The 57,671-nt window shown below is 61.8% G+C and carries 50 protein-coding genes (1 of these 50 running past the window's edge); 18 read left to right on the top strand and 32 right to left on the bottom strand.

All coding sequences use genetic code 11. The annotated features are described in order from the left end of the window. Nucleotides 1-1,982, bottom strand: partial view of a PAS domain S-box protein gene (locus AYK65_RS28125; RefSeq protein WP_081162524.1) — the 5' portion only. The gene continues 745 nt to the left of window position 1, outside the view; the window shows 1,982 of its 2,727 coding nt (coding positions 1-1,982); its start codon is at nucleotides 1,980-1,982; its stop codon lies beyond the left edge, outside the window. Nucleotides 1,983-2,195: 213 nt separating this feature from the next. On the opposite strand from AYK65_RS28125, the gene eglC reads away from it, so the two are divergent. After that, nucleotides 2,196-3,593: an endo-1,3-1,4-beta-glycanase EglC gene (eglC, locus tag AYK65_RS28120; RefSeq protein WP_026615108.1), complete on the top strand. Its 1,398-nt coding sequence runs from the start codon at nucleotides 2,196-2,198 to the stop codon at nucleotides 3,591-3,593. Between the two features lie 53 nt (nucleotides 3,594-3,646). On the opposite strand, the gene AYK65_RS28115 is transcribed toward eglC, so the two are convergent. Continuing rightward, nucleotides 3,647-4,636: a sugar-binding protein gene (locus AYK65_RS28115; RefSeq protein WP_026615107.1), complete on the bottom strand. Its 990-nt coding sequence runs from the start codon at nucleotides 4,634-4,636 to the stop codon at nucleotides 3,647-3,649. Nucleotides 4,637-4,684: 48 nt separating this feature from the next. After that, the gene (locus AYK65_RS28110) at nucleotides 4,685-5,665 is read right to left on the bottom strand and encodes an NAD-dependent epimerase/dehydratase family protein (protein ID WP_081162521.1); all 981 of its coding nucleotides are present in this window, start codon (nucleotides 5,663-5,665) and stop codon (nucleotides 4,685-4,687) included. Nucleotides 5,666-5,886: 221 nt separating this feature from the next. On the opposite strand from AYK65_RS28110, the gene AYK65_RS28105 reads away from it, so the two are divergent. Both AYK65_RS28105 and AYK65_RS28100 read left to right on the top strand, forming a co-directional pair. Beyond that, nucleotides 5,887-6,627 (top strand): ATP-binding cassette domain-containing protein, encoded by a 741-nt coding sequence (locus AYK65_RS28105; protein WP_026615105.1) that lies wholly within the window; start codon nucleotides 5,887-5,889, stop codon nucleotides 6,625-6,627. An 83-nt stretch (nucleotides 6,628-6,710) separates the two neighbouring features. Next, nucleotides 6,711-7,709, top strand: coding sequence for an ABC transporter permease (locus AYK65_RS28100; protein WP_081162518.1), 999 nt, complete (start codon nucleotides 6,711-6,713; stop codon nucleotides 7,707-7,709). A gap of 70 nt (nucleotides 7,710-7,779) precedes the next feature. On the opposite strand, the gene AYK65_RS28095 is transcribed toward AYK65_RS28100, so the two are convergent. Beyond that, nucleotides 7,780-9,027, bottom strand: coding sequence for a S41 family peptidase (locus AYK65_RS28095; protein WP_026615103.1), 1,248 nt, complete (start codon nucleotides 9,025-9,027; stop codon nucleotides 7,780-7,782). A gap of 207 nt (nucleotides 9,028-9,234) precedes the next feature. On the opposite strand from AYK65_RS28095, the gene AYK65_RS28090 reads away from it, so the two are divergent. Then, nucleotides 9,235-9,720, top strand: a complete 486-nt coding sequence (locus tag AYK65_RS28090; protein WP_081162516.1) for a hypothetical protein — start codon at nucleotides 9,235-9,237, stop codon at nucleotides 9,718-9,720. 119 nt (nucleotides 9,721-9,839) lie between these two features. Here AYK65_RS28090 and AYK65_RS28085 read toward each other — a convergent pair whose 3' ends face one another. Both AYK65_RS28085 and AYK65_RS28080 read right to left on the bottom strand, forming a co-directional pair. After that, entirely contained in the window at nucleotides 9,840-10,340 is a 501-nt protein-coding gene (locus tag AYK65_RS28085; RefSeq protein WP_081162514.1) for an anthrone oxygenase family protein, read from the bottom strand. 73 nt (nucleotides 10,341-10,413) lie between these two features. Beyond that, entirely contained in the window at nucleotides 10,414-11,535 is a 1,122-nt protein-coding gene (locus AYK65_RS28080; protein ID WP_026615100.1) for a site-2 protease family protein, read from the bottom strand. 361 nt (nucleotides 11,536-11,896) lie between these two features. On the opposite strand from AYK65_RS28080, the gene arfA reads away from it, so the two are divergent. The 6 genes from arfA to AYK65_RS28050 all read left to right on the top strand — a co-directional run bounded on the left by arfA (nucleotide 11,897) and on the right by AYK65_RS28050 (nucleotide 18,817). After that, nucleotides 11,897-13,417: an arabinosylfuranosidase ArfA gene (gene arfA / locus AYK65_RS28075; RefSeq protein WP_026615099.1), complete on the top strand. Its 1,521-nt coding sequence runs from the start codon at nucleotides 11,897-11,899 to the stop codon at nucleotides 13,415-13,417. 63 nt (nucleotides 13,418-13,480) lie between these two features. Continuing rightward, nucleotides 13,481-14,569, top strand: a complete 1,089-nt coding sequence (locus tag AYK65_RS28070) for an ABC transporter ATP-binding protein (protein WP_081162511.1) — start codon at nucleotides 13,481-13,483, stop codon at nucleotides 14,567-14,569. 137 nt (nucleotides 14,570-14,706) lie between these two features. Next, nucleotides 14,707-15,975, top strand: coding sequence for an ABC transporter substrate-binding protein (locus AYK65_RS28065; protein ID WP_081162508.1), 1,269 nt, complete (start codon nucleotides 14,707-14,709; stop codon nucleotides 15,973-15,975). A gap of 71 nt (nucleotides 15,976-16,046) precedes the next feature. Next, the gene (locus AYK65_RS28060; protein ID WP_081162690.1) at nucleotides 16,047-16,922 is read left to right on the top strand and encodes a carbohydrate ABC transporter permease; all 876 of its coding nucleotides are present in this window, start codon (nucleotides 16,047-16,049) and stop codon (nucleotides 16,920-16,922) included. 3 nt (nucleotides 16,923-16,925) lie between these two features. Further along, nucleotides 16,926-17,750: a carbohydrate ABC transporter permease gene (locus tag AYK65_RS28055; RefSeq protein ID WP_026615095.1), complete on the top strand. Its 825-nt coding sequence runs from the start codon at nucleotides 16,926-16,928 to the stop codon at nucleotides 17,748-17,750. Nucleotides 17,751-17,896: 146 nt separating this feature from the next. Further along, on the top strand, nucleotides 17,897-18,817 hold the full coding sequence (locus AYK65_RS28050; RefSeq protein ID WP_046116747.1) for an ArsR/SmtB family transcription factor: 921 nt from the start codon (nucleotides 17,897-17,899) through the stop codon (nucleotides 18,815-18,817). A 29-nt stretch (nucleotides 18,818-18,846) separates the two neighbouring features. Here the strand turns inward: AYK65_RS28050 and AYK65_RS28045 are convergent, their stop codons facing one another. Beyond that, nucleotides 18,847-19,731, bottom strand: coding sequence for a LysR family transcriptional regulator (locus AYK65_RS28045; RefSeq protein WP_081162502.1), 885 nt, complete (start codon nucleotides 19,729-19,731; stop codon nucleotides 18,847-18,849). 218 nt (nucleotides 19,732-19,949) lie between these two features. On the opposite strand from AYK65_RS28045, the gene ampC reads away from it, so the two are divergent. Continuing rightward, complete coding sequence (gene ampC / locus AYK65_RS28040; RefSeq protein ID WP_026615092.1) at nucleotides 19,950-21,140, top strand: class C beta-lactamase; 1,191 nt, start codon at nucleotides 19,950-19,952, stop codon at nucleotides 21,138-21,140. A gap of 145 nt (nucleotides 21,141-21,285) precedes the next feature. Here the strand turns inward: ampC and AYK65_RS28035 are convergent, their stop codons facing one another. Together AYK65_RS28035 and AYK65_RS28030 are read right to left on the bottom strand one after the other, a co-directional pair. Then, entirely contained in the window at nucleotides 21,286-21,582 is a 297-nt protein-coding gene (locus tag AYK65_RS28035; protein WP_026615091.1) for a hypothetical protein, read from the bottom strand. Between the two features lie 220 nt (nucleotides 21,583-21,802). Continuing rightward, nucleotides 21,803-22,828, bottom strand: a complete 1,026-nt coding sequence (locus AYK65_RS28030; protein WP_081162499.1) for a substrate-binding domain-containing protein — start codon at nucleotides 22,826-22,828, stop codon at nucleotides 21,803-21,805. A gap of 245 nt (nucleotides 22,829-23,073) precedes the next feature. On the opposite strand from AYK65_RS28030, the gene AYK65_RS28025 reads away from it, so the two are divergent. The 6 genes from AYK65_RS28025 (at nucleotide 23,074) to AYK65_RS28000 (ending at nucleotide 29,291) form a co-directional block, all read left to right on the top strand. After that, complete coding sequence (locus AYK65_RS28025; protein WP_081162496.1) at nucleotides 23,074-24,105, top strand: Gfo/Idh/MocA family protein; 1,032 nt, start codon at nucleotides 23,074-23,076, stop codon at nucleotides 24,103-24,105. 12 nt (nucleotides 24,106-24,117) lie between these two features. Continuing rightward, complete coding sequence (locus tag AYK65_RS28020) at nucleotides 24,118-25,020, top strand: sugar phosphate isomerase/epimerase family protein (RefSeq protein ID WP_026615088.1); 903 nt, start codon at nucleotides 24,118-24,120, stop codon at nucleotides 25,018-25,020. A 60-nt stretch (nucleotides 25,021-25,080) separates the two neighbouring features. After that, nucleotides 25,081-26,313 carry an ABC transporter substrate-binding protein gene (locus AYK65_RS28015; RefSeq protein WP_026615087.1) on the top strand — a complete coding sequence of 411 codons (1,233 nt, stop codon included), beginning with the start codon at nucleotides 25,081-25,083 and terminating at the stop codon, nucleotides 26,311-26,313. A gap of 118 nt (nucleotides 26,314-26,431) precedes the next feature. After that, entirely contained in the window at nucleotides 26,432-27,334 is a 903-nt protein-coding gene (locus AYK65_RS28010; protein WP_081162493.1) for a carbohydrate ABC transporter permease, read from the top strand. Continuing rightward, nucleotides 27,331-28,158 (top strand): carbohydrate ABC transporter permease, encoded by an 828-nt coding sequence (locus AYK65_RS28005; protein ID WP_081162490.1) that lies wholly within the window; start codon nucleotides 27,331-27,333, stop codon nucleotides 28,156-28,158. The genes AYK65_RS28010 and AYK65_RS28005 overlap by 4 nt, the downstream gene beginning before the upstream one ends. Next, nucleotides 28,155-29,291, top strand: coding sequence for an ABC transporter ATP-binding protein (locus tag AYK65_RS28000; protein WP_026615084.1), 1,137 nt, complete (start codon nucleotides 28,155-28,157; stop codon nucleotides 29,289-29,291). The genes AYK65_RS28005 and AYK65_RS28000 overlap by 4 nt, the downstream gene beginning before the upstream one ends. A gap of 148 nt (nucleotides 29,292-29,439) precedes the next feature. On the opposite strand, the gene AYK65_RS27995 is transcribed toward AYK65_RS28000, so the two are convergent. The 22 genes from AYK65_RS27995 to AYK65_RS27880 all read right to left on the bottom strand — a co-directional run bounded on the left by AYK65_RS27995 (nucleotide 29,440) and on the right by AYK65_RS27880 (nucleotide 53,447). Then, nucleotides 29,440-30,180 (bottom strand): FadR/GntR family transcriptional regulator, encoded by a 741-nt coding sequence (locus AYK65_RS27995; RefSeq protein ID WP_026619842.1) that lies wholly within the window; start codon nucleotides 30,178-30,180, stop codon nucleotides 29,440-29,442. 21 nt (nucleotides 30,181-30,201) lie between these two features. Next, nucleotides 30,202-31,170 (bottom strand): galactofuranose ABC transporter, permease protein YjfF, encoded by a 969-nt coding sequence (gene yjfF, locus AYK65_RS27990; protein ID WP_026615082.1) that lies wholly within the window; start codon nucleotides 31,168-31,170, stop codon nucleotides 30,202-30,204. After that, on the bottom strand, nucleotides 31,167-32,192 hold the full coding sequence (locus tag AYK65_RS27985; RefSeq protein WP_046116739.1) for an ABC transporter permease: 1,026 nt from the start codon (nucleotides 32,190-32,192) through the stop codon (nucleotides 31,167-31,169). The genes yjfF and AYK65_RS27985 overlap by 4 nt, the downstream gene beginning before the upstream one ends. After that, entirely contained in the window at nucleotides 32,189-33,703 is a 1,515-nt protein-coding gene (gene ytfR / locus AYK65_RS27980) for a galactofuranose ABC transporter, ATP-binding protein YtfR (protein ID WP_026615080.1), read from the bottom strand. Before ytfR ends, AYK65_RS27985 begins: the two co-directional genes overlap by 4 nt. A 95-nt stretch (nucleotides 33,704-33,798) precedes the next feature. Further along, complete coding sequence (gene ytfQ, locus AYK65_RS27975; protein ID WP_046116737.1) at nucleotides 33,799-34,761, bottom strand: galactofuranose ABC transporter, galactofuranose-binding protein YtfQ; 963 nt, start codon at nucleotides 34,759-34,761, stop codon at nucleotides 33,799-33,801. A 192-nt stretch (nucleotides 34,762-34,953) separates the two neighbouring features. Then, nucleotides 34,954-35,166, bottom strand: a complete 213-nt coding sequence (locus AYK65_RS27970; protein WP_026615078.1) for a hypothetical protein — start codon at nucleotides 35,164-35,166, stop codon at nucleotides 34,954-34,956. Nucleotides 35,167-35,361: 195 nt separating this feature from the next. Next, nucleotides 35,362-35,976: an exopolysaccharide biosynthesis protein gene (locus AYK65_RS27965; protein WP_051440537.1), complete on the bottom strand. Its 615-nt coding sequence runs from the start codon at nucleotides 35,974-35,976 to the stop codon at nucleotides 35,362-35,364. A 10-nt stretch (nucleotides 35,977-35,986) separates the two neighbouring features. Beyond that, complete coding sequence (locus AYK65_RS27960; RefSeq protein ID WP_081162487.1) at nucleotides 35,987-37,078, bottom strand: glycosyltransferase family 4 protein; 1,092 nt, start codon at nucleotides 37,076-37,078, stop codon at nucleotides 35,987-35,989. 262 nt (nucleotides 37,079-37,340) lie between these two features. Continuing rightward, entirely contained in the window at nucleotides 37,341-37,883 is a 543-nt protein-coding gene (locus AYK65_RS27955) for a DUF4334 domain-containing protein (RefSeq protein WP_026615075.1), read from the bottom strand. 121 nt (nucleotides 37,884-38,004) lie between these two features. Further along, nucleotides 38,005-38,271 carry a DUF2277 domain-containing protein gene (locus AYK65_RS27950; RefSeq protein ID WP_026615074.1) on the bottom strand — a complete coding sequence of 89 codons (267 nt, stop codon included), beginning with the start codon at nucleotides 38,269-38,271 and terminating at the stop codon, nucleotides 38,005-38,007. Between the two features lie 260 nt (nucleotides 38,272-38,531). Then, entirely contained in the window at nucleotides 38,532-40,154 is a 1,623-nt protein-coding gene (locus AYK65_RS27945) for a GMC family oxidoreductase (protein ID WP_081162484.1), read from the bottom strand. After that, the gene (locus tag AYK65_RS27940) at nucleotides 40,151-41,680 is read right to left on the bottom strand and encodes an FGGY-family carbohydrate kinase (protein WP_026615072.1); all 1,530 of its coding nucleotides are present in this window, start codon (nucleotides 41,678-41,680) and stop codon (nucleotides 40,151-40,153) included. The genes AYK65_RS27945 and AYK65_RS27940 overlap by 4 nt, the downstream gene beginning before the upstream one ends. A gap of 59 nt (nucleotides 41,681-41,739) precedes the next feature. Then, on the bottom strand, nucleotides 41,740-42,582 hold the full coding sequence (locus tag AYK65_RS27935; RefSeq protein ID WP_026615071.1) for a class I fructose-bisphosphate aldolase: 843 nt from the start codon (nucleotides 42,580-42,582) through the stop codon (nucleotides 41,740-41,742). A gap of 63 nt (nucleotides 42,583-42,645) precedes the next feature. After that, entirely contained in the window at nucleotides 42,646-44,379 is a 1,734-nt protein-coding gene (locus AYK65_RS27930; RefSeq protein WP_081162481.1) for a glycerol-3-phosphate dehydrogenase/oxidase, read from the bottom strand. A 12-nt stretch (nucleotides 44,380-44,391) separates the two neighbouring features. Continuing rightward, on the bottom strand, nucleotides 44,392-45,387 hold the full coding sequence (locus AYK65_RS27925; RefSeq protein WP_026615069.1) for an aldo/keto reductase: 996 nt from the start codon (nucleotides 45,385-45,387) through the stop codon (nucleotides 44,392-44,394). Then, nucleotides 45,384-46,385: a sugar-binding transcriptional regulator gene (locus AYK65_RS27920; RefSeq protein ID WP_081162478.1), complete on the bottom strand. Its 1,002-nt coding sequence runs from the start codon at nucleotides 46,383-46,385 to the stop codon at nucleotides 45,384-45,386. The genes AYK65_RS27925 and AYK65_RS27920 overlap by 4 nt, the downstream gene beginning before the upstream one ends. A 1-nt stretch (nucleotide 46,386) precedes the next feature. After that, nucleotides 46,387-47,379, bottom strand: a complete 993-nt coding sequence (locus AYK65_RS27915; RefSeq protein WP_046116735.1) for an ABC transporter permease — start codon at nucleotides 47,377-47,379, stop codon at nucleotides 46,387-46,389. Between the two features lie 19 nt (nucleotides 47,380-47,398). Beyond that, entirely contained in the window at nucleotides 47,399-48,940 is a 1,542-nt protein-coding gene (locus tag AYK65_RS27910) for a sugar ABC transporter ATP-binding protein (protein WP_046116734.1), read from the bottom strand. A gap of 62 nt (nucleotides 48,941-49,002) precedes the next feature. Beyond that, a complete protein-coding gene (locus AYK65_RS27905; RefSeq protein ID WP_081162476.1) occupies nucleotides 49,003-50,031 on the bottom strand; it encodes a substrate-binding domain-containing protein in 1,029 nt (342 codons plus the stop codon). Between the two features lie 465 nt (nucleotides 50,032-50,496). Beyond that, nucleotides 50,497-50,880, bottom strand: a complete 384-nt coding sequence (locus tag AYK65_RS27900; protein ID WP_081162472.1) for a type II toxin-antitoxin system VapC family toxin — start codon at nucleotides 50,878-50,880, stop codon at nucleotides 50,497-50,499. Further along, the gene (locus AYK65_RS27895) at nucleotides 50,877-51,071 is read right to left on the bottom strand and encodes a type II toxin-antitoxin system VapB family antitoxin (protein WP_026615063.1); all 195 of its coding nucleotides are present in this window, start codon (nucleotides 51,069-51,071) and stop codon (nucleotides 50,877-50,879) included. The genes AYK65_RS27900 and AYK65_RS27895 overlap by 4 nt, the downstream gene beginning before the upstream one ends. Before the next feature lie 1,740 nt (nucleotides 51,072-52,811). Continuing rightward, nucleotides 52,812-53,447, bottom strand: a complete 636-nt coding sequence (locus AYK65_RS27880; protein ID WP_026615061.1) for a response regulator transcription factor — start codon at nucleotides 53,445-53,447, stop codon at nucleotides 52,812-52,814. Nucleotides 53,448-53,868: 421 nt separating this feature from the next. Between AYK65_RS27880 and AYK65_RS27875 the strand changes: the two genes are divergently transcribed. Continuing rightward, the gene (locus AYK65_RS27875; protein WP_046121116.1) at nucleotides 53,869-54,261 is read left to right on the top strand and encodes a response regulator transcription factor; all 393 of its coding nucleotides are present in this window, start codon (nucleotides 53,869-53,871) and stop codon (nucleotides 54,259-54,261) included. A gap of 76 nt (nucleotides 54,262-54,337) precedes the next feature. Here AYK65_RS27875 and AYK65_RS27870 read toward each other — a convergent pair whose 3' ends face one another. Beyond that, nucleotides 54,338-57,457 (bottom strand): PAS domain S-box protein, encoded by a 3,120-nt coding sequence (locus AYK65_RS27870; protein ID WP_081162465.1) that lies wholly within the window; start codon nucleotides 57,455-57,457, stop codon nucleotides 54,338-54,340. Nucleotides 57,458-57,671: the final 214 nt, after the last annotated feature.

Genomic DNA, 57,671 nt, shown 5'->3' with positions numbered 1-57,671 from the left:
TTTTCGCGGGTCTCGATCGCCTTGGCGATTTCCAGCTCGACCATGGGGAGATCGTCGGGGTGAATGTCTCGCTTGAAGTCCGCAAGCGTTCCTCCGAATGTGCCGGGCTCCAAATGATGAATTGCTTCGAGACCCGGCGACCAGATGACTTCGCCGGTATCGATATTCCACTCCCAGGCCCCCATCCGCCCCGCTTCCAGCGCGATCTGCAGCCGGCGCTCGCTCTCCTGCAATGCTTCTTCCGCTTGCTTCCGCTCGGTTATATCCACCGATGCGGCAACCGCGCCGACCACGTCCCCGGCGGCGTCTCGCAAGGGCGTCGCATTGCCGAAGAGGAAGCGCGAGGTACCGTCGTCGAATCGGATCTCCTCCTCGAAATTCTCTACCTCCTCCCCGCGTGCCGCGCGCTGCACGGGCAGTTCCTCGGGTGCTAGCATTTGCCCCGAAGAAAAGACGCGGAAATTGCTGGGACGTTCGCCGGGTGGGGCGGATAATGACAGGTTCGTGTCGGGCGCTTGGCGCAGCAGTTCGTAGGCGCTCCGGTTGCCATCGATGACCCGGCAATCGGGTGAGCGGGCGATCCAGATCGAGGCCGGCACGGCTTCCATGATCGCCATCAACTCCGCCGCCCGTGCCCTCTCCTTCGCCTCGTTGCGGCGCAACTGCTCCTCCGCGAGTTGCCTCGCCTCTTCAGCACGCAAACGCTGAACACTGAAGCCCAGCTGCCGCGCGATCGTCTGTGCTACGCTGATCTCGGCATCGGCGAAAACGTGCGGCAAGTCATAGTACGTCATGAATTTCCCGATCAGCCGTCCTTCCGCGACAAGCGGAATGAAGCCGAGCGCGCTGATGCCTTCCGCTGCGATAGTCGCCTTCAGATCATCGGAAACGTCGGCGCGCGAGATGTCTTCAAGGAAGATCGGATCGGGGTCTTTCTGATCGGAGCGCCAGGGAGAGTGCCCGTCGACGGCCCGGCGATAACGCTCGGAGAGGCCGCGCCAGGCCACAAAGCGCATCGTTCCGGATTTGTCGAAGAGCAGAATGGAAGCGCGGTGGCAATTGAGGGCATCCTGTATGGCATCCAGCGCTGCCTGGTAGACTTCCTCTATATCCTTCGCCCGCTGAAGCCTTTCGGTGAGGCGATAGAGCGAGGCCTGTTCGCGCAGGCGAATGGCCAGCGCCGCGCCAGCCCGCCTCCGTTCGGTGATGTCGCGAGCGATCTTGGAAGCGCCGATTATACGCCCCGTGGCGTCGCGCACAGGCGAAATCGTAAGGGAGATGTCGATGAGACTGCCATCCTTGCGTTGTCGATTCGTCTCATAATGATCGATACGCTCGCCGCTGCGGATACGCCGCAGGATCCGCGGTTCCTCCTCATCGTGCCCCGGCGGTATCAGAACCGTGATCGATCTGCCGATCATCTCATCGGCGGTATACCCGAACAGCCGCTCGGCGCCCTTGTTCCAACTCGTGACGATGCCGTTCAGGTCCTTGGCGACAATGGCATCCGAGGAAGACTCGACGATTGCGGCGAGGTAGCGGGAGTCTCGCTCGGCGCCAGCGCGATCGCTGATGTCGACAAGCAGGTTGATGCCGCCTTTAAGTGCGCCGGAGCCGTCGAAGATCGGCGTCGAGTAGGTGAGCAGCAGCGCCGTTGTCCCGTCCGGGCGAACCGCTACGACCTCCTGTCCGCCGGCGGGCCGCTTTTCTCTCAGCGCCTCGGCCATCGGACATTGGTCGGGCGGCAAAATGGAGCCGTCCGTGCGGCGCAGTTCTGCGCTCACGCACCATCGGTCTGTTCCCAATACAGGCTGCCGTCCGACAAGAGTTGCAGCGGCGCGGTTGCAATAGGTTACGATCCCCTCGGCATCCGTGACGTAAACGGCAACTGGCAGCGCATCGAGTGTTGTTTGAAGATCGTCAGCCCCCGTACCCCCGATTTCAACTTGAGAGATTTCGTCCGAAACTTCCGCGCTGCACATAGTTCCCTCCGCAAGCGCCGCATGACGCCGGAAAACGCGGGCGGTGGAGGTTTGTTCCGGATGGGCATCCAGGGAGCCGTCGTCAGCGATGGGTCACAGTGACAACACAGGCTTGCGGTAGACCTTCGTCATCCCCGATGTAAGCTTACTGAGGAGGGGAATCAGCACCGGGGCCTGCGGAGGGGATCACCCAATCAAGCTGGAGACATTTCGATGAGCAGAACTGTGATGAATGCTGTGGGAAAGCCGCTTCACTATAGCGGGAGCTCGACGGCATGGTTTTCCGCCACCGGATCCGGACCTCAGCTTTATGGAACCGCCGGCAACGATTCGATCTGGGGCGACAGTTCCGTCAAGGTCACGATGTTCGGCGGCAGGGGCGACGACATCTATTATCTCTATTCGTCGATCAACCGCGCCTATGAAGCGCCAGGCGAGGGCGTGGACACGATCAATACCTGGATGAGCTACACGCTGCCGGCGAATTTCGAGAATCTGACGGTTACGGGAAATGGCCGGTTCGCTTTCGGCAACGACTCCGACAACATCATCAAGGGCGGCTCCGGCAGCCAGACGCTCGACGGCCGCGCAGGCAATGATGTCTTGATCGGGGCGGGTGGCGCCGACACCTTCGTGTTCGAGCGAGGCAACGGCAGCGATCTGATCACCGATTTCAACTTCGACGATACTATTCGCCTCGACGGCTACGGCTTCACGTCGTTCCAGCAGATTCTTGCCAATGTGGCCCAGGAAGGCACTGATCTCCGGCTTCATCTCGCCGGCGGCGAGAGCCTGGTATTTGCGAATACCACGGCAGACGAGCTGCAGGCTACGCAGTTCAGATTGAGCCTGGACCGCTCCGCCCTCACTCAGACCTTCTCGGATGAGTTCAATAGCCTTCAGCTGCGCAGCGGCACGAGCGGTATTTGGGATGCAAAATTCTGGTGGGCGCCGGAAAAAGGCGCCTCGCTGTCCGGAAACGGCGAGCTGCAGTGGTATATCAATCCGAGTTACCAGCCGACCGCTTCTGTCAATCCGTTTTCCGTAAAGGACGGCGTTCTGACGATCACCGCGGCGCCAGCGTCGGCGGCAATTCAGCAAGAGATCAACGGCTACGACTACACCTCAGGGATGCTGACGACGCACTCGTCCTTCGCCCAGACCTACGGTTATTTCGAAATACGGGCCGATATGCCGGACGACCAGGGCGTCTGGCCGGCGTTCTGGCTGCTGCCCGCAGATGGTTCGTGGCCGCCGGAACTCGACGTTGTGGAAATGCGCGGGCAGGACCCGAACACCGTCATTACCACGGTGCATTCGAACGAGACCGGTTCGCAGACGAGCATTGCGAGTGCGGTAAAGGTTGCCGATACAAGCGGGTTCCACAAGTACGGTGTGCTTTGGACCGAGGACGAGATCGTCTGGTATTTCGATGATGCGGCGATAGCACGCGCGGATACCCCCTCGGACATGCACAAGCCCATGTACATGCTCGTCAATCTGGCTGTCGGCGGCCTCGCCGGTACCCCAAGCGACGGCCTTGTCGACGGGTCCGAAATGAAGATCGACTATATCAAGGCCTATTCGTTCGATCCGGATTGGCAGATCTGAGAACTACAGTGCAGGAGGGCCGGCAGCGCCATGGCTGCCGGCCTATGCCAGTCTTATTTCTGAATGCAGGTATCGGCGGTGTCCTTGGTGCATTCGTCGAGACCGGTAAAGACCGGATCCTCGACCGGCTTGCCGGCAATCAGGTCCAGCATGACCTGTGGTGCCTTGTAGCCCATCTCGAAGGGTCGCTGACCGACAAGAGCGGTCACCAGTCCCTCTTTGGCGATTGCCACCTCTTCGCCGATCGTATCGGCCGCGCCGATGACGAATTCGTTCTTGGCAATCTTGTCGGCCATCGGCTTGAACAGGTCGCGATAGGGCTGCGGTGCGCCGAACAGTGGCCAGCCGCCCATGATGCCGAAGGCATCGAGATCAGGGTTGGCAGCAAGAATATCGGTCATCGCCTGAACGCCCTTGGCGCCGTCGTCATTGGTGAAGACCGGGCAGCCGGCGACTTCCGTCCAACCGCCTTCGCCCTTGAGTTCGGTGAGACCCTTCTGGCCGGTCAACGCGTCCCGCATTCCCTGAGCGCGACGCAGGATGTTGTCGGCGCCGGGATTGCCCTCGATGGTGCAGATCTTGCCGCCGTTCGGCTTGCCCTTCTTGATATATTCACCGATGCGATAGCCCATCAGGTAGTTGTCGGTTCCGAGATAGGTCTTGCGCAGCGCCGAATCTTCGGCCGCGAGATCCGCGTCCAAGGTCATGACCGGAACGGTCGGATTGGCGGTCTTCAGGGTCTGCGCAATGAGCTTGGCGTTCGAGGGCGAGATGGCAATGGCCGCGGTTTCAGCCTTTCCCAGCATATCCTGGACGATCTGCGCTTCTCCGGCCTCATCGGATGTCGATGCCGGCCCGGTATAGAAGCACTCATATTCCGAGTCCGGATTTTCCTTGTTCCACTTCTGACAACCCTGGTTGATCGCCTCGAAGAAGGGGTTGTCGAGCCCCTTGACGACGATGACGAGCTGTTTCTTCTGGGCCATGGCCGTTCCGGCGCTGAGTGCCAAGACGGCGGCGGCAAGCAATAGTGCCTTCCTCATTCCTTCCTCCCTTGAAACAAACGGACACCCATGTGCCCGCCATGCAATTTAACCCGGATACCAGACGGTGCGCGGATCATCCGGGGAGCGCTCGTAGCGCCAGGCCGATTCGATGAGCTTTTCCAGGTCGTAGGCGGGTCGCCAATCCAGGAAGTACTTGGCCTTGCTGTTGTCCATCCAATTGGAGTGGAACCGGCTCGGTATGTCGACCGAGCCGAGGCCGCGTGTGTGGGCAAGATAGGCGGCGACCTCTCCGTAGTCGACCGGTCGATCCATCGAAATATTGAAGAGCTCACGGCTCGCGCGTGGATTGTCGAGCGCCGCGAGAATCGCCGAGACCAGGTCATCGACATGCACGAAGTTGCGCTTCAGCGGCCGCCCGTCGACATCGCGCAAGAGCGGCACGGTGCCCTCCCGCGCATAGCGCTTCGCATCGGCTTCGGGAACGAGCGTCTTCCAATCCGGCCCACCGAACACGTCCTCGCCGAAAGACAGCGAATATTTGAAGTCGTCCTTCTCCATGATCCAAGGGGCGCGCAGGCAGCAGGCATTGATGCCGTACTGGATGCCGTATTGCGTGAGCATGACCTCTTCCAGCACCTTCGACAACGCGTAACAACCCGGATAGGCGCGGTGCGGAACCGCCTCGGTAATGGGCGCGTCGTAGCGATAGTGGAAATGGCCGATGCCGGCATCGCCGCCGATGAGGATGAACTGCCTAGCGGTGGCACTCGTGCGGAACCCTTCGAGCAGCCAGAAGAGGCCCTTGACCGTGACGTCCATGACATCGTCGGGCGTTTCCTTGCAGGTGGCGAGATGCACGACGTGGCTTACACCGGAAAGCGCCCGGTCGACGACATCGCGGTCCGCAATCGAGCCGCGCGCCACTTCGATCCGGTCGGTTTCGGCGCACGCGCGATTGTGGCACAGCGCGCGAATGCGCGCCTGCGAAAAACGCGGATCGTCAAGCAGCCCCGCGATGAAGTGCCGCCCGACCTTGCCGGTTGCCCCGGTGACAAGGATCAGCATGCTCTCCTCCCACCAATAGCTAATATCCGCTTTTCTCGAACGTCAACGACTATTTGTATTACAATATGGTTTCGACCGTAATGCGCCCAATATTTGTAGGACAATTGATTGACGCTCTCGTGCGCTTTTGCGTAAATGGACATCAATTGTTTTCCGGGGAGGAGACTTGGGAAACGGTCCAAGCGGCGGCAGGCACGCCGGTTTCGGGAGGCTAGACGGCTGTGGCGGTCCTCGAACTCGCCAATATTTCCAAACATTTCGGAGCCATACAGGCCGTCAGCGATGTTTCGCTTTCGCTGCATGCGGGCGAGGTGGTCGGGCTCATGGGCGACAATGGCGCCGGCAAGTCCACCCTGGTCAAGATGATAGCCGGCAACTTCCGACCGAGCCACGGCACGATCCGACTCGACGGGGCGGACCTCGTCCTGCATCGTCCGGTCGAGGCGCGGCAGCACGGTATCGAGATCGTCTATCAGGACCTGGCGCTCTGCGACAACCTGACGGCGGCCGCGAATGTTTTCCTTGGGCGCGAGCTCAGGCGCGGCGTCGGACCGCTGCGCGTCCTCGACCATAAATCGATGTACCGGCGCGCCGGCGAGATCTTCAAGGAGTTGAAGTCGGAAACCCGGGCTCGCGATCTCGTCAAGCAGATGTCTGGTGGGCAGCGGCAGGCGGTCGCCATTGCCCGCACAATGCTTTCGCGAGCGAAGATCGTTCTGATGGACGAGCCGACGGCCGCGATCTCCGTGCGGCAGGTGGCGGAGGTCCTGAACCTAATCCGGCACTTGCGCGACAGCGGTATCGCCGTCGTGCTGATCAGCCACCGCATGCCCGACGTGTTCGACGTCGCAGACCGCGTCATCGTGATGCGCCGGGGCAGGAAGGTCGCGGACAAGCCGATCGCGGCAACGTCGCCGGAAGAGGTGACGGGCCTGATTACCGGCGCCATCGAACAGGTGTGAGCGAGTCCATAAATTGCGGCGGGATGCGGGCGGAAAACCGCACGCATTTTCCTCATCTCGCTGAAGGAAAGCGAAGGTCGACCATGGCAATTACGCTCGATCGGGCAATCGAACACAAACAGCGGGGCTGGGTGGCGTCCATACTGGGGAGCCAGACCTTCTGGGTTCTGGTCGCCGTCATTCTCGCCTGCATCTTCCTGTCGGTGACCACCGACTCCTTCGCCACGCCGAAAAACCTCTACAACATCACTCGCAACTTCACTTTCGTCGCGATCATCGCCCTCGGCATGACGCTGGTGATCATCACCGGCGGCATCGATCTTTCCGTCGGCTCGGTGCTCTGTCTCTGCAGCATGGTGCTCGCCGTCGTCATGAATGCGGGCTACAGCATCGAGGTGGGCATTGCCGCCTCGATCGGCACGGCGCTCGTGATCGGGGCGTTCAATGGTGCCATGATCGCCTACCTCGGCTTTCCACCCTTCGTCATCACGCTCGGAATGCTGTCGATCGCGCGCAGTCTCGCGATGGTGGCCTCCAACAACACCGTCGTTTTCCAGTTCGGGCCGGATCACGACACGCTGCTCGCGATTGGTGGCGGCGCCTGGTTCTTCGGGATCGCCAACCCCGTGCTTTACATGATCGTTCTGGCACTGCTGACCGGCTTTGTGCTGCGCTGGACCCGGTTCGGCCGCTACGTCTTCGCGATCGGCGGCAACGAACACGCGGCGACGCTGACCGGTGTTCCGGTCAGAAGGATCAAGCTCGCCGTGTACATGATCTCGGCGCTTGCGGCCGGGATCGCCGGCATCATCCAGACTGGCTGGCTCGGTGCCGTGACCACCAATATCGGCGCGGGGATGGAGCTTCAGGTCATCGCCGCCGCCGTCATCGGCGGAGCCAACCTGGCGGGCGGCGTCGGCACGGCCTCCGGCGCCCTGATCGGAGCAGCGCTGATCGAGGTGATCCGCAACAGCCTCGGCCTGCTGGGCATCAATGCCTTCTGGCAGGGGACCTTCATCGGCGGCGCCATAGTGTTTGCCGTCCTCTTCGACCGAATTCGCAACTTCCGGCAAAGCGAGTAGCGGATCGGCCTGAAGCGATATGTGAAGACCTGCCCGTATTCATGTAAAACGCAAGGCAATCGAGCGCATGTCAGCCCTTGGCGAGAATGCGCCGCATCTCTTCCATGGCTGCTTCGCGCTGCGGGTCGCGGCCGGCTGCATAGGGAAGGGTGAAGGGGACGGTAACGTCGGGCTCGACGCCGTGGCCCTCCAGCCGGACGCCATCGTCGATGACGGCGTCGGAGACCGCGACCTCGAGGAGGCTGTCGTCGGGCAGGAGATAAGCGCGTCCGGCGAGCAGCGCGCCTGCCGTCCGCGTTCCGACGAGCGGTATGCCGTTAGCCTTCAGCGCATAGGCGAAGAGTTCGAGGCCGCTTCTCGCACCCTCGTCGATGATGGCGACCACCGGCCGGCGCCAGCGGACATTGGCAAGGATGTCCTTGCCGCTGCGCGGGATCAGCCGGAAGGACGGGGTGTCACCGACGAAAAGCTCCGCAGCGTCAGGTGGGCCGCCACCCCAACGGCCGCGCAAGTCTACGATAATGCCGTCGGTATCCTTGAGACGGCCGGTGGCAAGCTCACGAGCGACGATCTCCAAACCATCGGGAGCGGACAGCGTCCAGAGACGCAGGTAACCGATCCGGCGCCCCTCGCTTTCGCTCACCGCTATGCTCTCCTCGATCGCCTTCTCGAACGTGCGCAGCGGTCTTAGCCGTTCGACGGCGGCGGTCACGGTGAAAGGTTGCGCGCCCGCATCACGGCGCAGCGCTATTTCCACGCTTCGACCGCGCTTGTTGCGGAAGGATTCAATCTCACGATAGGGCGCTCCATCGACCGAAAGGATCTCGTCGCCGACCCGGATGCCGGCGCGGTCCGCCGGTGAGCCGTCATAGACGTCGCTGACGAACCGCAGGCCGTTCTCGATCCGCGTGACCATGCCGATGCCAACATAATTGGCCTCGCCGTCCGGGGGGAACAGCCGCTTCATATCGTGGCGGATGGCATAGCGGAAGATATCGGCGAGTTCGTAATAGTCGATCGTGTCCGGCTTGAAGCGCGCCGTGTGCGACGCGTCCAGGCTAGCGAGGACGCGCTCGATCGCGGCATCCACCCGGGCGTCCGGGCTTTTCGCCGTCACCGGATCATCCTCCAGTTCCCGCCTCACGGCCGCACCGAAGCGGTCGAGCGCGGAGGCATCATGAAAGTTGTCGACGACAAGCGCGACGGCGCGGTCGAAGACCGGCTCGCCAGAACGCGGCAGATCACGGCCTAAGCCGTGGCTGGGGATGGCGAAAAGCAGGAATGCCGTCAGGAGGGTAGCGGACGTCTTCAAGTGCATGGACCGATCTCCGTTCACCGAGAGATCAATATCGGGGCAATCGCGGCCGCAATGAAGACGGCGTTCAACAACATTCCGTGAGCCGTCGCCGCGGATGTCCGCTCGGCCCGGTTTAGGAGAGCCGCATGGCACAAGACGTTCCCCGGAACATTGGACGAGTATTGCGGTTCTAGGTTCCTGCTACCGCAGGTCGCGAAGGAAGGAGCAATGGGCGTTTACCTGACAGGTCTGGTATCGCTGCTGCTTGCCGCCCTCAGTCTCGGACCCTCCTTTGCCCATGTTCTGGAGGCACCGCCGCGACTGTTCGTTTGGTCGCCGGAATTGTGGCGTGAGGCCACGGTCTTCAACGGCCAGTTCGCATTCTTTGCGAAGGTCGGCGCTCCGCTCGATCTGGGAGCCATATTGGCGGCGTCCCTTCTCTCCTATCTGCTCGCCAGCGAGAGGCCCGCTTTCTGGTTCGCCCTTGCCGGCGCAGGTCTCTTGGCTGCCGGACTGGCGGCATGGGTGACGCTTGTCGCGCCTGCAAATGCGCTGCTGGCGACCTGGAAACCAGGGCCTATACCGCCCGATTTCGAGGCCGTGCGCCTCAGATGGGAAACCGGCCACATGGTCGTCGCGGCAGCGAAGGTCATGGGTTTCGCGTCAATCGCGCTCGCCCTCCTGGCGCCGCGCCTGGCAAGCGGGTCGCCTTAGTTCGATCGGGATATTCCTGCCTCTGCGAGTCGACGATACGGTGGCAGAGAGCGGGGAATTCGGGATTGGCGAGTCTTCATGGTTCCTGGCGTACCGATCATGGCGGACGAGGGCTCCCCTCAGAGCGCTATGGCCGTCGCGATCAGGATGAGGCTGATCAGGCCGAGCGCCGCCCGTACGACATGCGACCACTCCCAGCGATCACGCAATGCGGTCCAGTCCTCGCCCCCCTTTTCGTCAGAGCCGCGTGAGGCGCCGACGGCAAAGAAGCGCGCGCCCGCCCCTTCGAGCCTCGTGTCCTTGAGCCAGAAATTGTTCACCGGATGCGCCAGTATCCAATAGGTCGCATGCATCGCCAGCATTCCGACGAGAGCGGCTGCGATCAGCCAGGAACCGGGCGTTCCGGCCGGAGTCAAAAGGAGAAGGATGGCCGTCAGGAGCAGCGCTGCCGGCTCCGCTGCGCCGCCGATCGTGAAACCCGGGTAGTAGATCGCCTGAACCGCCAGGTACTGGTCCTTCTGCAATCGCAATTTGCCCGGCCATTCGAGCGCATGGGCAAGGGCGAGCGCCGTTGCGGTCGCGACTAGTACGATCGTGAGAACTTCTACCGTCACGAGCATGATGTCGATCCGATTGTGCTTCAGCTATCGGCCGAACTCCACAATGCGGATTCGGTTCCATCCGCCGTCGGGCTCAGCCGCGGCTTCCGGTCTGGCGCAAATGGCCGAAGCGGAAGCGGCCCGCAGCGGCGGCGCGCACCATCATCATCTCGCCGATCGTCTCATGGGTCATCAGCCCGATGAGGCGGTCCGCACTGTCGAGAACCGCGACGGCCGGTGAACCGGACTCCTGCATGAGCCGCAGGCTCTCCTCGAGGCGCTTGCGGTGATGGATCGTCGGTATGTCGCGGCGCATGGCGGAGACGACCGGCGTTGTCGGGCCTTTCTCCTTCAAGGTGCGGATCATATCGTCGCGCGTCAGCAGACCCTCGAAATGGCCGGCTGCATCGACGACCGGGAACTCACGCTGCGTGGTCGCCAGCAACGTCTCGATCGCATCGTCGATGGTCGCGGATCGGTCGAGACTCGCGAACTCGGTGACCATCACATCGGCGATCATGACGCTGCCGGAGATCTCGCGGATCTGCGCGTTCTGCGCCTCGGCCGTCGCGGCGAGATAGACGAAGATGGCGATGAAGATCAGCAATGGATTGTAGAACAGGCCGACGAAGCCGAAGACGAAGGCAAGGCCCTGGCCGATCATGGCCGCGATCTGTGTGGCGCGCGACCAGGAAAGCCACGAAGCGAGCGCCGCCCTGAGCACTCGGCCACCATCCATCGGAAAGGCCGGGATCATGTTGAACAGGACGAGGAAGACATTGACCCCGGCAAGCCTTCCGAGGAAGCTCCTTTGAGGATCTTCGACCCCTTCCATCTGCTCCATCCCGACCGAGCTGCCGAGCATGATGAAGAGCACCCCGGCGATGGCGACGTTCACCAGTGGACCGGCGATGGCGATCACGAATTCCTCGCCGGGCTTTTCCGGCATGCGCTCGAGCCGGGCGACTCCGCCGATCGGAAGAAGCGTGATATCCGGCGTCTTGATGCCGAAACGGCGGGCGGCGGCGATATGACCAAATTCGTGCAGCACGACGCAGACGAAGACGGCGATCACGAAGGCGATGCCCTCGATTGCCGCCGGTGTGCCTCCGATCCGGTAGTGCATCAGCCAGATCCAGACGAGCAGCAGCGCAAATGTCACGTGCACGCGTAGCGCCGTGCCGGCGATCGTTCCAATTCTGAAGGACCAAGCCATGAGCGATATGCTCCGTCATGCTGCGACGTCGCGGGGTGTCCCTTGGGAGGCGGCAATCGCCATCTTCGCGACAGGTCGCGGCCCATGATGACAGGCGCGGCCGCCATAGACAATCGACCGTTGGAAGCCGGACCTGTTGCCTAATCGGCGAGGTGAAGGATCGTTCCGCGCCATGAAAGGCGGGGCGACCGAGGCGGCGCGGGTGCGAAAAAACGCGATCATCCGAAACCGCTTGGAATATCTCTTTCATGCGCCCACATGGCGTTCATATCGGATTTTGTGATATTAAACAAAATCGTTGAAATAAAAGATCATCCAGTTTAGCTTCGGCCAAAATCGAATTCAATAAACGAGGAAACCCATGCGAGCGAAAGCGACCCTTAACCGGGAATACACCATCTCGACTGTCGACAAGCGGGTTTATGGCTCCTTCCTGGAGCACATGGGCCGTGCGGTCTATACCGGCATCTACGAGCCCGGCCACGAGAAAGCGGATAAGGACGGCTTTCGTACAGATGTGCTCGAGATGGTGCGCGACCTCGACATGCCGATCGTGCGCTATCCCGGCGGCAATTTTGTTTCCGCCTATCGTTGGGAGGACGGCATTGGGCCGCGGTCGGAACGCCCGGTACGGCTCGATCTTGCCTGGCGTACGCGGGAGACCAACCAGATCGGCGTCAACGAATTTGCCGATTGGGCAAAGCTTGCGGGGACCGAGATGATGCTGGCGATGAATCTCGGCTCGCGCGGCCTCGATGACGCCCGCAACTTCCTGGAATACTGCAACCATCCGGGCGGCACTTACTGGAGCGATCTGCGCGCCAAGCACGGCTACAAGGAGCCGCATAATGTGCGCATCTGGTGCCTCGGCAACGAGATGGACGGGCCATGGCAGGTGGGCCACAAGAGCGCCGCCGAATATGGCCATCTCGCAAACGAGGTCAGCAAGGCTTTCAAGTATTTCGACAAGACGCTTGAGACCGTGGTTTGCGGCTCCTCGAACGACAAGATGAAGACCTATCCGGAATGGGAGGCGACCGTCCTCGATGCGAGCTATGACAGTGTCGACTATATCTCGCTGCACAAATACTTCGGCAATGAGGAGCAGGACACGCTCAACTACTACGCCAAGGCCATCGATCTCGACCGCTACATCGTCACGATCGGCGGCGTCATTGATTACATCAAGGCGAAGAAGCGGTCCAAACGCGACGTGAAAATCTGCTTCGATGAGTGGAACGTCTGGTACCACGACCGCAAGGAGGACGGCGAGCGCATCGCCAATTGGGACTGGCCGGAAGCGCCACCGCTCCTCGAAGAACTCTACAATCTCGAGGACGCGATCTTTGTCGGGTCGCTGCTGAACGTCTTCATCCGCCGCTCCGACCGGGTCAAGATCGCCTGCATGGCGCAGCTGGTCAACGTCATCGCGCCCATCCTGACCAAGGCCGGCGGACCCGCCTGGCGCCAGTCGATCTACTATCCGCTCCAATATGCCTCGAAATACGGGCGCGGCACGGCCCTCACCGTGGCGCAGGCAGGCCCCACCTATGATTGCGACATCGCTCAGGACGTGCCTTACCTCGATCTCTCCGCGGTGCTGCAGGAGGACGGCAAATCGATCGCCGTCTTCGCTGTCAACCGCAGCCTCGACGAGCCTCTCGGCCTCACCATCGACCTCCAGGGCTTCAAGGGGACAAAGATCGTGCAGCATCAGATGCTCGCCGGCGACGACCTCAAGGCGCGCAACTCGGTCGAGGATCAGAACCGCATCGTGCCGAAGCCGGGAAGAGAGCTGACGATCGACGATGCAGGCGCGCTCGTCGGCTCGTTGCCGCCAAAGTCCTATCACTTCGTCCTCATTTCCGTCGCTTCCGCTTGAGCGGCTCGGTTTGGGGCTGCTGGAGGAGCGGCCCCGGACCGGCATCACCATCGGGGAGGTCTAATGTCCGGAATCAAATTGACCGGCGTCAGCAAGTCGTTCGGCGCCGTGAAGGTGATCCACGACGTCGACATCGAAATCGAGCAGGGCGAGTTCGCCGTCTTCGTCGGCCCGTCCGGCTGCGGGAAATCCACGCTGCTCCGCATGATCGCCGGGCTTGAGGAGACGACGGGCGGGGAGATCAGTATCGATGCGGAGGACGTCACCCACAGGGAAGCCTCGAAGCGCGGCGTCGCCATGGTCTTCCAGTCCTACGCCCTCTATCCGCATCTCTCCGTCTTCGACAACATGGCCTTCAGCCTCTCGATTGCGAGGCGGCCGAAGGCGGAAATCGAGAAGAAGGTCAGGGCGGCCGCGGAGATTCTCCGGCTCTCGGACTATCTGGCCCACAAGCCGAGCCAGCTTTCCGGCGGCCAGCGTCAGCGCGTGGCGATCGGGCGGGCGATCGTTCGTGAGCCCCGCGTCTTCCTCTTCGATGAGCCGCTTTCCAATCTCGACGCCGAACTCAGGGTAAAGATGCGCATGGAAATCGCCCGTCTGCACCGCCAGATCGGCGCAACCATGGTCTACGTCACCCATGATCAGGTGGAAGCCATGACGCTCGCCGACAAGATCGTCGTCCTGAAAGGGGGCGTGGTCCAGCAGGTCGGCGCGCCTCTCGAGCTCTATCGCAACCCCGACAATATGTTCGTTGCGGGCTTCATCGGCTCGCCGGGGATGAATTTCCTCAGGGCTCGGGTTGCCGCCGGCGCGAGCGGCAGACTCACGATCGAGCTCGACGACGCGCCCGGTATTCCGTTCGAAATCCCGGCAAAGGCCGGCCTGCCCGCCGGCGAACAGATATTTGTCGGTGTGCGGCCGGAGCATATCGCGCTCGGCGCGCGGGAGGGAGGCATCCCTTTGAGCGCCACGGCCGAGTTCATCGAGGAATTGGGCGGGACCGGCTATTTGCACGCGCTGACAGCGACGGGCGAGGAGATGACGATCGAATGCCGCGGCGAGGAGAGGCCGCAACCCAAGCAGCCGATCCGTCTCACCCTAGCACCCGAAGAGCTGTTCGCTTTCGGCGATCGAGGTGTCCGGCTGCGTTGATATCCGAAATTCGGATTGAGAACGCAATTGCCAGCCACCGGAAGCATACCCGGGCTTCGGACGAGAGGACGTCCGGGCAGGGGAGGAATGCGGCGCGAGCCGCGGGACTTGGAGCGTCATGACAGGAGGAGAGAGACGTGAAGAAGCTACTGAGACTTGCCTTTGCTGGTGCGCTGGCGATCCTGCCCTCGGCAGGCGCTTATGCGCAAACCGATATCACCTGGTGGGACTTCTTGAGCGGCGGCGACGGTGTCCGCATGAAGGCCCTCATCAAGGAGTTCAACGATACCCATCCGGACATTCGCATCAACGCGACCACGCTCGAGTGGGGTGTCCCCTTCTATAGCAAGGTTCAGACGGCGGCGGCCGTCGGCCAGCAGCCCGACATCATGACCTATCATTTGTCGCGCTTCCCCCTCGCGATTCCATCGGGCGTTCTGCGGCCGCTCGCACCTGAAGAGCTCGCCGCGGCCGGCATCAAGAAGGAGAACTATGTCGAAGCGAGCTGGAATTCGGCCTTGGCCGACGGCAAGGTCTACGGCATTCCCTTCGACGTCCATTCCATAGTGCTCTACTACAACAAGAATATCCTCAAGGAAGCGGGTCTGCTCGGCGACGACGGTCTGCCGAAGGGGCTGGATGGCGTGGACAATTTCAACGCCGCGCTTGAGAAGATCAAGGCGACAGGCAAGGTCCAGTACCCGCTTTCGCTGCACACCGACGAAGGCGGCTCGATGTGGCGGGTCTTCTACACGCTCATTTCCCAGCAGGGCGGGAAATTCATCGAAGGCGAGGAGATCCTGCCTGGAGACACCGGCGTCAAAGCGCTGACGACGATGGCGAATTGGGTATCGTCCGGCTATTCGCCGCAACTCATCTCCTACGAGGCTTCGATCGCGCTCTTCACCTCGGGCAAGGCGGCGATGCACATCAACGGCGTGTGGGAAGTGCCGACGATGGTGGACCTTGAGAAGAACGGCAATCTCGGTTTCGAGTGGGGCGCCATTCAGATCCCCGTGCTGATGGGTCAGGCGGCCACCTGGGCGGACTCCCACGCCTTTGCCGTGCCGCATAGCGACGTGAAGCCGATCACGCCCGAGAAGCTGAAGGCCGTGCTTCAGATCATCGCCTGGATGAACGAGCACAGCCTCTCCTGGGCGGGCGCCGGTCACATCCCGGCCTATAAACCGGTGACCGAAAGCGCCGAGTTCAAGGCGATGCAGCCGAATGCGACCTACGTCAAGCTCGCCGACACCGCCGTCTTCGATCCCGTCTCGCCGCTCGCCGGCGTCGGTGGACCTATTTACGAGGCAACGCAGAACTTCGTCGTCCCCGCACTGAACGGTCAGCTCGATCCCGCGGATGCCATCGAGCAGATGCGCGAGGAACTGCAGGGCCAGATGTAGTGACACTCCACGGACCGGTTGGCCCCGCCGGCCGGTCCATCCGGACGCCAAACGGGAGGACTATTGCGGTGCTGACGAGCGAGAGACGGACCAAGACGCTGACCGCCGTTTTGATGATCGCGCCATTCGTGATCACTTATCTGACGGTTTTCGCCTATCCCGTCTACAAGATGTTCGCCTTGAGCTTCACCGACGCGCCGCTGATCGGCGACGGCCGGTGGATCGGTTTCGCCAATTATCTGAAGCTGCTCAATCAGAAGCTCTTCTTCACCTCGGTGTGGAACACCGGCTACTTCGTCCTTCTGACGGTGGTGCCGAACACATTGGTCGGCCTCGGCCTGGCGCTGATGGTCGTGCGCCTTAAAGGCTGGCTGCAGAGCCTCGTGCTGGTGCTTTTCTTCCTGCCCTATATTCTCCCGGTGTCGGTCGTGACCCAGATCTGGGAGTGGGTGCTCGATCAGCAATTCGGTATTGCCCGATACGTGATCGAACTCTTCACCGGCCGGCGCATCAGCGTCTTTCGTGATCCCATCTGGGCGATGCCGATGGTGGCGCTCGTCACGGTGTGGTGGACGAACGGCTTCAATCTGCTGCTCTTCATCGCCGGATTGCGCAACATCCCGGCAGACTACTACGAGGCGGCGATGCTGGACGGCGCGACACGCTGGCAATGCTTCCGCCGGATCACGTGGCCGCTGATCTGGCCTGTCACCGCGCTCGTGTTAACGCTGCAATTGATCCTGCAATTGAAGATCTTCGACCAGGTTTACCTGATGACGGAAGGCGGCCCTTTCAACTCGACTTATGTGCTGCTCCAGCTCGTCTATCGCGAGGCGTTTCGCCTGAACCATGGCGGGCTCGGCTCGGCTGTCGCGGTCTTCCTGTTCCTGATCATCGTCACCGTCTCGGTACTGCAATACCAGCTCTTACGCGTTAGGGGGCGCTGAGCGATGCAACGGAAATCCGTAGGCAACATTCTTCTCCTGGTTCTCACCTTGTGCGTCGCCTGTATGTGGGCCTTTCCGCTCTATTGGGCGGTGGTGACGTCGATCAAGCCGGAGCAGGAGGTCGTCACCAAGACGACCTTCATCCCGGACGTGTTCAACTTCTCGGCCTATTATTTCGCCCTGTTCGAGACCAATCTCGCTTCCTGGTACGTAAACTCGCTTGTCACCTCCATCACCGTCACCGTGGTCGTGATCCTGATCAGTGTGATGTGCGCCTATGCGCTGTCGCAGATCGTTTTTCCCGGGCGAAGGCTTCTCTACGGCATCATTCTCGCAAGCTTCATGGTCCCCTCCCAGGCGCTCGTGGTTTCGCAATTCGTGCTCATGTACCGCTTCGGCCTGATCAACACCTGGGGCGGCATCATCCTGCCCCAGCTCATCGTCCCGGTCGTCGTGATCGTTTACAAGCAGTTCTTCGACTCCGTGCCAAAGGAACTGCGCGAGGCGGCGAAGCTCGATGGCTGCGGCGATTTCCAGATCCTGTTCCGGCTCTATCTCCCGCTCAATTGGGGGATCACCACCGCGCTCGCGATCATCACCTATATCATGGCGTGGAACGCCTTTCTGTGGCCCTTCCTCGTCACGAATTCGGAGGAAATGATGACCGTCACCGTCGGCATCACGCAGGTAGACGACGCCTTCGGCGTGAAATATGCGCGTGACATGGCGGTCGCCATTCTCGCCGCGCTGCCGGTCGCGCTTGCCTATCTGCTCTTCCAGAAGCGGGTGACGCAGGCACTGATGCTGTCGTCGGGGATAAAAGGATGAGCCTCCGCGCCATCTTTGCCCGGTCCACGGCCATCTCTCCCAGGCCGTGGGCCGGGCTCGACCTTGAAACCATGCAACAAATTGCGCTCGCGTGTGGTATCAGCGCAGATCAGCCAGTGCTTTAGCCGGAGTGTCAGTAGCAGAGAATGGAGACGAAGCTTCTCACAGTGGACCCGATCAAGGATGTCGAGGTCGTCCAGGCCTTGGGCTCCCCGACGCGGATCGAAATTCTCAATCTGCTGCGCCAGAAAGGGCCGCTGAACGTCAACGACATTGCGGCTCACATGGGCCTGCCGCAATCGACGACGGCGACGAACTTGAAGTCGCTCGAAAAGGCGGGCCTCATCCAGACACATACGATGAAGGCGACCAAGGGCAATCAGAAGATCTGCTCCAGCATCTATGGCGAGATCCTGATCCGGTTCGATGATCGTACCAGCCTTGCGGATGACGTCGTGACCGTCAGCATGCCGATCGGTCTGTTCACCGAATTCGAGGTCGAGGCACCCTGCGGACTTTGCTCGGTCAACAACGTCATCGGCATGCTCGACGTGCAGGAAGTCTTCCTCGATCCGCAACGCATGCAGGCGGCACTGCTGTGGTTCACACGCGGCTATGTCGAATACAAGTTCCCGAATAATGCCAAGGTCACGGGGCGGCCGGTCCGGAAGATCGAGTTTTCGGCCGAACTGAGCTCCGAAACGCCGGCGACCAACGCCAATTGGCCCTCCGATATTTCCATCTGGATCAACGGGATCAAGGCCGGCTATTGGACTTCGCCCGGCGACTTCGGCGACCGCCGGGGCCTGTATTCACCGGCGTGGTGGAAACTCAGCGGCTCGCAATACGGCAAGCTCAAGACCTGGACCATCGACGATCGGGGAACCTGGATCGATGGCGCAATGGTATCGACGCAGACGATCACCTCGCTTGGCATCCCCGATCATCATTCCATCCGCTTCCGCATCGGCATCGACGAGAAGGCGGAAAACCCCGGCGGTCTCAATATCTTCGGCAAGGGCTTCGGCGATTTCGATCAGGACATCGTCATGACCATGTATTTCTAAACCTGTCCCGGAGTGGAGGGGGAGGCGCTTCAGATGCCCTCGGCACTTGCCGCATCGACGAGCCAGTCCCGGAAGGCGACCATTGCCCGTGTCTCGGCGCGCGATTGCAGGCGCGTCAGCCAATAGCTGCCCAGCGTGACGGCGGTGTCGAAAGGTTGCCGGACGGTATCCGCCTGCAAATGCCGGGAAAACATCAGGGGCGGGGCCAAGGCGACGCCCGCGCCCTGTTGTGCGGCTTCCATCATGGCAAGCGAGGAATCGAAGACTATGCTCTTCGTCAGCGGCATGTTCGTCGACAATCCCGCAGCCGCAAACCATCGCGGCCATTCGTCTGCACGGTATGAACGCAAAAGAGTGAACCTGAGCAGATCGGCCGGTGTTCTCAACTTCTCGGCAATGGCGGGGACGCATAAGGGGGAAAGCGGCGCTTGAAGGAGTCGCACTGCGTCGACCCCGTGCCACGCGCCGCTCCCGAACCGGATCGCATAGTCGAGTCCCTCGGCGGCGATATCGACGCGATTGTTGTTTGTCGAAAGGCGCAGGTCGACGAAGGGATGCCTTGCATGAAAGTCCCGCAGCCGGGCAAGCAGCCAACCGACCGCGAATGTTCCCACGGCACCCACTCGGAGAACCTCGCGAAAGTGGCCGCCTTCGAAGCGCTCCAGCGTGCCGGCGATGCGGTCGAAGGCCTCGCGCAGTGCCGGCAACAGCGTCTCGCCTTCATGTGTTAGCATCAAACCGCGAGGCAGCCGTTCGAACAGGGTAACGTTCAAATGGCTTTCGAGGCTCTTCACTTGATGGCTCACCGCAGCCTGCGTGACGCATAATTCGATCGCGGCCCTGGTGAAGCTCAAATGGCGCGCCGATGCTTCGAAGGCTCGAAGCGCGTTCAAGGGCAAATGAGGACGAACCATGGAGACACACCCAAATTTTTCTAATAGGTCGGGCAAGATATTGTCGTTTGCGGCAGCCGTACAGACGCCGTATCTCCGCTGGGCCCGCCTGCTTCTTGCGGTTGTATAGGGGCCGTGAGAGCCGGTTTGCGGTAAATTGCTGGTATCCTGCTCGGTTGCCGGCCGCAATCCGCGACGCATGCGGGCGATCCTGGAAACGCGAGGTCTATGTATCTGCTATGAAAAAGATTTCCGCCGCGAGAATCGCATTTCTCATCGCCGCTCCTCTTTTCTGCGCAACTCACGCATACGCCACCGATAAGAGCGATAAAAGCCTACTTAAGCGAGCCGTCGACGAGGCGATCCGTCCCGTCATGGAGGAAAATGGTGTTCCCGGAATGGCCGTCGCGGTCACAGCCCAGGGAAGGAGATACCTCTTTAATTATGGCCTCGCCTCGAAAGAGAGCGGACAAAAGGTCACCGACGGCACGCTTTTCGAAATCGGCTCGATCAGCAAGACCTTCACCGCCACGCTCGCCTCCTATGCTGAAACGCGTGGAACCCTGTCCTTGTCGGACAAGGCCAGCAAATATCTGCCGGCGCTCGCCGGAAGCAGCTTCGACAAGATCAGCCTTCTCGATCTCGGCACCTATACGGCGGGCGGCCTGCCGTTGCAGTTCCCGGATTCCGTTACCGATCAGCAGAGCATGATCGCCTATTTCAAAACGTGGCGACCAAACTATCCCGCCGGCACACACCGGGTCTACTCCAACCCCAGCATCGGCCTCTTTGGCTACCTCGCGGCCGAAAGCATGGGGGAGCCCTTCGACGACTTGATGGAGAAGAAGCTTTTCCCCGAACTTGGGCTGACGAGGACCCACATCAGGGTGCCGGAAGAGCGGATGCAGGACTATGCCCACGGGCATACGAAGGATGGCAAGCGGGTCCGGGTAACGCCGGGCGTTCTCGGCTCGGAAGCCTATGGCGTGAAGACGACCGCAGCCGATCTGATCCGATTCGTCGAGGCAAATATGAACGGTGCAGGATCCGACGTCGATCTCAAGCGAGCGATCGCCGCGACGCACACCGGATATTTCAAGGTCGGTGAGATGACCCAGGGCCTCGGATGGGAGATGTACCCCTATCCGACGCAGCTTGAGGCCCTGCTTGCCGGGAACTCCACGCAGGTGAGCCAGAAGCCGAACAAGGTGACGAGGCTCGATCCGCCACTTGCGCCCCAGGAAAACGTCCTGATCAACAAGACCGGCTCGACCAGAGGATTCGGCGCCTATGCCGCCTTCGTGCCGGCGAAAAACATCGGTATCGTGATCCTGGCAAACAAAGTCTACCCCATTCCTGCCCGTGTGAAGGCCGCGTACCACATATTGAAAGCGCTGGACGACGAACTCGCCGCGGCCGCCGCTCGCTAGCGTGGGCCAAGCATGCCGCCCCGATAGGACGAATGGCCGCCCGTCACATAAGTGGCGGGCGCGCGCTGCCCACCCGTCACATCAGCGGGACGGCGCCGATTGCCGGCTCGAAGCCGACTCCGCGGCGCCTCAAATCATTATGTGCTCAATAGGCCCTGGGCGGCACGAACAGGCAGATTGTCTTGCCATAGGCTTTGCCCTCGGCAGAGCACCAGTGGTACTCGCCGTCAGGCGATATGCGAACCCTCCTGTCGGCATAGGGGAGAACTTCGCCCGTAGCTCTTATGATGAAGCCTTGAGGTCGCTCGCTTACGGCGGTCTGGGCCACCTGGCGGCAGTCCAGATTTGAACAGCAGGACGTCGGATATTGCCAGCCGCTAGGAGCATCGTGGGCGAAGGCTGTCGTCGACAGCCCGGCGAAGAGGAGGAAAAGTCCGCGCATGGCATCTCCTTTCAGGAACAGTCGCCATCTCGGGGTCGACTGCAACCGGCAGGGGTTCACTGCAGCGCCCCGAGTCCCGCAGGACGCGAAAAGGTCGCTGCAGCAGTTAGCATTGCCACATGACTTTGCGCTGCAATCGGTTCCGATTTAAGGAAAATCACGCGGCAAGCTACAAACCTGCGGAGCGCCGAATTGATCCATTGCGGCGGAGAGGTGGTCGTCAGCCGAACGCGTCGCTTTCGCCTTCGACGAGTTCCATCGGCCATACGGCGTTCACCAGCGCCTGCGGGTAATGGTGCTTGAAAGCGGGCATTGTCGACAGCAGGGTCTCGGCGAGCGCTATGCCGAGATCACGCAGTGACAGGCGGAAGCAGGTAAGCGGCGGCGAAAGGAAATGCGCATGCGGGCTGTAGCGCCCGATCACGGCGATATCGCGCCCCGGCCTGACGCCGGCTTCCGAGAGCGCCTGGTAGAAGCCGATCGCGATTGTTTCGTTGACGAGCAGGATCGCGGTCGGCCGCTCTTCGAGCGCCAGGAGATCGCGGGCGATCTGGTAGCCCCCGGCCTCGGTAGGGGTCGAGCGGAAGATCAGTTCCTCGTCCAATGTCAGCCCATGCGCGGCAAGCGCCTCGCGGCAGCGATCGACGAAGACATAGCCGAGGTTTACGTCGTCGTGCGGCCGGGTGACGGCGATGCGCCGATGCCCGCGCGCCACCAGCCGGTCGATCGCGGTTTGCGCCATGCCTTCGAAGTCGAGGTCGAGCCATGGGCGGCCAGCGTCCGTCAAGCTTCGGCCGAGGGTGACGAAGGGGATGTTGCGCTCGGCGAGAAACTCGATGCGCGGGTCGTGCCGTCGCGTCGCCGAGAGGATCAGCCCGTCAGCAAAGCCGCGCGCGACGACGCGGCGCAGATAGTCGCTGGGATCTTCCTCGGAGGAGCAGAGCAGGGCGACCAAATCGAGCTTGTGTCTAGCGAAGACGGCTTGCACGCCGTCGAACACGCTCATGAAGAAGGTATCGCCCTGGCCGGTGATCTCCGTGCCGGTCTGTATCATGAAGCCGATGATGTTGGTGGTTCCCTGTCTGAGGCTGCGGCCGGACTGGTTGGGCACGTAGCCAAGTTCCTGGGCGGCCGCCATCACGCGTTTGCGCGTCTCCTCATTGACATCGGGGCGGCCGTTCAGCGCGCGAGATACCGTTCCAATCGAGATGTCGAGATGTTGCGCCAGGCGCCGAATTCCCTTCATGCGAAGCGCTTCCTCCTTCAGCCGTCCCTTCGATCATCATGATTTGGACCGCGCCGACGGGAAATCATAAAGGTGATCGATTCTAAGAAGTTAGAGCGGTGTGGCGGGCGGAAAACCGCACGCGCCTTTCTTCCTCCGCTCGAGTCTTTCCGAATTGCTATTGACATGTTTCGGAAAGTCCGCATAGTTCCGTAAACGTTTACGGGCGCCGAAACAAGGCGAAATCGTAGCTTTGTGGGAGGAGAATCGTGATTTTGCGCGCAGTTCTGTGCGGGTGCGGAGCCATGGCCAAAGGCTGGCTCAAGGCGATCGCCGCCGACCGAGAACTTCAATCGACGATCCGCATCGTCGGGCTCGTCGATGTGAATCCGGGGGCCGCCAGCGCGCTCGCCGCGGAGTTCGGCGTCAAGGACGCCATGATCGGCTCCGATCTCGATGCGGTGCTGACCGAAACGGCGCCGGATCTCCTGTTCGACATCGTCGTTCCGGCCGCTCGCCGCGACGTGGTCGCCACGGCGCTGAAGCACGGTTGTCACGTCCTCAGCGAAAAGCCCATGGCCGCGTCGCTCGAAGCCGGCCGGGAACTGATCCAGCTTGCCAGGGAAGCCGGAAGGCTGCATGCGGTCGTGCAGAACCGTCGTTTCATTTCCGGCGTGCGCCGCATCCGCCGTTTCGTCGAAAGCGGTGCGATCGGCGACCTCACCGCCATTCACTGCGATTTTTTCATCGGCGCGCATTTCGGCGGCTTTCGCGAGGAGATGGAGCATGTGCTGCTCGTCGACATGGCTATCCACACATTCGACGCCGCCCGGTTCATCGCAGACAAGACGCCGCTTGCCGTATATTGCCACGAGGACAATCCGAAGGGCTCCTGGTACGCGCACGGCGCGGCCGCTACCGCCATCTTCGAGCTCTCCGACGGCGTGACCTTCAGCTATCGCGGCTCCTGGTGCGCCGAGGGTGCCAATACGAGCTGGGAGAGTGAGTGGCGGGTCATCGGCACGAAGGGCACGCTGCTTTGGGACGGGGCCGAGGATCTGCGAGCCAACCGGGTGGCCGGCAGCGAGGGATTCCTGCGCGAGCTCGCCCCGATCGAGGTTCCCGATCCGGCCGATCCGCGAGAGACGCATGGGCATGCCAGCGTGATCGCGGATTTCGTCAGGGCGATCCGCTCCGGCACGAAGCCGGAAACGGTGGGCGACGACAATATCAACAGCCTGGCCATGGTCTTCGCGGCGATCGAGAGCGCCCGCACCCGGCAACGCGTGACAATCTGAACGAGGCATCTGATGAGCAATCCAGCCAAGTCCATCCGCATAGGCACCATGGTCAGCGCCACCAAGGGCGAAGCCGCAAAGCGCATCGGCGAGATCGCCGACCTGGGCTTCGAAAGCTTCGAGCCCTTCTTCTGGCAGACCACGAACGGCCAGGATCTCGCAGAGCTCGGCAAGCGCTGCCGGGACGCGATCGGCGATCGCGACATCACCATCTCGACGCTCGGCATGTTCGGCAATCCACTGGAGGAGACCGATATCGACCTCCAGACGCTCGAGGGCTGGAAGGATTGCATCGACAACGCCCATCATTTCGGTGCGACCTGCGTTGCGGGCTTCACCGGCCGCATCCGTAACCGGCCGCTCACCGACAGCTTGCCGCGTTACCGCAAGGTCTGGCGCGAGCTCGCCCAACGTGCGGCCGACAAGGGCGTGAAGATCGCCTTCGAGAACTGCGCCATGGACGGCAATTGGGCGACCGGCGACTGGAACATCGCCCATAATCCGGATGCCTGGGAACTGATCTTCAACGAGACGCCGGACGATCACATCGGCCTCGAATGGGAGCCCTGCCACCAGATGGTTTATCTGATCGACCCTCTGCCGCAGATCCGCAAATGGGCCCACAAGTTTTTCCACGTACACGGCAAGGACGCGACGATCCGCTGGGACGTCATCCGCGAGCACGGCATCTTCGGCAAGGAGAAATTTGTCTTCATGCGCACGCCCGGCTTCGGCGACAGCAACTGGACCGACATCATCTCGGAACTGCGGCTCGCCGGCTGGTCCGGTTCGATCGACATCGAGGGTTGGCACGATCCGGTCTATCGCGACGCGCTGGAAATGACCGGCCAGGTGCACGCGCTCAACTACCTGAAACAGTGCCGCGGCGGTGAGTTCATCGTCGATCCGGCCTGAGACATGCCTGACGGCCGGCGTGGAGGGCGCCGGCTGCGGGAAAACCAAGAGGAGGAGTCTATGGGTATCCGCAGATATGCAATCCTGGGCGCGTTCGCCCTTGCCAGTGTTTCCTTGCCGGCATTCTCGGCAAGCGCGGAAGATGTCACGATCAGCGTCTGGTCGCTCGACCGCGACATTCAGCCAGCACCGAACTTGATCAAAGATTTCAACAAGCTCAATACCGGTATTAAAGTCGAATATCGACAGATTCAGTTTGACGATGTCGTCAGCGAGGCGATGCGCGCCTATTCCACCGGGCAGGCGCCGGACATCATCGCGGTCGACAATCCCGAACACGCGCTCTTTTCTTCACGCGGTGCATTTCTCGATCTCACCGACATGATCGCCAAATCCTCCGTCGTGAAGACCGAGAACTATTTCCCGGGTCCGCTCGCGTCCGTGACCTGGGAAGGCAAATATTACGGCATTCCGAAGGCGACCAACACGATCGCGCTTTACTACAACAAGGACATGTTCAAGGCGAAAGGCCTTGATCCGGAGAAGCCGCCGCAGACCTGGAACGAACTCCTCGAGGCGGCGCGCAAGCTGACGGACCCGGCCGCGAACGTGTACGGCCTTGCCTTCTCCGCCAAGGCGAACGAGGAGGGGACCTTCCAGTTCCTGCCTTGGGCGCAGATGGCAGGCGGCGGCTACGACAAGATCAATTCCGAGGGTGCGGTGAAGGCGCTCGACATCTGGAAGAGGATCCTCGACGAGAAGCTCGCTTCCCCCGATACGCTGACGCGGGGCCAATGGGATTCGACCGGCACCTTCAATTCCGGCAATGCGGCGATGGCGATCTCCGGCCCCTGGGAACTCGATCGCATGATCCAGGAGGCGAAGTTCGACTGGGGCGTGACGCTCCTGCCGGTGCCGGAAGTCGGCGCCGAACGCTCATCTGCGATGGGTGATTTCAACTGGGCGATCTTCGCCAGCAGCGAGCACCCCGAGGAAGCTTTCAAGGTGCTTGAATATTTCGTCTCTCAGGACGACCGGATGTTTAAGGATTTCGGACAACTGCCGGCGCGCTCCGACATCGCCATTCCGCCGACCGGTGAGCCGAAGAAGGATGCGGCGCTCAAGGTCTTCGTCGAGCAGTTGAAATACGCAAAACCGCGCGGCCCGCATCCGGAATGGCCGAAAATTTCCAAGGCTATCCAGGACGCGATCCAGGCTGCTTTGACCGGGCAGATGAGTTCGAAGGAAGCGCTCGACCAGGCAGCCGAAAAAATCAAGGCGGTCCTGGGCTGAGAAGCCGTCGCTTCCATCAGCGGTAGCGTTCACCGGATTGCCACGGTTCGCTCGAATTCCTCCCGAGAAGGCGATCTCCGGCTTCGGCCGGGATCGCCCACGGGACGGGGGATAGTCAATGAAGAGAATTCTAGCCAGTGTAACGGACGGGAAAGGCTTCGACATAGGCCTCGTCCTGTTGCCGCTCGCCTTCCTGTTCATCATGTCCGGGCTGCCGCTCGTCTACAACGTTGTGATGAGTTTCCAGGAGGTCGACATGTTCAGCCTCGGCAGCTTCGTCCGACCTTTCGTCGGCTTCAAGAACTATGTCGACCTGTTCTCGCAGCCCGAAACCCGGCCCATTCTCCTCAATACGGCGCTTTTCGTCAGTTCTTCGATCGCTGGCCAATTCCTCATCGGCTTTGGCCTCGCTCTTTTCTTCTGGATGAATTTCCCGGGAGCGTCCTGGCTTCGCGGGCTCTTCCTCGTCTCCTGGGTCATGCCCGGCCTGGTCGTAGGCGCGATCTGGAACTGGATTCTCTCGGGCGATTTCGGCGTCCTTAACTTCCTCCTGCGGGAGACGGGTGTCATCGAAGGCAACATCTTCTGGCGCTCCGATCCGAACTATTCTCTCTGGGCCGTCATCATCGCCAATATCTGGCTAGGCACGTCCTTCAACATGATCCTGCTTTCGGTCGGTCTGTCGGGGATACCGAAGGACCTCTATGAGGCAGCCGAGCTTGACGGAGCCAACGCGCTGCAGCGCTTCTTCACGATCACCCTGCCGATGATGCGCTCGACGATCGGTGCGATCATCGCGCTCGGCCTGATCTTCACCCTGCAGCAATTCGACCTCTTCGCCGGCATCACCTCGGGCGGACCGAACAACTCGTCCAACGTGACGCAATATTGGGCCTGGGACCTTTCGTTCCGGCAATACGACTTCGCCAAGGGCGCGACGATCTCGGTGATCATGATCGTCTTCGTGATGCTCGCTTCCGTCGTCTATGTGCGCTCCACCCGACATGAGGTCCGAGGATGAGTGATCAATTGCGCAATCGGGTGATGCTCGCCGTCGCGTTGCTGCTCGCGGCCATCTACCTTTTCCCGCTCTACTGGATGTACATCACCGCGCTGAAGACCGGTTCGTCGATGTTCGCGACGCCACCGAAATTTCTGCCCAGTGAGCCGCAATGGGGCATCTACGCCTTCGTCTGGGAGAGCCGGAACATGGGGCGCTACCTTTGGAACTCGCTGGTCATCGCTTTGGGTGCGGTGTCGCTCATTGCGGTCCTCGGTGTCGGCTGCGCCTATGTGCTCGCCCGCTACCGCAATGCCTGGGTGGATATCGGCCTGTTCCTGATCCTGATGCTGCAGGTGCTGCCGGCGTCGCTGATGGTGACGCCGATCTTCGTCGGCTTCTCGCAATTCGGCCTTCTGGATACACCGCGCTTCGCGGTCATCCTGGCGATCGCCGCGAAGAGCATGCCCTTCTTCGTCGTCCTCGTAAGGGCGACTTTCATGAGCGTGCCGATGGAGCTCGAGGAGGCGGCGCTTGTCGACGGCAATTCACGCATCGGCGCCTTCTTCAACATCGTGCTGCCGCTTGCAAGGAATGGCATCCTCGTTAGCGCGATCCTGATCTTCATGCAGGCCTTCGGCGAGTTCGTGTATTCGAAGTCGATGATCCAGGCGGTCGAACTGCAGCCGGCAAGCGTAGGTCTCAACTCGTTCATGGGACCGAACACCAATGAATGGAACAACATCATGGCCTATGCGACGATCTATGTGACGCCTGTTCTCGCCGCCTTCGTCCTCTTGCAGCGCCGCATCGTTTCCGGCCTCACTTCGGGAGCCCTCAAATGACCCTTCAGATCGAGCTCAACGGCGTCAACAAGTACTACGGTGCCTTCCACGCGCTGAAAGACATCAATCTTGCGATAGAGAAGGGGACCTTCGTCGCCCTCGTCGGTCCGTCCGGCTGTGGCAAGTCCACACTGCTGCGTTCGCTCGCCGGCCTTGAGAAGATCTCGACCGGCGAAATGAAGATCGCCGGCCAACTGATGAACAACGTGCCGCCACGCAAGCGAGACGTCGCGATGGTCTTCCAGTCCTATGCGCTCTATCCGCATATGACCGTCGAGGAGAACCTCACCTACAGCCTGCGCATTCGCGGCGTGAAGAAGGCGGAAGCCCGTAAGGCCGCGGAAGAAGTGGCGGCCACCACGGGCCTGTCGCATCTGATGAAGCGCTATCCCCGCGAGCTTTCGGGCGGCCAGCGCCAACGCGTCGCGATGAGCCGCGCCATCATCCGCCACCCAAAGGCCTTCCTCTTCGACGAACCGCTTTCGAATCTCGACGCGGCGCTTCGCGTGCACATGCGCAAGGAGATCCGCGCGCTGCACGATCGGCTGCACGCGACCTCGGTCTATGTCACGCACGATCAGATCGAGGCGATGACCATGGCGGATCATGTGGTCGTCATGCGAGATGGCGTCATCGAGCAGCAGGGCCGTCCGCTCGACCTTTACGACAGGCCGGCCAACCGCTTCGTCGCGGGCTTCATCGGCTCGCCGGCGATGAACTTCATCCCGGCGGTCGTCGGGGAGGACGGCACGCATGTGCTTCTCAACCTCGGGACCACACAGGCGAGGCTCGCGCTTGCCGACCCGCTCGCGCCCGGCCGCGCGGTGACTGCCGGCATCCGGCCGGAGCACATCCGCATCGTCGCTGCCGGGCAGGGCGCCTTCGACGTTCCGGTTGGCGTCGTCGAATCGACCGGCTCGGCCACCTATATTACCTCAGCGACGCAGCCGGAGTTGACGGTGGTGGAAACGGGGCGCGGCGATGTGAGAGGCGGCGATATCATCGGTCTCTCGATAGATACGATGCAACTTCATCTTTTCGATGCGGAAACCGGCAAGCGGCTTGAGGCCGAGAGGGCGCGCGGCGACGCCGGTGCGCCTCGGCACCTGCATTTGGCGCAGGCTGTGAGATAGCGGACATCTCACAGCTTGCGCGTCTAATCAGACGCGCAAAGATCGCTGTAGCACTTTTGAATTGTTGCATGTTTCATCCTTAAATCGGATGGGATTTAGGGACACATGCAGTGGACGTCGAGATGCGGAACGGGGGGCGCAAAGCGCATCACCGACCGGTCTCTTGCGTCCTCAGATTCGTGATCAGTCGCTCTTGCCCAACGCGGATCACGTGCTCCATTGCGCTACGTGCGCCTTCCTCGTTGCGGCGCCCGATCTCCTCGACGATACGGATATGCGCAATGGCGACGCGGTCGATCTCCGTCTCGTCGGCTGTCGGGCTTGTGAGCCTGAAGACGCCCATCAGCGCCGCCTCGATCAGGCTGCCGACGGTGCGCATGAAGGGGTTGAGCGAGGCCTCGAGCAGGCGGAGATGGAACTCGAGGTCGGCCATGGCCAATGTCTGCGCGCTGTGGCCGGCATCACCCATGGCGACGGCGAGCCGCATCATCCGGGCAATGTCCGCATCGGTCGCACGCTGCGCAGCAAGACCCGCAGCATAGGGCTCGAGCGCTAGCCGCACCTCGGCCACGTGGCGCAGGAAGTCCTCGTTGACACCCGCGTTGAAATGCCAGGAAAGTACATCGCCGTCGAAGAGGTTCCAGTTGGCGCGCGGCATGACACGCGTGCCGATCCGCGCGCGGGCGACGACGAGCCCCTTTGCGGCAAGCGTCTTCATCGCTTCGCGCAGGACCGTGCGGGATACGTTGAAGCGTGCGGCGAGTTCCATGTCTCCGGGAAGGATGTCGCCGACGGCGAATTCCCCTCCGACGACCGCCTGGCCCAGTTCTTCGACGACAAGCCTGTGGCTCGTGCGCTTGCCCGGTCGGTTGCCGAAGATTGCCCGCATCTCAGGCGGCCCTCCGCCTCGTCACGCGCGTTGCCGCTCGTGACGGGACACGCGGATGATCCCCTTCTGCAGAAGGATGAAGGCAAAGAGAAGCAGACCGATCAGGATCTTCGTCCACCAGCTCGAAAGCGATCCATCGAAGGTGATGTAGGTCTGGATCAGCCCCTGGATGAAGATGCCGACCAGCGTTCCCGCGACGAAGCCGGAACCGCCGGTGAGCAATGTTCCGCCGATGACGACCGCGGTAATCGCGTCGAGCTCGACGCCGACCGCCGCGAGCGAGTATCCGGCCGAGGTGTAAAGCGAGAACACGATGCCGGAGAGGCCGGCGAGCAGCCCCGAGAGGGCATAAATCCTGACCGTGGTGGCGGCGACCGGCACGCCCATGAGCTTCGCCGTCGCCGTGCCGCCGCCGAGCGCATAAACATTCGTGCCGAAGCGGGTGCGGTGTGCGATGAGGATTCCGATGGCGAAGACGGCGAGCATCAGGCCGCCAATGAGCGTGATCCGCCCTCCGCCCGGCAGCTTGTAATAAAGCCCCTTCAGGGTCGCGTAGAAGGGATGCTTGATCGGAATGGAATCGATCGAGAGCACGAAGGCCATGCCCCGGGCGAGAAACATGCCCGCAAGCGTGACGATGAAGGCCGGCATTTCCAGATAATGGATGATCGCTCCCATCAGCGCACCGAAGGCGGTGGTGATCGCGAGGACGAGGGCGAAGGCGACGAGCGGATGCATGCCGCCATGCTCCAGTACGACGGCGAGGAAGACACCGGTGAAGGCGATTACCGCGCCGACCGAGAGATCGATGCCGCCGGAGAGGATGACGAAGGTCATGCCGACGGCGGCGATACCGAGGAAGGCATTGTCGGTCAGAAGATTGCCGATCACCCGCGTCGAAAGCATGTTCGGGTATTGCGCGACGCAGAGCGCGTAGCTCAACAAGAAGATTAAGATCGTCGCCGTAAGCGGAAGATATTTCTGCTTCATTTTGCTTCTCGCTCGGTCGGTTTTCCGGCGGCCCGCGGAATACTCAGGAATGTGAAAGCGGTGCGGAAGCGCGGCGACTGCAACACCAGGATAAAGACGATGATCGCCGCCTTGATGATGAGGTTGAACTCGGGCGGGAAGCCGGAAAGGAGGATGCCGGTATTGATCGCCTGAATGATGATCGCGCCGAGCACCGAGGCAGCGATACTGAAGCGTCCCCCTAGAAGCGAAGTGCCGCCGACGACGACGGCCAGGATGGCGTCGAGCTCCAGCCAGAGCCCGGCATTGTTGGCGTCGGCCCCCTTGATGTCGGCGGCGGCGATGATGCCGGCGATCGCAGCGCATAGGCCCGAGAGCACATAAGCCGCGATCAGAAGGACCGGAGTGAGCACGCCAGACAGCGAGCTTGCCTCCCGATTGACGCCGACGGCCTCGATCAGCATGCCGAGCGCAGATCGTCGGACGACGAGCGCTACGAGGACGCCGAATAGGAGCCAGATGACCACCGGCATGGGCAGGCCGGCGAAGGAGCCACTGCCGATGAAGATGAGGCCGGCATCATTGAAGGTGAGGATGGCGCCTTCCGTGATGAGCTGCGCGATGCCGCGTCCCGCGACCATCAGCACCAGTGTCGCGATGATCGGTTGAATGTCGAGGACCGCCACGAGGATCCCGTTCCAGACGCCGCAAAGGACACCGACGGCGAGCGTAGCGAGCAGCGTCACGCCCAGCGAATGGCCCGAGGTGATCAGCGAGGCGGCAACCGCGCCGCAGATCGCCATGACGGCGCCGACGGAGAGGTCAATACCTTTGGTGGCGATAACGACGGTCATGCCGATCGCCAAGAGGACAACGGGTGCACCGCGATTGAGGATGTCGATCAGGCTGCCATAGAGGCGTCCGTTCTGGATCTCGAGGTTGAGGAAACCGGGAAAGACGATTGAAACCGCTGCAACGATCGTCGCCAGAGCGATGAGTTGCGGCAGCAGCCGGGTGAGATAGGTCCTGACGATCGAGATCACGATGCCCCTCTTTCATTGGCCGCGGCAATCGCTTCGACGATCTGATGCGCGGTAATACGGTCGCCGCTCAATTCGGCGACGTGAGCACGGTCGCGAAGGACGACGATGCGCGTGCTGTAGGCGACGAGCTCCTCGAGCTCCGACGAGATGACGATCAGCGACATGCCTTTCTCGCGCAGGGTTTCGATGAGCCTGACGATTTCTGCATGCGCACCGACATCGATGCCCCGTGTCGGCTCATCGAGGATGAGGAGTTCCGGTTCGGTCGCGAGCCAACGGGCGAGAATGGCCTTCTGCTGGTTGCCGCCGGAAAGCAGCTTGATCGGCTTCTCGCGATCCGCGGTTCGGATGTCGAGCGCGCGGATATAGTGGTCGGCCAGCCGGTTCTGTTCCGCACGCGAGATCGGCCGTGTCCAGCCGCGTCTCGCCTGCAGCGCGAGCACGATGTTCTCCCGCACAGAGAGGTCGCCGACGATGCCGGCGGTCTTGCGGTCCTCCGGGCAGAAGCCGAACTTCCGACGGATGGCGGCGCGGGGCGACGAAAGATTGACCGGTCGCCCATCGATCTCGGCCGTTCCGCTGTCGGCGCGATGGGCACCAAAGAGGATTTCGGCCGTCTCCGTGCGTCCCGAGCCGAGGAGACCAGCCATGCCAACGACCTCGCCGGCGCGGACATCGAGATCGAAGGGGGCGACATGTCCCCTGCGGCCGTAATTCCGGAAGCTGTAACGCGGCTCTCCTTCGACGGCATCCGGCCGCGCCGATTGAATTTCGGCCGCCAGTTCCCGGCCGATCATCATCGCGATGAGATCGCGTCGCGTGAGCTCGGCCGTGTCGCGGGTTCCGACGACCTGTCCGTTCCTGAGCACCGTGATGCGGTCGGCGATTTCGTAGACCTGCTCGAGAAAATGGGTGATGAAGACAATGCCGAGCCCGCGCGCCTTGAGACGCCGGACGATACGGAAGAGCATCGCGACCTCGTGCGCGTCGAGGCTGGCCGTCGGCTCGTCGAGAATCAGCACCTTGCCGGAAAGATCGACGGCGCGGGCGATCGCCACGACCTGCTGGATCGCCACGGAATAGCTTGCTAGATCGCGCGTGACATCGAGCTCGAGCTCGTATTCCGCGAGGAGCTCGCGCGCCCTGCGGTTCATCGCCTTGGTGTCGATCATGCCAAAGCGGCGCGGCTGACGCCCGAGGAAGAGGTTTTCGGCGACGGTGAGGTTCGGCAGCAGATTGACTTCCTGGTAGACCGTCCCGATCCCGAGCCTCTGGGCGTCGAAGGTGTCGCGCGGGTCCACCTCGGCGCCGTCGAGCAGAATGCTGCCGCCGTCCCGCCGGTAGGCGCCGGTGAGGCACTTGATGAGCGTGGATTTGCCGGCGCCGTTCTCCCCGAGAAGCGCGTGAACTTCGCCGCGCCGGAGGTGAAAATCGACCTTGTCGAGCGCCCTTGTGCCGGGGAAGCCCTTCTCTATCCGGCTGGCGGAAAGAATGTTGTCGCTGGTCTGCATGGATACCGTCTCAGAAATGCCACCCGCTCGGCGGAGACGGGTGCCCGGGGCAGGGGACGGCCCGCGCCGTCGATGGGCGCGGGCCGCAAGCGAGATCAGTAACCGAGGCCCTTCTTTTCCTCGTAGACCTTCATCGGATCGTCAGCCTGCGTGTAGAGCTTCGATTCCGTCTGGATCCACTTCGGCGGCTCCTTGCCATCCTTGAGATAGGCAGCAAGCGCATCGAAGGCCGGGCCCGCCATGTTCGGCGTGAGCTCGACGGTCGCGTTGGCCTCGCCGGCCGCCATCGCCTGGAAGATATCCGGAACCGCGTCGATCGAGACGACCAGGATGTCTTTGCCCGGCTTCAGGCCGGCTTCCTTGATTGCCTGGATGGCGCCCACGGCCATGTCGTCGTTGTGGGCGTAGAGCGCGCAGATGTTCTTGCCGCCATCCTCGGCCTTCAGGAAGCTTTCCATGACTTCCTTGCCCTTTGTGCGGGTGAAGTCACCGGTCTGGCTGCGGATGATCTTCAGGTTATCCTTGCCAGCGAGCGCCGCTTCGAAGCCCTTCTTGCGGTCGATGGCGGGCGAGGAGCCTGTCGTGCCCTGAAGCTCGACGACGTTGCAAGGCTTGCCGGCGACGGTGTCGACCAGCCACTTGCCGGCCACATTGCCTTCATGGACGAGGTCGGAGGTCACCGCAGTCAGATAGAGATCCTTCGAGGCGTCGACGGTGCGGTCGAGCAGGATGACGGGGATTTCCGCGTCCTTGGCTTCCTGCAGCACCTCGTCCCAGCCGGTGGCGACGACGGGCGCGAGCAGGATCGCGTTCACGCCCTGGGCGATGAAGGAGCGGATCGCCTTGATCTGGTTTTCCTGCTTCTGCTGCGCATCGGCGAACTTGAGGTCGATGCCGCGCTGCTCGGCCTGCTGTTTCGTCAGTGTCGTCTCCGCCGCGCGCCAGCCGGACTCCGATCCGATCTGGGAAAAGCCGACAACCAGTTCCGCGGCCGAGGCGCTACCGAACATGCAGGCGGCAAGGATCGTGGCACTCGCGAGTGCTTTGCGAAATTTCATGATTTCCTCCCAAAGAACGCTGCACTCCATGCAGCCAGTGAGAAAAAATCATATTATATTACTTTTGTAAACTCACATTTGATGTCGCCGTGCTGTATCCTTGAATTCACCCACAGGCTGTAGGCCCAAGGCTGCATTTCCAGCCGGCGAGGCGAGCTCGCCTGCCGGCGCAGGCGGTGCATTACCAGCGACTCAGGCGCGATTGATTGTCGGAAGGAAAAGCTCCACTTCGCGCTGCCTTTCGGGGGCCAGGGTTTCGACGTTCTGCTTCCAGAACGCTTCCGCCTCAGCGGGTTCCTCTTCCCAACTTCTTATCGATGTCTGGTTATCGTCGATGACCACACGGCGATGGCCGCCGAGTCGCAGATACTCGCTCGCAAGTCTACGCGCATTCGTGAGTTCCATGGCTCAACTCCAGGTCTAGCTTCGGGAAACCAGCTCGTCTGCAAAAACGCTACGAACTCCTGGACGTTCCCGGACATGGCGACTCTAATTCATACTCCGTTTTCACTAACGAGACGAGAATATGATGTTTTGACAACGACTAAGTGGCAACACCGGATATGGCGAATCAAGAGGTGTTCGCGGCGGCTGCTCGCATTACGACGAGAGCAGCCGGTAGACGAAATAAGCAAGGATGAGGCTGGCAGCGAAACCAACGCCCATCAGAAGTCCGTTCCTGACCAGCAGTCCGAGCCCGAAGATAGCAATGATCGTCATGGGCACGTTGGTCACCCAGGGAAAGAATTCCAGAAACGGGACGGTCAGCGAGAGCAAGATGCAAATGAGGGCAGCAACTCGATCAAAGGGCTTGCGGGCAAGCGGATGCAGCCCGCGCGTCAACCAGGGGTCCAGCCAGGAGGACCATGTTTTCATCGTCCGGCCTGTGGACTCTACGATTCGCCGGGATACGGTTTTCTGGCGGAGGAAGCGCGGCAACCAAATATGCTGCAGCCCGGCAACAATCTGCAAAGAAGTGAAAGCAACCACACCGGCGAGCACTGTCGAAACCGTCGGGACCATTCCCGCGGGGGACAAATTCGTACCGGCAGCCAGTACCAGTACGGCGCCAAAACTCCGGTCGCCTATGAGGCGGAGCAATTCCCCAAGGGAAAGCCGCGCTTGCCGCGCCGGACCGGTGAGCAACGCGTCCGCAAGCGCGCCGATGGATCGCCCGTCATTCACTGTCGGTCGGGTCGCGCCCTCTCGGTTCAATTCCTCTCCCTTACGCAGCTTCGAGGCCAACTCTCTTTCGCTCCTCCGAGTGAGCCGAGGTGGCGTGCTTGTGAGCACCCGGGAGATTTTTGTAGATCTCGAGGTAGTCGCGTGTCATCCGCTCGGCGGTGAAGCGCCTGTCGAAGCTCTGGCGCACCTTCTGTCGGTCGAGCTCCAGCGTCCGCCCGAGGCTTTCGACGGCTTCTTCCAGCGTATCGACCAGGATACCCGAGACACCGTCCTCGATGACTTCGGGCGCGGAACCGTAGCGAAAGGCGAGCACCGGGGTGCCGCAGGCCATTGCTTCGATCATGACGAGGCCGAATGGTTCCGGCCAGTCTATCGGGAACAGCAGTGTTGCGGCGTTACCGAGGAAGTCCGCCTTTTGAGATTCATCGATTTCACCGATGAACTCGACGTTCGAATGGCGTGCGACGAGGGGTTCGACGACCGCCTCCCAATAGTCGCGGTCTTGAGCGTCCACCTTTGCGGCGATCTTGAGGGGCATGCCGGCTCGCGCGGCGATCTCGATCGCTCGGTCCGGACCTTTTTCCGGCGAAATGCGCCCCAGGAACGCCAAATAGTTTCCGCTGGGCGTTTGCGTGAACGGCAGCACGTTCGGATCGAGGCCATGATGAACGGTGCCTCGCCAATTGACCGGAGGCATCGGCAACCGCTGGTTCTCCGAAATGGACACCACCGGGATATCCGGGAAGGCACGATAGAAGGGCTGGAGATCGGGCAGATCGAGCCGCGCATGCAGTGTCGTTACAGTGCGGTCCGCAAAATCCCTGATCAACGGAAAGTGCAGAAACTCGATGTGAAAATGCAGTACGTCGAACTCGTCCGCGCGACTGCGGACCTCTTCTACCATTGCGACGTGATAAGGAAGGAAGTCAAGGACCTCCGGGTTGAGCCTCAGTGCCACATCGGAACAGGGCACCAGTTTGGCCGTGGTGAGCGAATCGCCGCTGGCAAAGAGGGTCACGTCGTGGCCCAGCCTCACGAGTTCTTCGGTGAGGTAGGAAACAATTCGCTCAGTTCCTCCGTAAAGCTTTGGCGGGACCCGCTCTGCAAGGGGGGCGATCTGCGCAATTTTCATCGTTAAGCTCCTGGCTCGATGGAATCCGACCGGCCCGCGTTCAAAACGGCAAGCACGATGTCATTCTGCACAATTGCCAGAAAGCCGCTCTTGTTCCCTGTTGCCCGCCGTGCTTGCGGCGATGGCCTTCATGTCCGCACTTATGGTTGCCGGGGGTAGTTGCAGGCTTACGCTCGACGCAAATCTTCCGGTCGTGAGTTGTTGCAAACCCCGCCAGACTCGCGATTGCCGAGCCACGAAGTCACACCCGCCAGACGGTACTTTAGAGATATGAGAGGCGAGGCTCCTTCACGCGCTCGAGCTGAAAGAAGAAATGCCCGTGGTGTCCTTGTATGGTCATAACCCCAAGCACCCTCTCGGCATCGATCCTTCTGAAATGATCGATGATCGGCTTGCTATCGTAAACCATCGCCGCGCTGACCTTGCCGCGGAAGCCCATCGTTCGTATCGAAGCGACCGGACCTCTCGCACGCAGGTGCTTCAGCAGATGGGAGAACAGATTTCTGGCGGCCTTCGTACGACCCAGTCGATGGAAACGGAAAGCGAGATTGAGGGGAATTGCAGAGGGATCGATCGGCACCAGGCGGTTAACACTCTTCTTGAACAAGAGGGCATCGGCGCGCATGTCGGCGCGGAAACGCTTTCCGTACCATTCCAGATTTTCCAGCACTCCATCGAACGGGTGCCCACTAGGTACTTCGCTTCCTTTCCAGAGGCCGATCAATTCCTCGACGGACACCGGTTGAAGACTATCGAAATAGGTGAAGGCCGCATCCTCTGATGGGAACGTCATCCGATCGGTCATAACAGCTCGACCCAAAGGCATGTGGTCGCTGGGTAACATGGGAACGAGCGTCGACACTGGCTGTTCCCCAGTCGGCGACGCTCCAGGAACCCAGCTTGCAATGGCCCGACTGCAGGTACGTTCACGCGAACCGGGTCGCCGATCTCGCGCGCGCTTTTGCGGCTTCTTCCTCGCGGTTGCGTGGCGGTTGCGCGGTCTCGAGCGAATCGAGCAGTTCGCGAGCGCATGCCGCAATCGAACTCACGGCGCGCTCGAATGCCGCCTCGTTGCGCTTCGACGGCCTGGTCGTTCCGCTCAGCTTTCGCACGAACTGCAGCGCGGCGTCATGGATTTCCTCGTCCGTTGCCGGCGGATCGAAATTGAACAAGGGTTTTATGTTTCGGCACATCGCTTGCTCCAGGTCATCTTCATTTCCCTCCAACCGTGAGGGCAGGGCGGCTACTGCATGCTCCCTTAAATCGCGACCGACTTAAGGATGAAACATACAGCAATCAAAGTGCTGCAGCGACCCTTGCGCGTCTGATAAGACGCGCGCGCCGTATCTGGCGCCCCTCCGTATATCCGATGTGGAACGGCATATTCGAGGCGCTTCAGTGTTAGCTCCTGGCGCGTGTGCGTTTGGCGCCTGCGACACGCCCGATGTCGCCTTCATTGCTGAAGAATAATCTCTGCGGCCTTTTCAGCGATCATGATGACCGGAGAGTTGGTGTTGCCGGAGACAATAGCCGGCATGATCGAGGCATCGACGACACGCAGGCCGCCAAGCCCGTGTACCTTGAGCGAGGAATCGACCACGGCCAGCGGATCCCCGCCCATCTTGCAGGTGCCGACCGGATGGAAGATGGTGGTGGCGATATCGCCGGCCCGACGGATCAGTTCCTCGTCTGTCTGGAACTCCACCCCCGGCAACATTTCCGTCGGTCGGAATCTCGCGATCGAGTTGGTGGCCATCAGGCTTCGGGCGTGGCGGATCGCCTTGGCGGCGAGGAGCCGATCGCCGACCGTCGACAGGTAGTTCGGGCGGATGTCGGGTGCGGCAGCGGGGGATTGGTCCACCACGTGCACGCTCCCGCGGCTCTCGGGGCGAAGATTGCAGACGGAGACGGTCACGGCCGGAAACTTGTGCAGCGGCTCCCCCAGCCGATCGGTGCTGAGCGGCTGGACATGGTATTCGAGGTCGGCGGTGGCGACGGCCGGATCGCTCTTGGCAAAAATGCCGAGCTGGCTTGGCGCCATCGACAAAGGGCCGGAGCGTCTGAGGATATATTCGAGCCCCATTCCCGCCCGGGAGAAGATGTTGTGGTAGAGTTGGTTGAGCGTCTTCGCCCCATCGATCCGGAAGACGGTGCGGATCTGCAAGTGATCCTGCAGATTTTCGCCGACGCCTGGCAGGGCGTGCGCTATCTCAATGCCGGCGGCCGAAAGGACATCGGGCCTGCCGATCCCGGACAGCTCCAGAATCTTCGGCGAGTTGATCGCGCCGGCCGAGAGGATGACCTCCCGCGTGGCGCTTGCGAGGTGCATCCGGCCATTCATGCGAAAGCGCACGCCTTTCAGCTGCCGGCCGTCGAAGGCGAGACGCTCCGTCTCCGCGCTCGTCAGCACCCGGAGATTGGGTCGCTTCATCGCCGGGCGCAGGAAGGCCTTGGTCGTGTTCCAACGCACACCGCCACGCTGATTCACCTCGAAATATCCCGACCCCTCGTTGTCGCCGGTGTTGAAATCGTCCACCTTCGGAATGCCGAGCTCTTGCGCCGCGTCGCGGAAGGCATCGAGGATCGGCCAGGACAGGCGCTGCCGTTCGACGCGCCATTCTCCGCTGGCGCCGTGCATGGCAGACTTGCCGCGGTAATTGTCCTCGGACTTGAGGAAATAGGGCAGCACATCGTCCCAGCCCCAGCCGGTATTCCCCGCCTGGCGCCAACCGTCGTAGTCGGCCGCCTGGCCGCGCATGTAGATCATGCCGTTGATCGAGGAGCAGCCACCGAGTACTTTGCCGCGGGGGTAGGGCAGGGCACGGCCGTTGAGGCCGGGCTCCGCAGCCGTTCTCATCATCCAGTCGGTGCGCGGGTTGCCCATGCAGTAGAGATAGCCGATCGGTACATGCACCCAGTGATAGCGATCGCTGCCGCCGGCCTCCAGCAGCAAGACGCGGTTTCTCGGATCGGCCGAAAGCCGGTTCGCCAGGACGCAGCCTGCGGAACCCGCGCCGACGACAATGAAATCGTAGCTGCCCGCATCGGCGGCAATGTCGTCCGCACGCCCGTTCACGCTGCAGCTCCCGTCGTCAGAGTTTGCGACGCGGAAAGCCGCCGCCAGACTGGTGCCATCACATCGGCAATCTCCCGATAGAGGGCATATCGCCTGGCATAATGCGCTTCGAGCGCGGTATCCGGGCGGTAGTGCCGCTCGGTTCTCACCATTGCGGTCGCTCCCTCGGCGAAGTCGGCGAAGATGCCGACCCCGGTGCCGGCAGCCACAGCCGCCCCCAAGGCACCCGTCTCGCGCGAGCGGGCGACGGAGACCGGGACGCCGAGCACGTCGGCAAAGATCTGGGGCCACACGAGGCTGCGCGACCCGCCGCCGGAGAGCACCGCCTGGTCGAAGCTCGCGCCCGCCGCCCGCATCGTCTCGATGTGCTGGCGATGACCGAAGGCGACGCCTTCAAGCACGGCGCGGACGAGGTGGGCCTTGGTGTGCCAGCCGGCGATGCCGTAGAAGCCAGCCCGGGCATTGCCATCCTGCTGCGCGCCATAGAGATAAGGGTGGTAGAGCGGATCGTCGGAAGACGGAGCGCACGCCGAAGCCAGCTCGCAGCAGAGGTCGAAGGGCGACCGCCCGTCGGAGCGCGGCTCGGAAAAGAACTCGCGCACTAGCCATTCGAGATTTGCGGCCGAGGTCGCGCTCGACTCGATCGCCATGTAGCGGTCGCGGTCGAACGTGGAGGACATGAAGACCGGTCCGTCGAGCTCGGGGCGATCGATGATCACCTGGTTGATGCTCCAGGTGCCGGCGATGACGGAAGCCGCGCCGGTGCGGGTAACGCCCGAGCCGATTGCCGAAGCTACCACGTCGAAAAGGCCGCCGACGACCGGCGTCCCGGCAGCAAGGCTTGTTTCGGCGGCCCCCTCGTCCGTGACGCGGCCGGCGATGTCGGCGCTCTCGAGGAGCGGCGGCAGAAGGTCCATACTATCGGCAAGGCCGTAGGCCGCCATCAGCGCCCGATCGTAGCGCCGGCCGGCGACATCGAGCAGGCCGCAACCGGTCATGTCCGAGACATCGCTGACGCGTGCGCCCGTCAGCCGGTTGACGATGAAGTCCTTGCAGAGGAAGACGGTGCCGATCTTTTCGAAGATCTCCGGCCGGTGCCGTTTTAGCCAGGCGAGCAAGGTCGGCGTCTGCGAGGGCCATGGCCGCTGCCTTCCGATCGGATAGGTGCGGTCACCGACGCCTTCCGACTGCCATTGCTCGACTAGAGCCGCCGCCCGCGTATCGAGCGACTGGATGCCGAGAAGCGGTCGTCCATGGCGATCGAGCGCATAGAGGCCATTGCCATGGCCGGCGCAACCGATTGCAGCGATTTCGCCTGCGTCGATCCCCGCCTCATCGACACAGGTACGGATGACTCGACGCGCATTTTCCCAAAGCTCGTCCAGGCCGCGCTCGACATGACCGGGGGAGGGCATGCGGCTGTGGCCTTCGGCCGAGGCTGAAGCGATTTCATTGCCCTCCCGGTCGAAGATCACCGCCTTGATGACGGTGTTGCCGGCGTCGAGCCCCAACAGATAGTCTCCCATGCTGAACCCCTCCCAAGGTCCGGTTGCGGCCGCACACACTTTCCCTCTACCGCCTCTTGTCAGCCTTGCCGGTAAAGTGCGAAGGCGTCCTCGCCGCTCGCGTTCTCGTGCACGATCGCCATCAATCCGCGCACCACGGCGTTCGGATTGGAGTGCTGGTAGATGTTGCGCCCGTAGACCATGCCCATCGCGCCCTGCTTCATCAAGGCTGCCGACTTGTCGAATACGGCGCGGAGATCCTCCTTGCCGCCCCCGCGCACGAGCACCGGGCAACGCGCTGTCTCCACGACTCGATGGAAGTCTTCCGCGTGGGTGGTCGGGTCCGCCTTGATGATGTCGGCGCCCATCTCTCGGGCGAGGCGGGTCAAGGTGACGATCTTCTCCGCGTCGCCGTCGACCATGTAGCCGCCATGCTCGGTGACCGGCTGCATGACGAGCGGCTCGATCATCAGCGGCATGCCGTATTTCTCGCAATCGGCTCGGACGCGCGCGATGTTCTGGACGCATTGGCGGAACAAATCCGGCTCGTCCGGCAGCATGAAGAGATTGACGACGACGCACGCCGCATCCATCTGCAGCGCCCCGATCAGCGGCTCGGCCTCGTTCTGCAACACCGCCCACATGTCGCGGTGGCGGGTCCGGTTATAGGGATTGCCCATGTCGATGCGCATGACGAGCGCCGGCTTGTCCTTGCCCGGCAGTTCCTGCAGCAGGTCGGCCTGGCCGTAATTCATCTGGATCGCGTCCGGTGCGGCTCCTACGAGCGCCCTGATCACACCCTCCATATCTTCCAACCCGCTCAGGAAGGACGGTTCGTTGCAGACCCCGTGATCGATCGCCACATCCAGGCAGCGTCCGCCGTTAAACAGGCGGTTGATTCGCACCTTGCGATTGTTTTTCATGGCATTCTCCTCTTCATATTTTGCGCGGGCCGCCTCTGGGAGGCCGCTGCAAAGGGTTGGACCTCAGACCGCCGCTCTGGCTTCGGTCTCAGGTTGCGGTGAGCGGGCGGCAAGCATCGCCTCGTCGACGCCGTGGCTATCGCGCAACAGCGCAAGAAAGCGGGCCCGCTCGCTCGCACGGCGCTCGTCTCCCCAGCTCTTCTCCGCCGCCAACAGGTCGAGTGTCGCGTCGAGAGTGGCGAGCGAGAGCACGCCGGAGATGGCGAGCGTCGTGCGACGCAAGAGCAGGTCGTCCAAATGCTCGACCGCCTCGTTGCGGATCAGGAACAGCATTTCCCGCACCGAGTAATCAGAGCCGAGCATCGGTGCATCGGTTCCCTGGCTAATGAAGGTCGCTACCTTCGCCGCGTCAGTTCCGTAGCGCGCGAACAATCCGGCGACGCGCGGTTGCGCAAGGCCGGAGCGATCGGCGAGCGCGGCAATCCAGCTCGCGCGGTCGGCCGGAAACTGGCGTCCGCCGCCGATGGGGCAGTCTGCAGTCGAGATGCGGCGCGGACGGCCGAGTCTCTTCAGCGCGGTGTCGGCCGCGAGTTCGCCGAAAGAGCGGAACGTCGTCCATTTGCCGCCGATCATGCAGATGACCGGTGCCCCCGAATTCTCGAGCAGGGTGCAGAAATGATCGCGCGGAATGCGGCCGGTGAAGCTGTCGCTGCTGGCCGGAAGCGGCCGCACGCCGGAGAACTGGAAGACGATTTCCTCGCGCTTGATCTCCATCCCCGGCAGGACGAAGGCGAGCGACTGCAAAATGTAGTCGCGCTCCTCCGCCTCGCAGCGGACCGTCTCGGGATCGTCGACCCGAATATCGGTGGAGCCGACCAGCACTTTGCCGAGGTAGGGGAAAAGGATGCAGATGCGCCCGTCCTCGTTCTCGTAGTAGATCATGTGATCCCCGAGTGCGTCGCGCAGCCTGGCATTGTCGATGATGAGATGCGATCCCTTCGTCCCTCCCATCAGCGGGGCGCCGCGGCGATCGGGCGGCAGGAGCGCGCCATTGGTGATATCGATCCAGCCGCCGGTCGCGTTCACGATCAGCTTGGGCTCGACCTCCACGCTGAGCCCGTCAATGCGGTCCACCACGACGTAGCCGCCGGTCTCGCTTCTGCGCAGCTCGGCGTAATTGACCGCCGCCGCTTCCGTCGAGGCAGACAGCCCATCCTGGAGGAGCTCGATACCGATCCGTTCGGGATGACTGACCCACGCGTCGTAATAGGTGGCGGAACTGCGGATCCGCGGGTTGAGCGCCGGCCATTTGGCAAGGGTTGCACGCCGACCGCGGAAGCGGTGCCGCGGCATCAGCGCTCGCTTGCGCGTCAGCAAGTCGTAGATCGAGAGCCCGGCCTTGATCGCGACCGCTCCGCGCCGGCTTGGCCGGCGGCTCAAGCCGAGGAAACGGACGATGCCGTTGGCGAGGCCGGAAAAAGTGTCGAAGACCGGTACGGTCGTCGGCAGCGGCGCCACGAGGTGCGGGGCGTTCCTGAGCAGCCGGTCCCGCTCGACGAGCGACTCCTTCACCAGGGTGAACTCACCATTTTCGAGATAACGCAGCCCCCCATGCACCATCCGTGAAAGTGCCGCGCTCGCGCCCGAGCAGTAGTCGTGCTTCTCGACCAGGAGAACGCGCAGGCCCTGCAGCGCGAGCTCGCGAAAGACGCTGAGCCCATTGATGCCGCCGCCGAGGACGCAAACGTCCACCTTCGGGCTTTGGCGAAGCCCGTCCAAAGTCTCTTTTCTTGTCATGATGGCGGTCCGTTAGCTATCCATGTTCGCCAGTTTCGCCGCTATTGCCGCATCGATTGCCGTGAGGTCGTCCTCGCTTAGCCGGATCGTCCCCGCCCGCGCATTGTCGAGAGCCTGGGCCGGATTGCGAGCGCCGCAGAGCGCGAAGGTGATGCCGGGCTGCGCCAGCGTCCAGGCGATAACGATCTGTGCGATCGTGGCCTCATGCCTTTCCGCGACCGGGCGGATCGTCTCGGCGAAACTCAGCACCTTCTCTCGGTTCGCAACAGAGAAACGCGGATTGTCCCTGCGCTGGTCGTCGCCGGAAAAGACGCGCTCCGGCCCGATCGTGCCTGAAAGCAGCCCCAGAGCCAGCGAAGAATAGCTGAGCGTAGAGACCCGATTGCCCGTGGTGATCGGCAAGAGTTCCGCCTCGATCTCTCGATCGATCATACTGAACCGTTCCTGGATAGCGTCGAGCCCGCCGATCTTCACATACGTCTCCAGCTCTTCGCGGTTCACGTTGCTTGCGCCGATCGCGCGGATCTTGCCGGCGGCGCGCAGATCCTCGAGCGCCCGCATGGTTTCCTCGATCGGCGTCGTCGGGTCCTGCCAATGGGTGATGTAGAGGTCGATGTAGTCGGTTCCGAGCCGCTTGAGACTCTGCTCGACCTCGTGAAAGATCGACTCTCGGCCGAGATAGCGATGTACGGGCTTGCCGTCCTGGTCGAAGAAGTGGTTGCCCTGCCCGGTGTGCCAGACGAGCCCGCACTTCGTTGCGATCACCGCCTTGTCGCGGCGCCCCGCGACCGCCCTGCCGACGATCTCTTCGGCCCGCCCAAGACCATAGGCCGGGGCGGTGTCGATCAGGGTCACGCCGGCGTCGAGTGAGGCCTGGATCGCGGCGATCGATTCCCGTTCGTCCGTACCACCCCACATCCAGCCGCCGATCGCCCAGGTGCCGAGGCCGACGGCGGAGGCCGCGACGCCGGAGCGGCCGATCTCCCGTATCACTTGTTGTCCGTTCATGGATGCTCTCCGCCTTTGCCCAGTTCGAGAATGCGCGCACCCGTCGCCTGATCCGTGACGAGCGTGTCCAGATGATTGCCGCGCATGACGCTTAAGATCGGGCCAGCCTTGGTTGGTCCGCTCGCCACTCCGATCTTCGTCGGGATCGAGGCGAATTCGGAGAGCGTCAGCGAAACGAGGCGCCGGTTGAGGCTGTAGTCGCAGACGCGTCCATGGTCGTTGAGCAGATGCGCCAGCAGTTCGCAGGATGCGCCGGATCGCTCGATCGCCTCGCGGTCCGTACTGGAAGACGGGTGCAGGTCGTAATAGCTGGAGTCGTCCGACAGGATTGAGCCGATGCCGACCACCGCCACCTTCGCCTCTCGCGCCCGTTTGAAGACGTCCGCGACCGAGCGCATCCCGAGCAGCATTCTCCGTTCCGCTTCGCTGTCAGCAAAGAGCGGCGCGTGGATCTGGAACGAGCGCCCGCCGAGCCTGTCTGCCATGAGCGTGGAGACGTGGTTGACGTCGGTGTAGTGTTTGCCCTGGACGCAGCCGGTCGCCGGTATGACCTCTATGTCGAAGCGTCGCGGCGGCTGCAGGCCCGCAACGACGGCGCTAACGCCCTTGCCGCCGGTGATGCAGATCGTATCGCCGTCGGCGATCTCCTCGATCATCAATCTCGCTGCAGCCTCGCCGACCGCCTGCAGAGCGATCTGGGGGTTCTCGGACACTGTCGGCACGACCACCGCGCGCCTGATGCCGCCGAGCGCCAGCAATTGCTCCTCGATTTCCACTAGCGGCTCGACCGGCGACTTGATCTTGATTTCGACGAGGCCGAGCTGGCGACCACGTTTGATCAGGCGGTTGACGGTCGCGTGTGAGATGCCGAGCTGATCGGCGATCTGCGCCTGCGTCAGGCCTTCCAGAAAGTGAAGCACGAGGGCCTGGTGCATCTGCCTTGCGATGACGATCTCTTCGCGAGGGGCGGACGCGGATTTCGGTTTGGCGTTCGGCATATCAGGCGGCCTTCCGCTTGTGCAGCAAATGATCGATCGAAACGGCGGCCAGCAGTATGCAGCCCTTGATCATATCCTGCCAGTAGACGGAGACGTCGAGCAGGATCAGGGAGCTCGTCACCACCGATAGAAGAGCGATGCCGAGAATGGCGCCGAGGATCGTGCCCGATCCGCCGTTGAGCGAAGCTCCGCCGATCACCGCCGCGGCGATGATGTTGAGCTCCATGCCGACGCCGAAGGTTGGCGTCGCCGCGCCGAAGCGCGACATGTAGATGGCACCGGCGACTCCCGAGAGCGTGGCGCACAGCACCGTCACCCAGAACTTAACTTCTTTCGTCCTGATCCCGGAGTAGAGCGCGGCCTTCTCGTTGCTGCCGGTGTAGAACACCTTGCGGAAGGCGGTCGCCCGGCGCAGCAGGAAATCGAAGGCGACGACGACGGCGATAAAGATCAGGATCACATAGGGGACGCCGAAGAACGTGCCCTGGCCGATCGCCTTGAATTCCGGCGGCAAGGTGAAGAGCGATAGCGGCGTGCCCTTGGTGATGACGAGGCAGAGGCCGCGCACGATCACCATGGCCGCAAGCGAGGTGATGAAATGATTGAGCCCCACGACGGTGACGAAGAAGCCCATGATGCAGCCGATGGCGGCGCTTGCGAGAATGCCGACGAGTGACGCCGTCCAGGGATCGAGACCAATCAGGAATAGTGAGCCGGAGAGCACCATCGAGAAGCAGACGACGGAGCCGACCGAAAGGTCGATGCCGCCGACGATTAGCAGGATCGTCATGCCCACGACGACGATACCCTCGACCGAGAAGGACATCAGCATCGCCCGGAAATTGCCGAGCGTGAGGAAATGCGGCGAGGCGAAGCTCATAACGACGCAGAGCGCCAGGATGATCGCGATCAACCCAGCCTCGCGCATCGTGCCGATCCGTTTCCATGTCGGCGTGCGCGTTTCGCCCGCGACCGCCAATGTGTCGACTGCCATAGCCCTGTCTCCTGCTTCCTCAGGCAGCATGCCCGGATGCCTTCAAATTCGTGTCGTTCGCCGCGCCGATGCCGGATGCGAGCCGCATGATCGCTTCCTCCGTCATGCCGTCGCCCGAGACCTCGCCGGCGATCCGGCCCTCGTGCACCACCAGGACCCGATCACAGAGGCCGATGAGCTCCGGCAGTTCCGATGAGATCACCAGGATGCCGATGCCCGCGCGCGCAAGCTCGCGCAGCAACCGGTGGATTTCCGACTTCGCGCCGACGTCGATGCCGCGGGTAGGCTCGTCCATCAGGATCACCTTCGGATGGACGGCCAGTTGCTTGGCGATCGCGACCTTCTGCTGGTTACCGCCCGAGAGGGAGGAGACAGGCATGTCGACACCGCCCATCCGCACGCCAAGCCTGCGGGTCAGCTCCTCGGCCAGAGCCCTTTCCCTGCGGGTGTTGAGCAGACCGAAAGCGGTCAGCACCTTGAGGTCGAGGACGGCAATGTTCTGCGCAATGGAAAGATCGAGAAAAACGCCGGATCCCTTCCGATCCTCCGACAGATAGGCGATGCCGGCCTTCGCCGCGTCGGAATAGCGGCGCAGCCGAAGCGGTTTATCGTGTAGCCGGATTTCGCCATGCGTGACCGGCCGCAACGCACAGATGCCTTCAGCGATCTCGGTGCGCCCTGAGCCGATCAAGCCACCGACACCGAGGATCTCGCCACGGCGAAGCTCGAAGCTTATGTCGCGGAAGCGTGCGCCGTCGCCAAGATCTCGGACCGCAAGGATAGGCTCGCCCGCGCGTTCGGAGGCTTGCTGCTTTTCCGGATAAAGCTGGGTGATCTCGCGGCCGACCATAAGGCGCACCACGTCCTCAGGGGTCACGTCCGCAACCTTCTCAGTCGAGACATAGCGGCCGTCGCGGAATACGGTCACGCGATCGCAAAGGCTGAACACCTCCGCCATGCGGTGACTGATATAGATGATCGAGACGCCGCGCGCCTTGAGGTCGCGGACGATGCCGAAGAGCACCTGCGCTTCGGCCTCCGTCAGCGCCGCCGTCGGCTCGTCAAGGATAAGCAAACGGCAATCGAGAGTCAGCGCCTTGGCGATCTCGACGAGCTGCTGGCTGGAGATCGGCAGGTCACCGACCCTCTGGCGCACGTCGATCGGCGCGAGGCGGTTCATCACCGCCTGCGCATCGCGCTCCAGCTTGCGGTAGTTCATCAGAGCCGAGCGTCGGCGGTTCGTCGCCGCCATGAACATGTTTTCCGCAACCGTGGCATCCGGGCAGAGCGCAATCTCCTGATGGACAAGGCCGATGCCGAGCGATTGCGCGGCCGCAGGCGAGGGGATCTTCACCGGCGTCCCGTCGACGAGGATTTCCCCCTCGGAAGGCTGCAGCACGCCGGCGATGATATTCATCAACGTCGACTTGCCGGCACCATTCTCGCCGCAAAGCGCGTGGACCTCGCCGCGCTCGAGCTGAAAGTTCACAGCTGTCAACGCCTTCACGGCTCCGAAATGCTTGCCGACATTGCGGATCTCCAGCACGGTCCCTGACGCCATCACAACCCCCTCTCGCCTCGTCGGCCGCCCGAAGTCTCTATTCCGGGCGGCCGTTCGTGACCCTACTCCTCGATACCCTTGGTGCCGCGGCGCTTCAGGTATTTGTCCCAGTAGAAGTCGTCTGCGTTTTCGGCCGTGACGATCGAGAGTCCGTTGTCGACGACGGGAATGCTCATCGGATTGAAGCCGGAGCGCTTGGCGTCGTTCATCGGGTCAATCAGGTCCGGGTGCTTGGCGAGCCACAGCAGCAGGAAGCCCATATAGCCCTGCATCCCCTGGTTCGGGTTGATCGAACCGAAAACCTCCCCCGCCTTTATCATGTCGAGGATATTGGCATTGACGTCGGCGCACATGACGAGGACCTTGCCGCCCGTCTCCTTGTTCGCCTGCGCCGCGCCGATAGCGGAATTGGCCTCAGGCATGAAGACGGCGCCGAGGTTCGGGTTGGCCTGGATGATGCTCATCAAACCCTGATACGCCTTGTTCGGGTCCTGGTTGGAGGCGGCCCGGCCGACGAGCTTCATGTCGGGCCACTTCTCCTCCATGCGGGCGATGAAGGCGGCGATGCGCTTGTCGTGGTTGTCCTGGCCCGGGTTCTCGAGCACCGCGTATTCGCCCTTGCCGCCGAGCTTCTCGGCGATCTTGTCGGCGGCATAGATGCCTTCGCGGGTGTTGTCGGAGGTGATGTAGGAAATGCGCTTCGAAAGCGGCGAGTCCGCGGCGAAGGTGACGACCGCAGTGCCCTGGTCGATCGCCCGATTGATCGGTTCAATGAACGGATCGGAGTTCATCGGATGGACCAGGATACCGGCCGGGTTCTGAGCAAGCGCCTGGTCGAAGGTGGCAATCTGCTTGTTGACGTCGTATTCCGGCGTTCCGGTGTATTCCGTCTCGCAGCCGAATTGCTGGCCGGCCTGCTTGAACATCTCGTAGACCGGGAACCAGTATTCGACGCCGGACACCATTACGTTCATCACATATTTTTCGCCCGGCTTGCAGCGGAAGGGGTTTTCCGTCGCGGCACTGGCCGCGCCGGCAAAAAGTGTAGTTGCGAGGACCGCCATCGCGGTCGTGTTGAGAAAAGTGCGCAAGAGTCCTCCTCGAGGCCGAAGCCCCTCCCAAAAAGCGCGTGGGCACGCCAACGGCGGCCGCTGTGTTCATGAAGTCCGGCCTTCCTCCTCGAAGTCCGGTATGGGCAGAAAAACGCAAAGCACTGCCGCTGTCAATATATTTCGGCACGTGAAATATATTTCTCGCTTTGGGATTTGGAGTTCCATTTTGCCTGAGCCGCCAGGGAAGAAGCACGGTTAGAGTTGACGTACTGGGGTCCACTTCAGCGGCATGCCGGCAGCGCTCGCCGAGCGATCTCATAAGGGCAAATCTTCAACGCCAAAGCGAGTTCCTGGACGGGCGGCCCCGAGCAATCGGAGCTGCGCTGTTCTTTCTGCTTTCCCGGCATCCGATCATTCTCAGCTTTCATTGAGGACGGCGAAATGATCCTTTTGAAAAACTCTGCAATGCCGGACGGACGACTGTTACATACTTCTGCAATGGCTTTAGTTGCGCACTGTACCGCCAGGAATCACTCGGGCGCGCGCTTTTTCTGCCGCCCGGCGCAGCCGCTTGTCTCGCGTCCACAACTCGGCTCGGCTGTCGATCAAAGTTGACGCGAGCAGATGGGCGTCGGTGTAACCTATGCCCATGCTGTAAAGTTGGTGCTCGTCGATCATTGCCAAGACCTCATCGTGCGTGGCGACGATGACCTCCCGCTGAACCGCCAAGAACCCGAGCGTCGCCGTACGGTTGTGCAGGCTTCCCAGCGCAAGCTCGCCGACAATAGCGGGATGGCAGAGCAGCATATCGTTTTCGATCGTTTGGATTAGCTGCGGGTCAGCTTGGCGGAAGTGGTCGATCCAGATTCCGGTATCGGCCAGCCTCACTTTTCGGTCCGCCTCCGCGGACCGGCCTCTGCGTCCGGCATCGTGCCGCCCAAAGCGATCAGACGCTTGCCTGCCTCCGTGCGGACCAGCGTTTCCAGCGCCTGACGGACGACCGCCGCCGTTTCCTTCGTGCCGGTCAGGGCCTTCGCCTTCTCCATGAGGCTGTCGTCTATATTGATGGTGGATCGCACAAACGTCTCCTTCCGTGTGGCATCAAAACTAACACCAATTGGTGCAATTTTCAACGCCTGCGCAGAGATAGGTTCGGATCGTAGAGCTACAGCGCCGCGCGTCGTGTGAGACGCGCAAAGGTCGCTGTAACACTTCGAATTGCTGCATGTTTTATCCCCAAATCACCTACGATTTAACGAAACATGCAGAAGGCCGTGTCTCCGCGAATGAACGTCAAAGCGGCACAGTCGCACTTCGGACTTACCAGGAAGATTGTTCGCATCCGCCGTCTGCCAACGCGAAGGTAAGCCCTTAGTTAGGGCGGTGTCGATCTAAGTAAGATCCGGCCGGTGGTGTGGCTCTTGCCACTTAAATCCGCATAGCACCTATACCTCCGTATAGATCATTCCCTCCTCGTTGGCATCCGATCCTTCCTCCCGATCAATAGTCGGGGCGGGGAGCCTGCTGCTATTTTCAGCGTACATACTCCGGCGGGCCGTTTGCTCCGAGCGCCATGAAATGACCGGTACCTCGTCCGGCGCTTTAAGAGGCGGAGCCGCCTGAAGGGACGGAGACGCTGTTCACAGCGGCTCAAACTCGAGCGAAGGGAGCTTCGAAACGAAGCGGGCGCAATTCACCATCGAGGTACGATCATGCGCAAGCCAGCAGCTATTCTCTTTGCAGTCGCGACCGCTGCTCCGGCAGCGGCGCACGATGCGACGCCAACGGCGGCACAGCCGAATGGATGGACATATCCGTTCTCGTGCTGCAGCGGAATGGATTGCCGCGAAATCCGAGATCAAGCGGTTCTCGAAGGTCCCCGCGGATATGTCATCAAGCTCACCGGAGAGCTCATCACGCCGCGAGATACCCGTATCAAGCACAGCCCGGACGGGCAGTTCCACCACTGCACCGTGGCCGGCGAGCCCACCGGTCGCACCCTTTGCCTCTTCGTTCCTCCGCGCTCCTTCTAAGGTTTGTGACCATGACACAGGAACTCAACCGTATCGAGATCGATCTGGTCCCGCTCAAGCTGTTCTCCCGGCGCATGTCGGAAGGCCCGACCACTGTACCAAGCGATCCGCTATACATGCCCTCAGACTATTCATCACGACCGAACGCTCACTCTGAAGCACATTTGATGACGTTTTGCGTCACGCCACGCGAAACAACCGCGCGTCTCGGGCGTCAAGCTTGGCACGCCCCGACATCTGCGTTTACCCTATACGTCACTGGAACGTTGTTCGGTCTTTCGTTCTACTCGCTCGAGCTTGTCCGTCTTGTAGACGACTTTGAGGAGCTTTGCCCTGCGGAGCGTTCCTTGACAATACATTGAGCCCGAGACATCGGCGTCTCCGAAGGGGCGCCTGCGTCCGCGCTTGAGCATTATCGCGCTTGTTCCGAGCATCTTTCTAGGCCGAAACCTTGTTGATGCTCTTGAGCGTAGTGATCCACTTCCCGCTGATAAATTCCCACGGCGATGCTGTCGATCAGGCGCGACCTCTGAAAGTGAGATCGATCCGAGATTCCGAGACAGTGACCCTTCCCACTTATGGTCGCGCAGCTTCCCACCGAGAAAAAGAACCCCTCCCGGGATCGGAAGGGGCTTGAGGGAAGGGCCGATGGAAAAACACGGCCCACGGGAAGAATACCCTGACCATAACAATACGCACTCGACGTGACTATTGACTGGGAGGAAGGATCGGACATCAACGTGGAGGGGACGACCTATACGCTGGTCCATGTGCTCCTATACGAACCTATGAGCCTTGCGGCTTTCCCGGCGCGAGCTTCAGCTTGTCCGCCATGCGGGCGAGCTCCGGCAAGGACTTGGCACGCATCTTCTGCATGACCTGGCTGCGGTGAACCTTTACGGTTATTTCGCTCACGCCTAGGTCGGCGGCGATCTGCTTGTTCAGTCGTCCCGCCACCACTAAAGCCATCACCTCGCGCTCCCGAGGAGTCAGGCTATCGAAACTCGCGCGTAGCGTCGCCAATGCCTTTTCATTCTCAAGCCAAACGCGATCGCGGGCCAGGCCCACCTGAACGGCGTCGAGCAGATCCTGATCGCGAAACGGCTTCGTCAGGAACTCGATCGCGCCCCCCTTCATCGCTTGGACGGACATAGGAATGTCGCCATGCCCGGTGATGAAGACGATTGGAAGCTGGAAGTTTTCCCGCGACAACTCTCGCTGCAAGTCGAGACCGCTTTGTCCCGGCAACCGGACATCCAGCACGAGGCAGGCCGGCCCGTCAGGTCGACCAGACTTGAGGAAGTCGTTCACTGAGGCGAGGAGTTTCACCTCAAAGCCGACCGATCGCAGCAGGCTACCAAGCGCCTCGCGGACCGCCGGATCATCATCGACGACAATGACGGTTGCTGGCGCCTCGTTCATGTCAGCGCCCCTCATGAGGGTCGGGCTCGCGGGGAGGGACCTGACCGACAGAGCGTCGATGGCGCAATGAGAACACTCCCCCTCTCTCCTCAGCCAGTCCCGCAACGAAGGCATCTCGGTTATCAAGAATGCGCCCTAATTGCCTCAGCCACAAGGCCTGTTACGAGGTGATCCTGGCTGCGCGCATGGCGTTGTCGATCCTGCCGGCGACATCGCCGGCCAAGCCATTCTGCAATCGACCGGACCAAAAGGATCTGCAACCTCGGCAGCTCACCGCTCGTCGCGATGACCACCAGTCCTAAGGAAGCTATACCATTGTATAGCCTCCTGTGCCTTTGTCGCCCTTGCATGCTGATGTAAGTTACCACCTGCGCCGCAACGTTAGTTTGCAAAAACGCCTATCGCGAATTTGGAGGCGGCCGTGGCAACCAAGAAGCCTCTAATTGCGATTGTCGATGACGATCAGTCGATGCGCGAGGCGACCAAAGGCCTCATGAGGTCGTTGGGGTTCGACGTCGAGGCTTTCTCATCTGCCGACGATTTCTTGAAGTTCCCCAATCTCCGCCGCACGGCCTGCTTGGTAACGGACATCCATATGCCAGGAATGAGCGGGCTTGATCTGCACCGCCGGCTCGTTGCGTTGGGCGAGAGCATTCCGACGGTTCTGATCACGGCCTATCCAAACGAAAATCTGCGCGCGCGTGGGTTGGATCCGGATATTGTCGGCTATCTGGAAAAGCCTTTTGGCGAGCAGGATCTATTGAATTGCATCAGTTCTGCGCTGGCGCGCGGGAGCGACCGCGAAAGTGATTGATCGCGGCCGCTCGTGCCGGGCGTTCTGCAGGTCGGCGTCGTAAGCTGCTGTCGTGCACTGTGGCGTCTGATAAGACTCACGGCGCGGTAGAAGCGCTATCGTCTGACGGGAGGATGAATTGAAACACGGCTCCCCGGGGTTCATTGGCGCTGGCCCATAGCCGCCCTCCATGCGCCTCGATGATCGAACGGCAGATGGCCAAGCCCATGCCCAGACCCTCCGCTTTGGTCGTGTAAAACGCCTCGAACACCCGCTCCGCACTCTGGGGCTCCAGCCCGACGCCGGTGTCCTGCACTGACACCAGCACGGCCTCGGATGGGTCGCGTCGAGACCTGATCAGCAGCTCGCGAGGCCGATCCGTAACCTTCTTCATGGCCTCGATGCCGTTCATCACCAGGTTTAGAAGAACCTGCTGCAGCTGGACCCGGTCGCCTGCAACGGGAGGGAGGTCGTGCGCCAGCTCGGTCCGCAGCAGGATCCGGTGGCGGCGGATCTCACCTTGGACGAGAGCCACTGAATCTTCGATAAGGCCATTCAGGTCCACCGGCGCCGTGACGGTAGCTGTCTTCTTGAGGAGCGCGCGCGTCCGGCCGATCACTTCGCCGGCCCGGTGGCCGTCCCGGACGATTCGCTCCAGCGTCTCCCGCGCCTCGCCGATATTGGGCGGCTGGGCTGCGAGCCAGCGCAGGGCCGCATTCGCGTTGGTGACGACGGCGGCCAGCGGCTGGTTGACCTCGTGGGCGATCGAGGAAGTCAGCGCGCCCATCGTCGTCACGCGTGTGACGTGGGCAAGCTCGGCCTGCGTCTTCTGCAGCGCCTCCTCGGCCCGCTTGCGGTCCTCGATGTCGACGAGAAATCCATACCATTTGAGAATGTTTCCGTGCTCGTCCCTGAGCGGGACGGCACTTTCAAACCACCAGCGATATTCGCCGTCAGCCGCACGACGAATCCTGACCTCGGCCTCGAATGGGTGGCCTGTGGCCAAAGACGTGTGCCACTTGGACCTATAGTGCTCGACGTCGTCCGGGTGGAATCGGGCTTCGGGCTCCCAGCTCGCTGCTGAGGTTCCATCAAGGGACAGCCCTGTGAACTCCTGCACCCGCCGGTTGATGAAATCGACACGGCCGTCGGGCAGGGCGGTCCACACCATCGCCGGAACGGTCTCGATCACCTGGCGAAGCTCGTCTTCGCTTCGCCGGGCCGCCTCTTCGGCGCGCTTGCGCTCGGTGACATCCTCGCAGACGATCAGGATGACGGGTCGCTTCTTGATCACCATCGCGCGGGCCGTCTCGCGAACCCAGACCATCGAGCCGTCCTTGCGAATCTTGCGTAGCTCCCAGCTCATGGCTTCGCCGAGATGGGAGAGGCAGGCGGCCGCATGTCTCTGGACCGCGTCTCGGTCCGCCTCGTGAAAGATGTCCTTTACCGGTCGGCCGACGAGTTCGTCGACCGTGTAGCCGAGCTGCTCTGCCCCAAAGGGATTCACGGACACGATCGTGCCAGTCGCGTCCACCATGAAGTACATCGTCGGATTATTCTCGAATACGGCCCTCCATTGCTCCTCGCTGTCTCGCAGTGCCTCTTCCGCCCGCTTGCGTTCGGTGATGTCCTGGATCGTCCCAAACATGCTGCGGGGCCGGCCCGATGCGTCCCTGGTGAGGTCGCCCTGGCTGTGAACGATGCGCAGTTCACCGTTGGGCCGGACGATGCGGTATTCCAATTCGTAGCGCGATTCGCCGCGCACGGCCTTCCCTGCTGCCTGGCTCCAGAACGATCGATCGTCTGGATGTATCCGCTCAGTCGCTTCATCCAGACTGACGGGCGTGCCGGCACGCGGCGTCAGCCCAAAGATGCGGTATGTCTCGTCTGACCAGGTAAGGCGATCCGTGCCGAGATCGCGCTCCCAGTAGCCGACATGGGCGACGCGTTGAGCCTCCGCGAAGTTGGCCTCGCTTCGACGCAAGCCCTCCAACGTCTCCTTGAGCCGGGACGTCATCAGAGCGAAGGCCTGTGCGAGCAGGCCGACTTCGTCATTTTGACGAACCCTGGGCACCTCTCGCCATTCCCCCTTTGCGATCGCATGTGCCGCCTGGGTGAGGGCTGTCAGCGGTCGCAAGGTGCGTCCGACCATCCCTAGTCCAAGGACCGCGAAGAGTGCGACAATGACCGCGCCGGCGACAATCGAAAGGTAGGCCGCACGATACACGGGCCGCAGGAAATCCGAAGCTGGTACCGCCGAGATGATGGTCCACTTAAGTGCACCGGGCGCAGCGTGATCGACTGCGGCATAGATCGTGCCGCGCTCGGGATCACTGAAAGAAAACACGCGCGGCCCGGCGGACGAGGACCCGGCGATGCTAGGGTCTCGCCCAAGGTGGCGGGCGGTTGCGCGCACAATGGGATCGGTGGCTTCCGATGCCTTCAGCCGCAGATGCCCGCCATCCGCACCAATTTTGACGGGTGAAACTCCTCCCGACGCGCCTATCAAATGTCCGCTGGCATCGATGATGAAGGCCCGCCCGTTCTCGCCGATCTCAAGTGTCTGCAAGAATCGTGAAAGCTGTGTCAGTATGAGATCGATCCCGCACACCCCGACGAATTTGCCATCCTTGTCGAACACCGGGGCGGTGAGCGAGACGCCCAGAATCGGCTCAACTAGACCGAGATAGGGCTCGGTCCAATACCGCTCGCCGGTTTCCTTAGCCTGCGCGTACCAGATCTTCCCGCGTGAATCGAACGCGCCCTCGGATTTCCGCAAACGTCCGACCCTGCCGCCTTGCAACGCTTCGAACTCGCGCACGATGCCAGCGCGAAAATCATCGGTCATCAGAAACACGGCGCTTGAGTCTGCCAATCGCCCGGCCGAAACGAGCCCGCCCGCCTCGTTGCCGAAAAACATCCAGTCGACATCGGGTTCCTCGGCCAGCAATCCATGGAGTTCCTGTGCGACAGCATCCGGATTGCCGAGCGATACGTCTTGACGAACAAGACCGTGGGCCAACCGGGATACCGCCTTGTCGGCGCCGCGCACCAAATGCCCGACGTCGCGATCCACGGCTTGCGTCACCTCTCGGATCAGACGTTCGGACATGATCGAGACGATGACGTGTCCGGTCCAAATCCATAGACCGGCTAAGACGAGACTTAGAACGAGAACGACGCCAACGACGGGGAAGATTAAGCGGTGCCGTAACATGATCCCCGAGTTCCCCCCGGACAACAGATCAATATTCTCTATTGCTCATATTGCGCCTGCGGAGAGGCTCGGGCAATCCGTGGCTCAGTGATCCCGTCGAGTGGCGCGAGTGGAAGGGTTCAGCTGTCGGCGCTCACGTCCGCGAAAGGTCGATTCCAGGCCGCTGAGACCCAGCAAACAAAGTTCCATAAGCTATCTTATGCGATCCGCGTGT

It is taken from the genome of Ensifer aridi (genome assembly GCF_002078505.1).
GTDB lineage: Bacteria > Pseudomonadota > Alphaproteobacteria > Rhizobiales > Rhizobiaceae > Sinorhizobium > Sinorhizobium aridi.
Note: the sequence above shows the minus strand (reverse complement) of the source record. Positions and strands in the feature narration are given on the sequence as shown.

Excerpts from the sequence above, each read along its gene's own strand:
- AYK65_RS28030 (WP_081162499.1), bottom strand. The coding sequence starts at position 22,828 with ATGAAGGGAATTCGGCGCCTGGCGCAACATCTCGACATCTCGATTGGA.
- ytfQ (WP_046116737.1), bottom strand. The coding sequence starts at position 34,761 with ATGAAATTTCGCAAAGCACTCGCGAGTGCCACGATCCTTGCCGCCTGC.
- AYK65_RS28010 (WP_081162493.1), top strand. The coding sequence starts at position 26,432 with ATGAAGAGAATTCTAGCCAGTGTAACGGACGGGAAAGGCTTCGACATA.
- AYK65_RS27960 (WP_081162487.1), bottom strand. The coding sequence starts at position 37,078 with ATGAAAATTGCGCAGATCGCCCCCCTTGCAGAGCGGGTCCCGCCAAAG.
- AYK65_RS27995 (WP_026619842.1), bottom strand. The coding sequence starts at position 30,180 with ATGCGGGCAATCTTCGGCAACCGACCGGGCAAGCGCACGAGCCACAGG.
- AYK65_RS27950 (WP_026615074.1), bottom strand. The coding sequence starts at position 38,271 with ATGTGCCGAAACATAAAACCCTTGTTCAATTTCGATCCGCCGGCAACG.
- AYK65_RS27940 (WP_026615072.1), bottom strand. The coding sequence starts at position 41,680 with ATGGGAGACTATCTGTTGGGGCTCGACGCCGGCAACACCGTCATCAAG.
- AYK65_RS28080 (WP_026615100.1), bottom strand. The coding sequence starts at position 11,535 with ATGGCTTGGTCCTTCAGAATTGGAACGATCGCCGGCACGGCGCTACGC.
- AYK65_RS27970 (WP_026615078.1), bottom strand. The coding sequence starts at position 35,166 with ATGGAACTCACGAATGCGCGTAGACTTGCGAGCGAGTATCTGCGACTC.
- arfA (WP_026615099.1), top strand. The coding sequence starts at position 11,897 with ATGCGAGCGAAAGCGACCCTTAACCGGGAATACACCATCTCGACTGTC.
- AYK65_RS28070 (WP_081162511.1), top strand. The coding sequence starts at position 13,481 with ATGTCCGGAATCAAATTGACCGGCGTCAGCAAGTCGTTCGGCGCCGTG.
- AYK65_RS27925 (WP_026615069.1), bottom strand. The coding sequence starts at position 45,387 with ATGAACGGACAACAAGTGATACGGGAGATCGGCCGCTCCGGCGTCGCG.
- AYK65_RS28110 (WP_081162521.1), bottom strand. The coding sequence starts at position 5,665 with ATGCTGATCCTTGTCACCGGGGCAACCGGCAAGGTCGGGCGGCACTTC.
- AYK65_RS28050 (WP_046116747.1), top strand. The coding sequence starts at position 17,897 with ATGGAGACGAAGCTTCTCACAGTGGACCCGATCAAGGATGTCGAGGTC.
- AYK65_RS28115 (WP_026615107.1), bottom strand. The coding sequence starts at position 4,636 with ATGAGGAAGGCACTATTGCTTGCCGCCGCCGTCTTGGCACTCAGCGCC.
- ampC (WP_026615092.1), top strand. The coding sequence starts at position 19,950 with ATGAAAAAGATTTCCGCCGCGAGAATCGCATTTCTCATCGCCGCTCCT.
- AYK65_RS27870 (WP_081162465.1), bottom strand. The coding sequence starts at position 57,457 with ATGTTACGGCACCGCTTAATCTTCCCCGTCGTTGGCGTCGTTCTCGTT.
- AYK65_RS28045 (WP_081162502.1), bottom strand. The coding sequence starts at position 19,731 with ATGGTTCGTCCTCATTTGCCCTTGAACGCGCTTCGAGCCTTCGAAGCA.
- AYK65_RS28035 (WP_026615091.1), bottom strand. The coding sequence starts at position 21,582 with ATGCGCGGACTTTTCCTCCTCTTCGCCGGGCTGTCGACGACAGCCTTC.
- AYK65_RS27935 (WP_026615071.1), bottom strand. The coding sequence starts at position 42,582 with ATGAAAAACAATCGCAAGGTGCGAATCAACCGCCTGTTTAACGGCGGA.
- AYK65_RS27880 (WP_026615061.1), bottom strand. The coding sequence starts at position 53,447 with ATGAACGAGGCGCCAGCAACCGTCATTGTCGTCGATGATGATCCGGCG.
- AYK65_RS28000 (WP_026615084.1), top strand. The coding sequence starts at position 28,155 with ATGACCCTTCAGATCGAGCTCAACGGCGTCAACAAGTACTACGGTGCC.
- AYK65_RS28005 (WP_081162490.1), top strand. The coding sequence starts at position 27,331 with ATGAGTGATCAATTGCGCAATCGGGTGATGCTCGCCGTCGCGTTGCTG.
- AYK65_RS28085 (WP_081162514.1), bottom strand. The coding sequence starts at position 10,340 with ATGCTCGTGACGGTAGAAGTTCTCACGATCGTACTAGTCGCGACCGCA.
- AYK65_RS28020 (WP_026615088.1), top strand. The coding sequence starts at position 24,118 with ATGAGCAATCCAGCCAAGTCCATCCGCATAGGCACCATGGTCAGCGCC.
- yjfF (WP_026615082.1), bottom strand. The coding sequence starts at position 31,170 with ATGAAGCAGAAATATCTTCCGCTTACGGCGACGATCTTAATCTTCTTG.
- AYK65_RS27955 (WP_026615075.1), bottom strand. The coding sequence starts at position 37,883 with ATGACCGATCGGATGACGTTCCCATCAGAGGATGCGGCCTTCACCTAT.
- AYK65_RS28055 (WP_026615095.1), top strand. The coding sequence starts at position 16,926 with ATGCAACGGAAATCCGTAGGCAACATTCTTCTCCTGGTTCTCACCTTG.
- AYK65_RS28100 (WP_081162518.1), top strand. The coding sequence starts at position 6,711 with ATGGCAATTACGCTCGATCGGGCAATCGAACACAAACAGCGGGGCTGG.
- AYK65_RS28090 (WP_081162516.1), top strand. The coding sequence starts at position 9,235 with ATGGGCGTTTACCTGACAGGTCTGGTATCGCTGCTGCTTGCCGCCCTC.
- AYK65_RS27930 (WP_081162481.1), bottom strand. The coding sequence starts at position 44,379 with ATGACAAGAAAAGAGACTTTGGACGGGCTTCGCCAAAGCCCGAAGGTG.
- eglC (WP_026615108.1), top strand. The coding sequence starts at position 2,196 with ATGAGCAGAACTGTGATGAATGCTGTGGGAAAGCCGCTTCACTATAGC.
- AYK65_RS28095 (WP_026615103.1), bottom strand. The coding sequence starts at position 9,027 with ATGCACTTGAAGACGTCCGCTACCCTCCTGACGGCATTCCTGCTTTTC.
- AYK65_RS27915 (WP_046116735.1), bottom strand. The coding sequence starts at position 47,379 with ATGGCAGTCGACACATTGGCGGTCGCGGGCGAAACGCGCACGCCGACA.
- AYK65_RS28015 (WP_026615087.1), top strand. The coding sequence starts at position 25,081 with ATGGGTATCCGCAGATATGCAATCCTGGGCGCGTTCGCCCTTGCCAGT.
- ytfR (WP_026615080.1), bottom strand. The coding sequence starts at position 33,703 with ATGCAGACCAGCGACAACATTCTTTCCGCCAGCCGGATAGAGAAGGGC.
- AYK65_RS27920 (WP_081162478.1), bottom strand. The coding sequence starts at position 46,385 with ATGCCGAACGCCAAACCGAAATCCGCGTCCGCCCCTCGCGAAGAGATC.
- AYK65_RS27910 (WP_046116734.1), bottom strand. The coding sequence starts at position 48,940 with ATGGCGTCAGGGACCGTGCTGGAGATCCGCAATGTCGGCAAGCATTTC.